General features: G+C 64.9%; 52 protein-coding genes (2 of these 52 only partly in view). 27 read left to right on the forward strand and 25 right to left on the reverse strand.

Annotated features, from left to right (window positions below; all coding sequences use genetic code 11):
• Positions 1 to 2,580, forward strand: partial view of an FAD-linked oxidase C-terminal domain-containing protein gene (locus KZ498_RS13380; RefSeq protein WP_312619431.1) — the 3' portion only. It extends 459 nt beyond the left edge of the window; only the last 2,580 of its 3,039 coding nucleotides appear in the window; the start codon falls outside the window, past its left edge; its stop codon occupies positions 2,578 to 2,580.
• Positions 2,581 to 2,617: 37 nt separating this feature from the next.
• Here KZ498_RS13380 and KZ498_RS13385 read toward each other — a convergent pair whose 3' ends face one another.
• The 7 genes from KZ498_RS13385 to KZ498_RS13415 form a co-directional block, all read right to left on the reverse strand.
• Positions 2,618 to 3,064, reverse strand: coding sequence for a hypothetical protein (locus tag KZ498_RS13385; protein ID WP_312619432.1), 447 nt, complete (start codon positions 3,062 to 3,064; stop codon positions 2,618 to 2,620).
• Complete coding sequence (locus KZ498_RS13390) at positions 3,052 to 4,806, reverse strand: Nramp family divalent metal transporter (protein WP_312619433.1); 1,755 nt, start codon at positions 4,804 to 4,806, stop codon at positions 3,052 to 3,054. The genes KZ498_RS13385 and KZ498_RS13390 overlap by 13 nt, the downstream gene beginning before the upstream one ends.
• A gap of 8 nt (positions 4,807 to 4,814) precedes the next feature.
• Positions 4,815 to 5,381: an ArsR family transcriptional regulator gene (locus KZ498_RS13395; RefSeq protein WP_312619434.1), complete on the reverse strand. Its 567-nt coding sequence runs from the start codon at positions 5,379 to 5,381 to the stop codon at positions 4,815 to 4,817.
• Between the two features lie 216 nt (positions 5,382 to 5,597).
• Positions 5,598 to 6,932, reverse strand: coding sequence for a metallophosphoesterase (locus KZ498_RS13400; RefSeq protein ID WP_312619436.1), 1,335 nt, complete (start codon positions 6,930 to 6,932; stop codon positions 5,598 to 5,600).
• 111 nt (positions 6,933 to 7,043) lie between these two features.
• A complete protein-coding gene (locus tag KZ498_RS13405) occupies positions 7,044 to 8,048 on the reverse strand; it encodes an alcohol dehydrogenase (protein ID WP_312619720.1) in 1,005 nt (334 codons plus the stop codon).
• Between the two features lie 260 nt (positions 8,049 to 8,308).
• Complete coding sequence (locus KZ498_RS13410; protein WP_312619437.1) at positions 8,309 to 9,133, reverse strand: M48 family metalloprotease; 825 nt, start codon at positions 9,131 to 9,133, stop codon at positions 8,309 to 8,311.
• Between the two features lie 127 nt (positions 9,134 to 9,260).
• Positions 9,261 to 9,935 carry a class I SAM-dependent methyltransferase gene (locus KZ498_RS13415; RefSeq protein ID WP_312619438.1) on the reverse strand — a complete coding sequence of 225 codons (675 nt, stop codon included), beginning with the start codon at positions 9,933 to 9,935 and terminating at the stop codon, positions 9,261 to 9,263.
• A 100-nt stretch (positions 9,936 to 10,035) separates the two neighbouring features.
• On the opposite strand from KZ498_RS13415, the gene KZ498_RS13420 reads away from it, so the two are divergent.
• The 6 genes from KZ498_RS13420 to KZ498_RS13445 all read left to right on the forward strand — a co-directional run bounded on the left by KZ498_RS13420 (position 10,036) and on the right by KZ498_RS13445 (position 14,985).
• Positions 10,036 to 10,656, forward strand: coding sequence for a hypothetical protein (locus KZ498_RS13420; protein ID WP_312619439.1), 621 nt, complete (start codon positions 10,036 to 10,038; stop codon positions 10,654 to 10,656).
• Between the two features lie 156 nt (positions 10,657 to 10,812).
• On the forward strand, positions 10,813 to 11,604 hold the full coding sequence (locus KZ498_RS13425; RefSeq protein WP_312619721.1) for an aldo/keto reductase: 792 nt from the start codon (positions 10,813 to 10,815) through the stop codon (positions 11,602 to 11,604).
• Positions 11,605 to 11,732: 128 nt separating this feature from the next.
• Complete coding sequence (locus KZ498_RS13430) at positions 11,733 to 12,740, forward strand: DMT family transporter (protein WP_396276132.1); 1,008 nt, start codon at positions 11,733 to 11,735, stop codon at positions 12,738 to 12,740.
• Positions 12,741 to 12,858: 118 nt separating this feature from the next.
• Positions 12,859 to 13,608, forward strand: a complete 750-nt coding sequence (locus tag KZ498_RS13435) for an NAD(P)-binding oxidoreductase (protein WP_312619442.1) — start codon at positions 12,859 to 12,861, stop codon at positions 13,606 to 13,608.
• 88 nt (positions 13,609 to 13,696) lie between these two features.
• Positions 13,697 to 14,620 (forward strand): LLM class oxidoreductase, encoded by a 924-nt coding sequence (locus KZ498_RS13440; RefSeq protein WP_312619444.1) that lies wholly within the window; start codon positions 13,697 to 13,699, stop codon positions 14,618 to 14,620.
• 89 nt (positions 14,621 to 14,709) lie between these two features.
• Positions 14,710 to 14,985 carry a hypothetical protein gene (locus tag KZ498_RS13445; RefSeq protein ID WP_312619445.1) on the forward strand — a complete coding sequence of 92 codons (276 nt, stop codon included), beginning with the start codon at positions 14,710 to 14,712 and terminating at the stop codon, positions 14,983 to 14,985.
• Between the two features lie 201 nt (positions 14,986 to 15,186).
• On the opposite strand, the gene KZ498_RS13450 is transcribed toward KZ498_RS13445, so the two are convergent.
• Positions 15,187 to 15,570 (reverse strand): cupin domain-containing protein, encoded by a 384-nt coding sequence (locus KZ498_RS13450; RefSeq protein WP_312619446.1) that lies wholly within the window; start codon positions 15,568 to 15,570, stop codon positions 15,187 to 15,189.
• 309 nt (positions 15,571 to 15,879) lie between these two features.
• Between KZ498_RS13450 and KZ498_RS13455 the strand changes: the two genes are divergently transcribed.
• Entirely contained in the window at positions 15,880 to 17,586 is a 1,707-nt protein-coding gene (locus KZ498_RS13455; protein ID WP_312619447.1) for a cbb3-type cytochrome c oxidase subunit I, read from the forward strand.
• 19 nt (positions 17,587 to 17,605) lie between these two features.
• Here KZ498_RS13455 and KZ498_RS13460 read toward each other — a convergent pair whose 3' ends face one another.
• Positions 17,606 to 18,250, reverse strand: a complete 645-nt coding sequence (locus tag KZ498_RS13460; RefSeq protein ID WP_312619448.1) for a class I SAM-dependent methyltransferase — start codon at positions 18,248 to 18,250, stop codon at positions 17,606 to 17,608.
• Between the two features lie 239 nt (positions 18,251 to 18,489).
• On the opposite strand from KZ498_RS13460, the gene KZ498_RS13465 reads away from it, so the two are divergent.
• Both KZ498_RS13465 and KZ498_RS13470 read left to right on the forward strand, forming a co-directional pair.
• A complete protein-coding gene (locus KZ498_RS13465) occupies positions 18,490 to 18,873 on the forward strand; it encodes a gamma-glutamylcyclotransferase family protein (RefSeq protein WP_312619450.1) in 384 nt (127 codons plus the stop codon).
• Between the two features lie 487 nt (positions 18,874 to 19,360).
• Entirely contained in the window at positions 19,361 to 20,032 is a 672-nt protein-coding gene (locus KZ498_RS13470) for an AIM24 family protein (RefSeq protein WP_312619451.1), read from the forward strand.
• A 3-nt stretch (positions 20,033 to 20,035) separates the two neighbouring features.
• Here KZ498_RS13470 and KZ498_RS13475 read toward each other — a convergent pair whose 3' ends face one another.
• Positions 20,036 to 20,704 (reverse strand): methyltransferase domain-containing protein, encoded by a 669-nt coding sequence (locus KZ498_RS13475; protein WP_312619452.1) that lies wholly within the window; start codon positions 20,702 to 20,704, stop codon positions 20,036 to 20,038.
• A 352-nt stretch (positions 20,705 to 21,056) separates the two neighbouring features.
• Positions 21,057 to 21,335: a PRC-barrel domain-containing protein gene (locus tag KZ498_RS13480; protein WP_312619453.1), complete on the reverse strand. Its 279-nt coding sequence runs from the start codon at positions 21,333 to 21,335 to the stop codon at positions 21,057 to 21,059.
• A gap of 492 nt (positions 21,336 to 21,827) precedes the next feature.
• On the opposite strand from KZ498_RS13480, the gene KZ498_RS13485 reads away from it, so the two are divergent.
• Positions 21,828 to 23,180: a BGTF surface domain-containing protein gene (locus tag KZ498_RS13485; protein ID WP_312619455.1), complete on the forward strand. Its 1,353-nt coding sequence runs from the start codon at positions 21,828 to 21,830 to the stop codon at positions 23,178 to 23,180.
• A gap of 204 nt (positions 23,181 to 23,384) precedes the next feature.
• Here KZ498_RS13485 and KZ498_RS13490 read toward each other — a convergent pair whose 3' ends face one another.
• Positions 23,385 to 23,996 (reverse strand): helix-turn-helix domain-containing protein, encoded by a 612-nt coding sequence (locus tag KZ498_RS13490; protein ID WP_312619457.1) that lies wholly within the window; start codon positions 23,994 to 23,996, stop codon positions 23,385 to 23,387.
• 64 nt (positions 23,997 to 24,060) lie between these two features.
• On the reverse strand, positions 24,061 to 25,359 hold the full coding sequence (locus KZ498_RS13495; RefSeq protein WP_312619458.1) for a S8 family serine peptidase: 1,299 nt from the start codon (positions 25,357 to 25,359) through the stop codon (positions 24,061 to 24,063).
• A 498-nt stretch (positions 25,360 to 25,857) separates the two neighbouring features.
• On the opposite strand from KZ498_RS13495, the gene KZ498_RS13500 reads away from it, so the two are divergent.
• The 3 genes from KZ498_RS13500 (at position 25,858) to KZ498_RS13510 (ending at position 28,257) form a co-directional block, all read left to right on the forward strand.
• The gene (locus KZ498_RS13500) at positions 25,858 to 26,709 is read left to right on the forward strand and encodes a CPBP family intramembrane glutamic endopeptidase (protein WP_312619459.1); all 852 of its coding nucleotides are present in this window, start codon (positions 25,858 to 25,860) and stop codon (positions 26,707 to 26,709) included.
• 165 nt (positions 26,710 to 26,874) lie between these two features.
• A complete protein-coding gene (locus KZ498_RS13505; RefSeq protein ID WP_312619460.1) occupies positions 26,875 to 28,032 on the forward strand; it encodes a glutathione-independent formaldehyde dehydrogenase in 1,158 nt (385 codons plus the stop codon).
• A gap of 63 nt (positions 28,033 to 28,095) precedes the next feature.
• Positions 28,096 to 28,257, forward strand: a complete 162-nt coding sequence (locus KZ498_RS13510; protein ID WP_312619462.1) for a hypothetical protein — start codon at positions 28,096 to 28,098, stop codon at positions 28,255 to 28,257.
• Position 28,258: 1 nt separating this feature from the next.
• Here KZ498_RS13510 and KZ498_RS13515 read toward each other — a convergent pair whose 3' ends face one another.
• Positions 28,259 to 29,386, reverse strand: a complete 1,128-nt coding sequence (locus KZ498_RS13515; protein WP_312619463.1) for a GTP-binding protein — start codon at positions 29,384 to 29,386, stop codon at positions 28,259 to 28,261.
• Positions 29,387 to 29,517: 131 nt separating this feature from the next.
• Here KZ498_RS13515 and KZ498_RS13520 point away from each other — a divergent pair, with 131 nt between their 5' ends.
• A complete protein-coding gene (locus KZ498_RS13520) occupies positions 29,518 to 30,249 on the forward strand; it encodes a creatininase family protein (protein ID WP_312619464.1) in 732 nt (243 codons plus the stop codon).
• Between the two features lie 239 nt (positions 30,250 to 30,488).
• Here KZ498_RS13520 and fdhF read toward each other — a convergent pair whose 3' ends face one another.
• Complete coding sequence (gene fdhF, locus KZ498_RS13525; protein ID WP_312619465.1) at positions 30,489 to 33,797, reverse strand: formate dehydrogenase subunit alpha; 3,309 nt, start codon at positions 33,795 to 33,797, stop codon at positions 30,489 to 30,491.
• Positions 33,794 to 35,317, reverse strand: coding sequence for an NADH-ubiquinone oxidoreductase-F iron-sulfur binding region domain-containing protein (locus tag KZ498_RS13530; protein ID WP_312619466.1), 1,524 nt, complete (start codon positions 35,315 to 35,317; stop codon positions 33,794 to 33,796). The genes fdhF and KZ498_RS13530 overlap by 4 nt, the downstream gene beginning before the upstream one ends.
• 202 nt (positions 35,318 to 35,519) lie before the next feature.
• Here KZ498_RS13530 and KZ498_RS13535 point away from each other — a divergent pair, with 202 nt between their 5' ends.
• Entirely contained in the window at positions 35,520 to 35,789 is a 270-nt protein-coding gene (locus KZ498_RS13535) for a hypothetical protein (protein ID WP_312619467.1), read from the forward strand.
• Between the two features lie 17 nt (positions 35,790 to 35,806).
• Here KZ498_RS13535 and KZ498_RS13540 read toward each other — a convergent pair whose 3' ends face one another.
• Positions 35,807 to 36,187, reverse strand: coding sequence for a Rid family detoxifying hydrolase (locus tag KZ498_RS13540; RefSeq protein ID WP_312619468.1), 381 nt, complete (start codon positions 36,185 to 36,187; stop codon positions 35,807 to 35,809).
• Positions 36,188 to 36,437: 250 nt separating this feature from the next.
• Between KZ498_RS13540 and KZ498_RS13545 the strand changes: the two genes are divergently transcribed.
• Together KZ498_RS13545 and KZ498_RS13550 are read left to right on the forward strand one after the other, a co-directional pair.
• Complete coding sequence (locus tag KZ498_RS13545) at positions 36,438 to 37,688, forward strand: NAD-binding protein (RefSeq protein WP_312619469.1); 1,251 nt, start codon at positions 36,438 to 36,440, stop codon at positions 37,686 to 37,688.
• A 101-nt stretch (positions 37,689 to 37,789) separates the two neighbouring features.
• Positions 37,790 to 39,646 carry a BCCT family transporter gene (locus KZ498_RS13550; RefSeq protein WP_312619470.1) on the forward strand — a complete coding sequence of 619 codons (1,857 nt, stop codon included), beginning with the start codon at positions 37,790 to 37,792 and terminating at the stop codon, positions 39,644 to 39,646.
• 19 nt (positions 39,647 to 39,665) lie between these two features.
• Here the strand turns inward: KZ498_RS13550 and KZ498_RS13555 are convergent, their stop codons facing one another.
• Together KZ498_RS13555 and pabB are read right to left on the reverse strand one after the other, a co-directional pair.
• Entirely contained in the window at positions 39,666 to 40,238 is a 573-nt protein-coding gene (locus KZ498_RS13555) for an aminodeoxychorismate/anthranilate synthase component II (RefSeq protein ID WP_312619471.1), read from the reverse strand.
• The gene (gene pabB / locus KZ498_RS13560) at positions 40,235 to 41,746 is read right to left on the reverse strand and encodes an aminodeoxychorismate synthase, component I (RefSeq protein ID WP_312619472.1); all 1,512 of its coding nucleotides are present in this window, start codon (positions 41,744 to 41,746) and stop codon (positions 40,235 to 40,237) included. The genes KZ498_RS13555 and pabB overlap by 4 nt, the downstream gene beginning before the upstream one ends.
• Positions 41,747 to 42,056: 310 nt before the next feature.
• Here pabB and KZ498_RS13565 point away from each other — a divergent pair, with 310 nt between their 5' ends.
• The gene (locus KZ498_RS13565) at positions 42,057 to 42,950 is read left to right on the forward strand and encodes a bifunctional methylenetetrahydrofolate dehydrogenase/methenyltetrahydrofolate cyclohydrolase (RefSeq protein WP_312619473.1); all 894 of its coding nucleotides are present in this window, start codon (positions 42,057 to 42,059) and stop codon (positions 42,948 to 42,950) included.
• A gap of 27 nt (positions 42,951 to 42,977) precedes the next feature.
• Here the strand turns inward: KZ498_RS13565 and KZ498_RS13570 are convergent, their stop codons facing one another.
• Positions 42,978 to 43,178 (reverse strand): hypothetical protein, encoded by a 201-nt coding sequence (locus KZ498_RS13570; protein ID WP_312619474.1) that lies wholly within the window; start codon positions 43,176 to 43,178, stop codon positions 42,978 to 42,980.
• Between the two features lie 153 nt (positions 43,179 to 43,331).
• Here KZ498_RS13570 and epsC point away from each other — a divergent pair, with 153 nt between their 5' ends.
• Positions 43,332 to 44,195: a serine O-acetyltransferase EpsC gene (gene epsC, locus KZ498_RS13575; RefSeq protein WP_312619476.1), complete on the forward strand. Its 864-nt coding sequence runs from the start codon at positions 43,332 to 43,334 to the stop codon at positions 44,193 to 44,195.
• A 201-nt stretch (positions 44,196 to 44,396) separates the two neighbouring features.
• Here the strand turns inward: epsC and KZ498_RS13580 are convergent, their stop codons facing one another.
• Positions 44,397 to 45,329: a DMT family transporter gene (locus KZ498_RS13580; RefSeq protein WP_312619477.1), complete on the reverse strand. Its 933-nt coding sequence runs from the start codon at positions 45,327 to 45,329 to the stop codon at positions 44,397 to 44,399.
• Between the two features lie 684 nt (positions 45,330 to 46,013).
• Between KZ498_RS13580 and KZ498_RS13585 the strand changes: the two genes are divergently transcribed.
• A complete protein-coding gene (locus tag KZ498_RS13585) occupies positions 46,014 to 47,249 on the forward strand; it encodes an MFS transporter (RefSeq protein ID WP_312619478.1) in 1,236 nt (411 codons plus the stop codon).
• A 102-nt stretch (positions 47,250 to 47,351) separates the two neighbouring features.
• Complete coding sequence (locus tag KZ498_RS13590; protein ID WP_312619479.1) at positions 47,352 to 48,461, forward strand: carbon-nitrogen hydrolase family protein; 1,110 nt, start codon at positions 47,352 to 47,354, stop codon at positions 48,459 to 48,461.
• Positions 48,462 to 48,500: 39 nt separating this feature from the next.
• Here KZ498_RS13590 and KZ498_RS13595 read toward each other — a convergent pair whose 3' ends face one another.
• The gene (locus KZ498_RS13595) at positions 48,501 to 48,668 is read right to left on the reverse strand and encodes a hypothetical protein (RefSeq protein ID WP_312619481.1); all 168 of its coding nucleotides are present in this window, start codon (positions 48,666 to 48,668) and stop codon (positions 48,501 to 48,503) included.
• Positions 48,669 to 49,062: 394 nt separating this feature from the next.
• Here KZ498_RS13595 and KZ498_RS13600 point away from each other — a divergent pair, with 394 nt between their 5' ends.
• Complete coding sequence (locus KZ498_RS13600; RefSeq protein WP_312619482.1) at positions 49,063 to 49,716, forward strand: helix-turn-helix domain-containing protein; 654 nt, start codon at positions 49,063 to 49,065, stop codon at positions 49,714 to 49,716.
• A 175-nt stretch (positions 49,717 to 49,891) separates the two neighbouring features.
• Here KZ498_RS13600 and KZ498_RS13605 read toward each other — a convergent pair whose 3' ends face one another.
• A complete protein-coding gene (locus tag KZ498_RS13605) occupies positions 49,892 to 50,167 on the reverse strand; it encodes a hypothetical protein (RefSeq protein ID WP_312619483.1) in 276 nt (91 codons plus the stop codon).
• A gap of 246 nt (positions 50,168 to 50,413) precedes the next feature.
• Here KZ498_RS13605 and KZ498_RS13610 point away from each other — a divergent pair, with 246 nt between their 5' ends.
• Entirely contained in the window at positions 50,414 to 50,911 is a 498-nt protein-coding gene (locus KZ498_RS13610) for a dihydrofolate reductase (RefSeq protein ID WP_312619484.1), read from the forward strand.
• Positions 50,912 to 51,216: 305 nt separating this feature from the next.
• Positions 51,217 to 52,593, forward strand: coding sequence for an aminomethyl transferase family protein (locus KZ498_RS13615; protein ID WP_312619485.1), 1,377 nt, complete (start codon positions 51,217 to 51,219; stop codon positions 52,591 to 52,593).
• A gap of 81 nt (positions 52,594 to 52,674) precedes the next feature.
• On the opposite strand, the gene KZ498_RS13620 is transcribed toward KZ498_RS13615, so the two are convergent.
• Positions 52,675 to 53,145: a hypothetical protein gene (locus tag KZ498_RS13620; RefSeq protein ID WP_312619486.1), complete on the reverse strand. Its 471-nt coding sequence runs from the start codon at positions 53,143 to 53,145 to the stop codon at positions 52,675 to 52,677.
• A gap of 66 nt (positions 53,146 to 53,211) precedes the next feature.
• On the reverse strand, positions 53,212 to 54,459 hold the full coding sequence (gene glyA, locus KZ498_RS13625; protein ID WP_312619487.1) for a serine hydroxymethyltransferase: 1,248 nt from the start codon (positions 54,457 to 54,459) through the stop codon (positions 53,212 to 53,214).
• Between the two features lie 209 nt (positions 54,460 to 54,668).
• Here glyA and KZ498_RS13630 point away from each other — a divergent pair, with 209 nt between their 5' ends.
• On the forward strand, positions 54,669 to 56,003 hold the full coding sequence (locus KZ498_RS13630; RefSeq protein WP_312619488.1) for an ABC transporter substrate-binding protein: 1,335 nt from the start codon (positions 54,669 to 54,671) through the stop codon (positions 56,001 to 56,003).
• A gap of 102 nt (positions 56,004 to 56,105) precedes the next feature.
• Positions 56,106 to 56,994, forward strand: partial view of a hypothetical protein gene (locus KZ498_RS13635; RefSeq protein WP_312619489.1) — the 5' portion only. 314 nt of this gene lie beyond the right edge of the window; the window shows 889 of its 1,203 coding nt (coding positions 1-889); it begins with the start codon at positions 56,106 to 56,108; its stop codon lies beyond the right edge, outside the window.

Raw genomic sequence — 56,994 nt, forward strand, 5'->3', positions numbered from 1 at the left:
GCGCCGGACCCCGCCTGGGGCGACAAGAGCGTCCTCGGCGGTGCAATCGGGAACAACACGACCGGCGCACACTCCCTGAAATACGGCAAGACCGACGCCTACATCGAGGAGTGCGAGGTCGTCCTCGCCGACGGCACCCGGACGACCTTCGGCTGGGTGGACGTCGACGACCTCGAAGCGCGGGCGGCAAAGGCGGGTCCGGACGCTGACCTCGAAACCCGCATCTACGCCGAAGTCGCGAAGATACTTTCAGAGGACGCGACGGAGATAGCGGCCAGATATCCGGACCTCAAACGAAACGTCTCCGGGTACAACCTGGACGAACTGGTCGACAGCGCCAGGGAGCGCGGCGAGGTCAACCTCGCCCGGTTGCTCGCCGGGAGCGAGGGGACGCTGGCGGTCGTCACCGAGGCGACCGTCTCGCTCGAACCCGTCCCCGATGCCACGGCCGTCGCCATGCTGACCTACGACGACATCATCTCGGCGATGGAGGATGTCGCCCCGATTCTCGACCACGACCCCTCGGCCGTCGAGGTGATGGACGACGTGCTCCTTGATCTGGCCGCGGAGACGCCGGAGTTCGCCGACGTCGTCGGCATGCTCCCCGAGGAGACGGACTCGACGCTGCTCGTCGAGTTCTACGCGGAGTCGGCCGACGACGGCGCACAGAAGGTCGCCGACCTGCTTGCCGACCGACTCCCCGGCTACGACGCCAGAGAGTCGCCGAGCGACGGGGCGGGTTCGGTCACCGACGCCCCCGTCAACGCCGTCGACGCGCTGGAGGCCTACGACGCGGACCGGCAGGCGAAGTTCTGGAAGATGCGCAAGGCCGGCCTGCCGATTCTGCTGTCGCGAACGGGCGATGACAAGCACTGGCCGTTCGTCGAAGACACGGCGGTCCCGGCCGAGAACCTCCCGGAGTACGTCGCCGACATCCGGGAGCTGTTCGACGAGCACGACACCTTCGCGTCCTACTACGCCCACGCCGGCCCCGGCGTGTTGCATATCCGGCCGCTGTTGAACCTGAAATCCGAGGACGGTATCGAGACGATGGAGGCCATCTCCGACGCCATCACGGACCTCGTCGTCCAGTACGACGGGTCCGTGTCGGGGGAACACGGCGACGGCCGCGCCCGTACCCAGTGGAACCGAAAACTGTACGGCGACGACCTCTGGGAGACGTTCCGCGACCTGAAGTCGGCGTTCGACCCCGACTGGCGCCTGAACCCGGGCAACATCTGTGGGGACCACGACCCGGCCGACGACCTCCGGTACGACCCCGACTACGCGTTCGACGCGGGCTTTGAGCCCACGCTCGACTGGGACAACGAGAACGGGTTCCAGGGGATGGTCGAACTCTGTCACGGCTGTGCGGGCTGTACCGGCCACCAGGAGACCACGGGCGGCGTCATGTGTCCGACCTACCGCGCTGCCGAGGAGGAGATCACCAGCACCCGCGGCCGGGCCAACATGCTCCGGTCGGCGATGGACGGTGACCTCCCCGACGACCCCTTCGAGGAGGAGTTCGTCACGGAGGTGCTTGACCTCTGTATCGGCTGTAAAGGCTGCAAGAAGGACTGCCCGAGCGGCGTCGACATGGCGAAGCTCAAAGCCGAGGTGGTCCACGAACACCACCAGCGCGAGGGCGTCTCGCTGCGGGACCGGCTGTTCGCCAACGTCGAGACGGTGCTCTCGCTGGGAAGCACGTTCGCTCCGGTGTCGAACTGGCTGATGGACCTGCCAGGGTCGGGCCGCCTCATGGAGGCGACAGTCGGTATCACGCAGGAGCGCACGCTGCCCGCCTTCCACCGGACCACGTTCCGTGACTGGTGGGCGGACCGCGGCGGGGCGCGGGTCCCGGCGGCCGAGGCCGACCGACAGGCGCTCGTGATCGCCGACCCGTACACGAACTACAGCCACCCCGACGTCGGGAAGGCGGCCGTTCGGGTGCTGGAGGCGGCGGGCGTCCACGTGGTCGTGCCCGACGACGTGACCGACAGCGGCCGGCCCGCCTTCTCGAAAAGTATGCTGGACCACGCGCGCGAGACGGCGCGGGCGAACGTCGACGCGCTCGCACCGCGAATCCGCGACGGCTGGGACGTGGTCACCATCGAGCCCTCCGATGCGGTCATGTACCAGGTCGACTACGGGGACCTGCTCTCCGGGGACGATGTCGACACCGTCGCGGAGAACACGTACGGCGTCTGCGAGTACCTCGACACGTACCGACTCGGGGAGGCGATCTCCTTCGACGAGCCGGGCGACTCGCTCGCGTATCACGGCCACTGCCACCAGAAGGCGACGAAGAAGGACCACCACGCCGTCGGCGTTCTCCGGCGGGCCGGCTACGACGTCGACCCGCTCGATTCGGGCTGTTGTGGCATGGCCGGCTCCTTCGGCTACGAGGCCGAACACTACTCGATGAGTGCGGGCATCGCGGACCTCCTCCTGGGCCAGATCGACGACTCGCCCGCCGAGCAGGTCGTCGCGCCCGGAGCGTCCTGCCGGTCCCAACTCGACGACCTCGGCGACGCGGAGCCGCCACACCCCATCGAGATGGTCGCGGCGGCGCTCCGGTAAGCGGCGTTTCGGGCGGCAGATGCCGTCAGACCCGCGCTCAGAACCCGATACCGTCCCGTCGTCGGACGGAAACGTCGTGCCCGTCCACCGTCGACCGGAGCGCCTTCGCGAAGGGCGCGGCGTCGAACTGACCGTGCACCCTGACCGTCGTTGCAGAGCCCGTGCGGGGCCGGGCCGTGATTTTCGGCCGACCGACTCGGCCGCCCGAGTGGACGTCGACGCTGTCGAGGGCGTCGTACGACTGTGTCTCGACCTGTTCCGCGGCTTCCAGGGCCGCGGGTACCCCCTCTTCGACCACCTGTGACGCGAACGCGGCCGCCCGCTGGTCCGGCGACCCGAACAGCAGATCCACGGGCGTCAGGTAGTCGTACTCGACGAAGTAGGCACGCTCCGTACAGAACAACACGTCGAGCAACCGGAGCGGGTACGAGCCCCGCATCGCGTAATGCAGGTGGACGCGGAGTTCGTCGGTCACGAGAACCACCCTTGCGCGGCGGCGGCGTCTGTGACAGTTCCCCCCGCCGCGACTTTCGCACGTCCCACCCGATACATCGTATACGCTTGCACGAGCAGGTAGCCGGCCCAGAGGACGTATCCGCCCGGAGCGCTCCCGAGCATGGTGGTCTGGACGGCAAACGTCTGCAGTCCCACCCGTGTCGCCAGCCCAGTCCCGACCAGGAGCACGCTGAAGTAGCCGAAAAACGCCGCTGCGACCCACATCGAGGCGACGCGGCCCCATCCCGGCATCGTGTGCTCGGGGAGCCGAACCGTGTTGACGAGCTGGACGACGACGATGTAGGGCCACATCAAGAGCCCGGACATGGCTGCCCCGACCACCAGGAGTCCGAAGGGGTCGGCAATCGATATCGGGAGGCTGAGGATGAGCACGCCCCAGCCACAGAAGACGGTCAGCAGCCCCCAGAACAGCCGCGGGAGGCTCCAGCCCGCGTCCCGACCGTACAGCTCGTAGATGATGTCCGAACTGTTCCGGACGAACGACTCGATGATCGCGTACTCGGTCGTGAACAGGGCGAGAAACAGCGTGACGTAGATGACGCTCCTCGCGAACCCGCCGACCGACGGTGCAATCTCGATGAGCCACATATCTACCGCGTCACTCGTCGTCACCGGCGCCTGTGACACCGCGATGACGACCAGCACCGTCGTGACGAGGAGCAGGCCGAGGAGGAACGTCAACAGGTGTTCGAGCTGTGTCACGCGCCACCAGCCGCGCCACCGTTTGAGGTTCTGCGTGTCCGGCGTGAAGGTAAACCCGTCCTCGTGAACCGTCTCGGGGTCGTCACCGGCGAAGGGGTTCTTGATTCGGCCCTGGTAGCGCCCCATCCCGTAGCCTTTCTCCCGTATCCAGAGGCTCTGTGAGAGGTTGAGATAGCCGCCCGCGCCGGCGTAGGCCAGCGCTCCGACCAGCACGGCGATGGTCCCGACCGGCGAGTAGTCGCCGACCTCCGTCAGACTCCCCGGGACGCCGACCAGAACGTCGACCGAGCCGATGAGAACGAACAGCAGCAGCGCGAACGCGATGGACAGCGCCACCAGGATAAGCTGGATGCTCTCGACGACGTTGTACATCAGCGGTGTCACCTGGTAAGTGACCCAGATGAACACCATGAGCGCGATACCGAACAGTCGCCAGCCGACGATGTCGACGCCGGCGAGGTCGTACGTGCCCAGTGCGAGCCCCTGAGCACCGATCTGCGCGGCGCTTGCCGCCCACCCCGGCCAGCCGAGGCTGACGAACCCGCCGAGCAGCATGGCGAGCGGGAGGACCGGGTGGACCCGCTCGAACGCTCGAAACACGCTCTCCCCCGTCGCGAGCGTCCACCGCTGTATCTCCGTGTTGACGACGAAATGGAGACAGACGGCCACGAGGAACAGCCAGTACAGGCCCCACCCGTAGCTTGCGACCAGGTGCGGCCAGAACAGCGTCTCACCGCTGCCGAGCGACGCCCCCAGCATGATAGCGCTGGGGCCGACGACGTGGCGGAGCTTCGGCACCTTCGGCAGCGCGAGTTCTCTGAACCGGCCGCCCGACCCCGTGTCGGGGTAGTCGTCGGTCTCCGGTGCCGCTTCCAGGTTCTCGTATGCGACCGGGGTGTACGAGGAGATCGGATAGCGCTGCTCGGCGAGGGAGGCGTACACCTCCGCCGAGTCCGACTCCGCGTCCTCAGCTACGTCCGACTGTTCCGTCGGCTTTTCCTCTGGCATCGGTTCACTCACCCACCGACGTAGTGCCAGACGTGTTCGTGGTCCTCGGCCAGGTCGACCTGTGGGAGGTCCTCGAGCGCGGGCCCGATAGCGTCCCACCACTCGTCGGCGGTCTTGTACCCCGCCGGATGCTCCTGAAACACGTTGGTAATGAGCTCCCCGGCATCGGTGTCGGGGTTCTCTCGGAGGTAGTCGTACGCGGCCTTCAGCGCCGCACGTCGGTCCTCGAGTACGTCCCCCGTCCCCGGCAGGTCAGCGTCGGCGATGCTGTGCTCGACAGGCGGGCGCTCCTGCTTCTGTGGGTCCCGGCCGACGAGCTGGGAGAACGGAATCCACCAGACCCGACTCCGTGCGCCGACCTTCCGCGTCTTGAGGTCCCCCCGTTCCACGAGCACGTCGAGCTTGTTGTGTGCCGTTTTCCGGGAACAGCCGAGTGCGTCCATCACATCGGTCGCCGTCAACGGCTTCGCCTGGTCCGTTCGAGCGTGAAACACCGAGAGCACTCGCTCCGGTGTGAACTCTGCCGTGGACGGTGGCGAACCGTCGGCCCGACCATCGTCCGCGGTATTGCTCATACGTAGCAATTACAGTCGTATGTAATAGATTTTTCTGCAGAGCGCTCCGACCCGGGAGAATCGCCTGCGTCCTTCGGGTCCCCAGGAGATAGAAATATCACACGAAGGTAAGTAAATGGTTTTCGGTCGGGAACACCTGCAGTCGGGGACCGAAGCTCCCTTCGATGTGTTGTACCCCCGTCAGTAGCCGCTTTCACACCGAACTCCCGTCGTCGCTCACTCGGCCGGTTCCGGCGCGGGCACGGACTGCTCTGTCTCCACGACCGCACGGTCGGGAAGCTCAGGATTCGGTCTCCGACCGACCGTCAGCAGGCGCTCTGTGAGTGTCAGCTCCTCCGGACTGGGGCTCGGCTTCTGGACCTCCTCGTAGTCGACGACGACCTCCCCGTCTTCGGCCGCGATACGCACCGCACAGAGCTGGTACGAGGGGTAAAACACCGGGGGGAGGAGGCCGATGACCCCGTCTCGACGGTGGAGGCGCTTGAGCCAGGTCCCGCTGTTGACGACCAGTCCGCCGTCGACCGACTGCACGCTCGGTCGGTGCGTGTGACCGTAGCAGAAGACAACCACGTCTTCGCTTTCCGCGAACACTTCCTGGGCGGCTTCCCTGTACGGCGTCTGTGTGTCGACAGTGAGGTCAGTCTCGAAGACCCCGAAGCGGTTGATGGTCTTCTTGATATCCCGCCGCAGGAGATACAACGGGATGCCTACGAGCAACAGGAGCCCGGCCAGTGACGCGTTCACGACGAGCAACACCCAGATGGCGGTGCCGACCGTACCGAACTGACCCAGAAACGACGTCGTCGTTTCGACCGGAGCGGACCAGACGCCGAGTAGATTCAGCGCCGCCAGAATCGCCAGGAACGCGCTGATGTTGAAAAGCAACAGGAACGGGACCAGCGCGTACCGCAGCAGCGGGTTCATCTCCCGATAGAAATACTTCGAGAGCATCCACACCGGGACCCGCTCCGTCGGCGTCACGGCCTGGACGTCTTTGAGCCAGTTGTACCGGCCGCGGTCCGAGAGCTGGCCGGCGCGACTCGTCACGAGCGTGTTGTAGTAGTAGCCAAGTGGCGTCACGTTGGTGGCACCCCAGTCTTCGATGCGGTTGTTGGGGTCCTGCTGATTGCCGTGTTCGAAGTGGATGGCCTGGTCTCCTACCGGTCGGGTAACCGACTTCGACTGGACGAGCGTGACGTTGTACGACGCGAACCGCTCTACGTACTCGTCGTAGGCTGCGAGTTCGTGGTCGTGGTTGCCAGGCACCAGGGTGATCTGGATGTTCTCGCCGGTCTTTCGCAGCTGTTCGAACAGCGACGGGTAGGTCTCTTCGAGGACGTCGAACTTCTCCAGTCCAGACATGCCGGTGAACTCCCACAGGCCGAACGCGTCGCCGTTGATCAACAGTTCGGCGTCCTCGTCGGTGGTCTCGAGCCGCGAGAGGAAATCCAGCAGTTCGTCGAGAAACTCCACCTCCTCTAGCTGCTCGTCGCCGCCGATGTGGAGGTCGCTTACGACGTAGTAGACGCGGTCGTCGGCGGAGCCGTCCATTGAATACGGGTTCTTGACCCACCGACAAAGGCGTTGCTCTCCGGAATTCCACGGCAGGCGGTCGGCACTGTCACGGACAGATGCGTGTTCCGCCGGGTTCGTGACCCCCGACTACAGTTCCAGGACGACCCGGAACCGCGCGTCGTTGTCGATCATCCGTCCGTACGCCTGGTTGACGTCTTCGAGCGGGTAGGTCTCTATCTCCGGCGTGATGTCACGGAGCGAACTGAACTCGAGCGTGTCCTGTGAGTCCCGGGCGTGGCCGGAGGCCCAGCCCTCGACGGCGCCCCGGGTCTGGACGAGGTGCTGTGCGCTCACTGCCACTGGCTCGCCGGGGACGCCGACGACGACGACAGCGCCGTCGACGCCGATACCGCTCACGATGGAACTGATGGCGTCACTCGACGGTGCCGTCGCAAGCACCACGTCTGCCCCGCCGAGTTCCTGTAGCCGCTGGCCGGCATCCACGTCCGCCGCGTTGATGAAGTGGTCGGCTCCTAGCTCTTTGGCCAGCGACTCCTTTTCCGGCGTTCGGGAAATCGCGGCCGTCTCGAAGCCGGCCGCGTGAGCGTACTGGATGCCGAGGTGACCGAGTCCGCCGACGCCCTGGACGGCGACGAGGTCCCCGACGGTGGCGTCGCTGTTCCGGAGCGCGTTGAACGTCGTCACGCCCGCACAGAGCAGCGGCGCCGCGGCTGTTGCGTCCAGCGACTCCGGAATCTTCGCGATTGCCTCCGACGGTGCGGTCATGTACTCCGCGTACCCACCGTCGTAGCTCAGCCCGGTGACCTCGCCGTTCTCGCACTGGAGGAAGTTCCCCTGCCGACACTGGTCACACGTCGAACAGTGGCCGCCGTGCCAGCCGATGCCGACCCTGTCGCCCGCCTCCCAGGCGTCGACACCGTCGCCGACAGCGTCCACGCGGCCCGCTACTTCGTGGCCGGGAACCCGTGGGTAGGAAACGCCGGGGTAGGTCCCCTCTTTCGCGAACACGTCGCTGTGACAGATTCCACAGGCGTCGACTGCGACCCGTACCTCGCCGGGGCCCGGCTCGGGCACGTCCCGTTCGACGACCTCGAAGTCGGCCCCTGGCTCAGGCACGACCGCCGCTTGCATTGTGTCTGACATAGCGTCATTTCCGGCTCGACGCAGATAAGTGGCCAGTTAGCAGACATCTGTACGGACGGCGTGTGTCAATCCGCGGGGACGGCCAACCGGTGTCTCGATGGGCCATGCGTACCGCCGTACTCGATCGAAACTTCGGAACGGGGGGAGCGGACGGGCGCCGTCAGAACTCATACTGTGGGCTGTCCCTGTTGGGAGCTGTTCGGCACCGCCGGGTGGCGAATCCTCTCACACCCGTACAGCCGACAGCATCAGGACCGGAGCCGCTGGATTCGCTTCTCCGTCGGCGGGTGGGTCGAGAACAGCTTCTCGAACAGTCCCTTGTCGGCGTTGAAGATACAGAGGGCGTTCATGCTGTCCTCGACCGTCGACTCGCGACCCTCGGCACCGCGGGATATCTTCTCCAGCGCGCGGGCCAGCGGCTCTCCGGTCCCGATGGCACGCCGTGCGTCCGCGTCGGCGACGTACTCCCGATACCGCGAGATAGCCAGCACGAACACCATGACCAGCGCGTTCGCGAGCGAGGAGGCGACCATCGCCAGTATCCACGAGCCAACGTTTCGCTCGCCACCGAACAGCACCGCGAAGTAGGCGACGTAGCCCACGAGCATCCCGATGGACTGACCGACGACCATCGTGATGACGTCCCGGTTCTTGATGTGGGCCAGTTCGTGTGCGATGACGCCCTCCAGTTCGTCGTCGTCTAAGAGTCCCATCAGTTCGCTCGAGACGACGACGACGCCCGCGCCTTTGCGGCCGACGGCGAAGGCGTTGGGGACGCCCATGTCCATCACCATCAGCCGCGGCTCCTCGATGCCCATATCCCTGCAGAGCCGCCGGACCATCTGGTGGACGTGGCCGAAGCGGGCGTCGTCTGGCATGTCCTCTGCGCCCCGGAGCGCCAGCCACTTCCCGAGTTTGTACTGGATGGCCGGAATGACGAGGATTCCGACGAGGAGCACCGGGACGAGCGGCAGCCCCAGAAGCACCGACAGCGCCGTTCCGGCGAAAACGTAGAACGCGAACAGAACCGCACCGACGACTAGCATCCGCACCTGTAGTCCGAAGTCCGTCATACAGGGTCGAGTGGGGCCGGCCATATAAACCGCCTGGCCGACGACGCCCCTCGCGTCTCTGGGTTTAGCCACGGTACGGTGACACTCCGAGGAAACTCGCCGACTCGGCCCGTACAGCGAACGGTTCTTACCCTCTGCGGAGCGCGTAACTCCGCCGGCCGTGCGTTTCGAGCGTGAGATACGCCAGCCGCCAGTCGGTCTCCGCACAGAACTGGTGGACGGCCGGGATGACGCCGTTCACTATCTTGTAGTCGTCGCCCGCGATGTAGCCGTCCGCCGCCACGGCCCGCCCGCTCTCCCTGAGTTCTGCAAGGGTCGCCTCGTACTCGTGGGAGCTGTTGATGTACACCCAGTCGAGCGAGCCGGTATCGGCATCTCGGAGCACGGAGACCGGCTCAGCATCCCGTAGACGAACAGTACTTTGATGCTCTCTGAACCGCTGTTCGACGGCCTGGCGCGCCTCGTCGCTTTCCCACTGATCGACGAGATAGAGCGTCTCCGGCTCCGTGGCTCGAAGAATCGACTCGGCGAAGGCACCGTCTCCGGTACCGAATTCGGCGGCGGTCCCCTTGGTCGGCATGTGTTCGAGGAGGTCCGTCCGGTGGGGGAGGACCCGCACGTGTTCGAGCTCTGCCGCCGGGAGCGACTCGGGGACGGCCGCCTCTCGGTCGAGGACGGTCGCCGCCGCGGCTCCCCCGGACGTGTCAGCTGGGAACGCGGTCCGGTAGAGTCCGGCGATCAGCGGGTAGAGGCGGTCCGGACAGGACTCGATGACGGCGCGTTTCGCCCGCGATAGTGACATCCAGGTGCCACGATACCGCAACGAAGGCTAAAAGCATGGCGACTCCGGCTTTCGCTGGAGAGCCGAAAACCTATGCGCCTGGGTCCGAAACGGCCCTGGCATGTCTCCGTACAGCCTTCTCGGGCGGTTTCGGCCCTACTCCGTTCCGGTCTGCCTGTTTGCTGTGGTCGCCGTCGTCGTTCTACTTGTGCCGCCACTGGTCCTCGGGGAAGCGACGGGACGGACGTACGCCCTGACCACGGCAGTGCTCATCGTCGCGATATCGTCAGTTATCCCGTATGCCGTCGGTGTCGCCGTCCTGACTCTGCCGTTCCTCTACACTGGAAGCGGTAGCTACGCGGCCCCGGAGGTGCTGCCGACTGACGCGGAGCCGTTCTCGGCGACTGCGGCACTGCGGCATGTCATGGCCGGCATCTCGTATGTCGTCGCAGCTACCGCGGTCGGCGCTGTCGGCATCGGTATCGATTTCGCGGCTTCGAGCGGGTCGAACCCGGTTTCGGCCGTCGGATTCCCGTCGTTTCCATCAATCGGGGTCCCGCCGTTTTTGCTGCTCGGCGGCGCGGTGGTCGCCGGTGTCTACGTTGCGGTCCAGCTGTGGCGGTACGAGAGGCCGGTGCGGGCCCTGGGTCGGCAAACAGTTCTCGGGACGGTCATCCTGGGAGCGCTCCTCGCCGCGTCGCCCGTCGTGGCGCTCTGGATTTTCGGCTCGTACGGGTTCTGAGTGTCCGTCTCCGACCCGTGAGAGCCGGCGTATCTGGACGCGGTCACGTCGTCGGCGCTACCCGCCGGCATCCAAACGTGTTAAAGCCACAAGCACCGGTGGTTCGATGTGACTCAGCAACAGTCCGCGACAGACGGCGGTCCCCGAGCGAGCGGCATGCCGATGCTCGGTCTCGGCACCTGGCAGAACGACGACACAGACCAGTGCGCCGAGAGCGTTCGGACCGCGCTGGAAGCCGGCTACCGCCACATCGACACCGCACAGGCCTACGACAACGAGAGCGCCGTCGGTGACGGTATCGCTGCGGCCGACGTGGACCGCGACGACATCTTCCTGGCGACCAAGGTCTGGATATCGAACCTCTCACATGACGACGTGCTCGAGACGACCGAGCGGAGCCTCGACAAACTCGGCGTCGACTCGGTGGACCTGCTGTACGTCCACTGGGCGGCGGGCGAGTACGAGCCCGAGGAGACACTCCCGGCGTTCGACGAACTCGTCGACCGCGGCCTGATCGACAACGTCGGCGTCTCGAACTTCGAACCCCACCACGTCGAAACGGCGATGGACGTCCTCGACGCACCCGTGTTCGCGAACCAGGTCGAGACCCACCCGTTCCTCCAGCAATCGGATCTGCGCGAGCACGCAGCAGCAAACGACTACGAACTGGTCGCGTACTCGCCGCTGGCGCGCGGTGCAGTGTTCGGTCACGATGTCATCGAAGCCATCGCCGACGACCACGGTGCGAGCGAGGCGCAGGTCAGCCTCGCGTGGCTCCGCGAGAAGGGCGTGACGGCGATTCCGAAGGCCACGAGCGAAGCCCACATCACGGACAACCTGGCGAGCCTCGACCTGAGACTGACAGACGCCGAAATCGACCGTATCGACAGTATCGAAACGGTCGACCGACGCATCAACCCTGACTGGTCGCCGGCGGCGTGGGACTGAGTCGGCGCTCTCGCCTGTACGTTTCGGCGAACGGCGTCGGCCCGTGACACCGCGTCTCTCACAGCCCTCTTCACATTTCGACCCTTTGAGTACATAATGAGATATCTTCGCCCTATCGGGTGGTCGAACTGACCTGGACCACACTGCGGTCTACCCTTGCCGCTCGCCTCTCGGTTCCGGCCCGGTACCGCGACACCGCGCTGTTTGTGCTGCTGGCCATGCTGTTCGGTGGCTCGTTCGTCGCCATCAAAACTGGGCTCCGTGAACTCCCGCCGGTGCTGTTTGCCGGCCTCCGGTTCGACCTGGCAGCGGTGACGCTTCTGGGCTATATCGCTCTTACCCGACCCCGGTCGACGTGGCTGCCACGGACCCGCGGGGACCTCGCTGGCATCGGGTTGGCGGCGCTGTTCCTGATCGCGCTCAACAACGGGCTGTTGTTCCTCGGCCAGGGCGCGACGACGCCCGCGGCGGCCTCTGTCATGTACGGCCTGAATCCGATACTGGCCCCCGTGTTCGCCTGGTGGCTGCTGGGCGAGCGGCTCTCGTGGCTCGGCGCGCTCGGTATCGGGGTCGCGCTGGGCGGCGTCGTCCTCATCGTGCAGCCGTCGCCGTCGACGTTCACCGACGCGAGCGCGGTCGGGCAGCTACTCGTCCTGGGCGCGGCAGCGGCCGTCGCCCTCGGCAGCGTGCTCCTCCAGCGCGTCGGCCCCCGGATGGACAGCACCCCGCTGACTGCGTGGGCGATGGCCGTCGGCGCGGTGTTGCTCCACGTCGCGAGCCTGCTGGTCGGAGAGCCACCCACGGCCGTAGTCGGCATCGGCCCCGCGACGATTGCGAGCATCGTGGCCGTGGGCATCCCCTCGACGGCTGTCGCCTACGCCATCTACTTCGGGCTCATCAAACGCATCGGCCCGGTCCGTGCGAACCTGGTCGCCTACGTCGTGCCGGTGTTCGCCGCTCTCATGGGCTGGGCGTTGCTCGGGTCATCAGTATCCCTGTGGACCCTGGTCGGGTTCCTGGTCGTCGTTGCGGGCTTTGCGCTCATCGAGCGTGCGACGATTCGCATGGAACTGCGCCGGCTCTACCGCCGTTTCGAAGAGACGTCGTCCCAGCAGACACCGCCGTGTGACGACTGAGGGCTTGAAAACTGCAGTCGCGTCTCGACGCGCCACCTTCTGACGGCGCGTCAGGGTCCCTATCCACTCCGGCCACACAGGCCCAGCCAATCATGTATCGGCAGCCCCAAGCGACGGTATGGACCCTTCCGACGTGGAGACAGTGTTCGTCGCCGGAGCCAGCGGCGGGACCGGTCGGGCGACCCTCCGACTGCTCAGTTCGCGCGTACAGACAGTCAGGGCACTGACCAGTTCGCCGTCGAAAGCAGACGACCTGCGGGCGGCCGGTGCCGACGAGGTCGTCGTCGACGACTTGCTGAATCCGACTGCGTTGGCCGATGCGCTGTCCGATGTCGACGCCGTCCTGAGCGCCGTCGGCTCGAACATCACTGACGTCTGGGCCCGGGACGAGTACGTCGATGGCGCGGGGACTATCAATCTCCTCGACGAGGCTGTCGACGCCGGCGTCGAGGCGTTCGTCATGGAATCCGCCATCGGTGTCGGCGACGAACCGGCCAGCCCCCTCGCGGCGGCCTTTGACGTTCTCATCCAGCCGATACAACGCGCCAAAGCGGAGGCCGAGGCCGCGATTCGCGAGGCTCCGGTTCGGCACACGATTCTGCGACCGGGCGTGCTCACGAACGGGCCGCGAACTGACACCGTCTCCGTCGCCGAACCCGGAGCAAAGCTCTGGGGGAGCGTTTCGCGGGCCGACGTGGCCCGGCTACTGGTTGCTGCGCCCGTCACGCCGGCGGCCGCAGACCGGACGCTTGAAGTCGTAGCGAAGCCGTCGTTCCCGAAGCGCTCGCTGGACATCGATTGGCAGCTCCCCAGGAGCAGGGGGTCCGATACCATCACCGTCGATACCCCGGACGGGGGCACGCAGTAAGGGGACCGACCGGTTTCCTGTTTCGGCGGCGTCGGTCTGTCGGTAGCTGACCAGTGTGCAAATACGCCTCCAGCGAGAAGGGTGCCCGATGACTGCTGTGGACCACGCAAACGCCGGCTATCGGCGGCTCTTCGAGCAGGATGGTCTCTCGTTCGGCCTCGGATTCCCGCTCACGGGCGAGAAGGAGTCGACGCCCGACGTCGACGCGGAACTCCGACTTGCGAGCCACGCCGAATCAGTCGGGTTCGACGCGCTCTGGGCACGGGACGTGCCGACGTACTGGCCGCGGTTCGGGGACGCCGGCGGGGCCTTCGACCCGTGGTCGCTCCTCTCGCATGTCGCCGCTCACACTGACTCGGTCGCGCTCGGCACCGCGAGCGTCGTCCTCCCGTTGCGCCACCCCATCCACGTGGCGAAATCGGCCGCAACCGTCGACCGGCTCTCCGATGGCCGTCTCGTGCTGGGGGTCGCCTCCGGCGACCGCGACCCGGAGTATCCGGCGTTCGGTGTCGACCCCGAGAACCGGGGCCAGATTGTCCGCGAGAGCGTCGACGCGCTCCGCGCGCTCTGGCGCGAAGACTACCCGACGCTCGACGGCTCCTGGGGCCACCTCGACGGCGAACTGGATGTCCTCCCGAAACCGACGACGGACACGCTCCCGCTGTTTCCGACCGGGAACGCCAGACAGTCGACGGAGTGGATCGCAGAGAACGGCGACGGCTGGATATTCTATCACCTCCCCGAGTCGACGCTTCAGTCGTACCTCGACACGTGGCGGAGCCACACGTCCGAGAAACCGTTCACGATTGCCGTCCAGGTCGCGTTCGCTGCGGACCCGACGGCCGAGCCCGAACCGCTCCACCTGGGCTATCGGGCCGGCGTCGAGTGGTTCCGAGAGTACTTCCGACGGCTCGAAAATCACGGCCTGGACCACGTCATCGTCGGGCTTCGCGCCCCGGAGCCGGAGGCGGCGATGACCACGTTCGCCAGCGAAATCATCGACGAACTGTGACGGTCGGGGGAAGATGTTCGCAGGCACGACTTTCGGTGAAACCGACGTAGCCGGTACCGATGACTGACCGGCAGGGAGAGATCCGAAGTTTGGCCAAAGAGCTCACGGGCTACGAGGAGATAACCGACGCGTTTCTCGCCAAGAGCTTCACGGACCAGTTGCTCATCGTCGATGTCCGGGACGGCGATTCGCTTCCTGGCGATGTCACCGAACGGCTCGCTGATCAATCCCTCCTCCCGGCCGACAGCGTGTACGACGAGGACGGCGCGGGCCGCTCCGCCATCGGTGACGTGGGCAACGCGACGCGCCACCACTTCGTCGACGTGCAGACCCGTGGGTCACATCGGTCCTACGTCGTCGAGTGACGGCAGCACTCTCGACGGTGTAGCGGCGTCACATGCCGTTGAACGGTCAAGCTCGCACCCTCAATCGACGGGCCCGGTTTCCGTTCTGCCCGATACGGACTACTGGACGTCACGTCCGCAGGGCCGCCCAGAATCGTGGGTTCACCGCGGAGTACAGATACAGCAGCCCGTACGAGCAGGTGGTCGGTCTCCGCGACGAACTCACTCCGGACGGTGGGGGTCGAATTCCATCTGTTGTAACCCTTTCCGGACCGGTTCGTGTTCGGCATCGGTTGGCGGCGGCGCAGTGACCAGTAACGCCTCCAGCCGCGTGTCAGCGTCCGCCTTGACACCGCGGTCGGCGTCGGCCTCGACTACCACCACGTCGCCCGGTTCGACCGCTCGCTCCGTCTCTCCGTCACGGACGACGCCGGTCCCGGACTGGACGTGTATCGCCACGTCGCTCGCGGGCGCGTGAACCGGAATGAACTGCCCGGGTTCGAAGTAGCCACAGACGACTTTCATCCGGTCGCTGCGGAACACTTCGACGGCCGAGAACTGGCCCTCGTCGTACGCTCGGGCGGCGTCGAAGTCAGTCGCCGTCATCGCGTGTCCTCCCCGTCATCGCGGTCAAACACAGCCCTCGGCGCGAAACCGAGTCGGACCGATACTGTCCGAATCCGCTGTGGCGACTGGGTACACTCGCTTCCTGCCGGTCCCGGTGTTGTGGGTCCATACGTTGTGAGTCCGACTGCACTACTGAAAGTATCAGTCCCGAACCGCTTCGTTTCTGGTCGCTGCATTGCATCCACGATAGAAACGAACCCCGAACATCTTCCGGACAAAACCCACGGACAGTGCGGATAAATCCCACTCAAAATGGCATCTGTCGGTATATTAGCGACGACAGGGCTGATGGCAGTACTGCTCGTCAGTATCACAGGTGCGATCGCACGCGTCGAAAACTGGCGGTCGTACACGGTCGCGATAGGTATCGGTCACGCGGGTCAGGAACGGACTCACGCCGAGAAACCGAGCGGAGTTCTCAGATGGCTGACGACGGTCGATCACAAGGACATCGGGATTCTTTACGGCGTTTTCGCCGTCATCGCGTTCGCGTGGGGCGGTATCGCCGTCGTGTTGATGCGGTTCGAACTGCTGTATCCCGCCGAGGACTTTCTCAGCGCCAGCGTATACAACGGGCTCTTGACGACCCACGGCATCACGATGCTGTTCCTGTTTGGAACGCCGATACTGGCGGCGTTCTCGAACTACCTGATTCCGTTGCTCATCGGGGCCGACGACATGGCGTTTCCCCGAATCAATGCTATCGCGTTCTGGCTGCTGCCGTCGGCCGCGCTGCTCATCTGGGGCGGCGTCCTCGGAGGTCCGTTCCTCGAAAACATCGAACCGGCACAGACCGCCTGGACGATGTACACGCCGTTGTCGATCGAACAGCAGAACCCCGGCGTGGATTTGATGCTACTCGGACTCCATCTGTCGGGCGTGGCGGCGACGATGGGAGCGATCAACTTCATTGCGACCATCTTCACCGAACGGAGCGAAGACGTGACGTGGGCGACCCTCGATATCTTCTCATGGACTGTTCTGGTGCAGTCCGTACAGATCCTGTTTGCCTTCCCGCTGCTGGGCAGTGCGCTGGTCATGCTCCTGCTCGACCGGAACATCGGGACGACGTTCTTCACGCTCGACGGCGGCGGTCCGCTGCTTTGGCAGCACCTGTTCTGGTTTTTCGGCCACCCTGAGGTATACATCCTCGTCCTGCCACCGATGGGGCTTATCAGCTACATCCTGCCGAAGTTCACTGGGCGGAAGCTGTTTGGCTTCAAGTTCGTCGTCTACTCTACGCTGGCGCTCGGGGTCCTCTCATTTGGTGTCTGGGCCCATCACATGTTCGCGACAGGAATGGACCCCCGATTACGGGCCTCGTTCATGGCGATCTCCATCGCCATCGCCATCCCGAGCGCGGTAAAGACGTTCAACTGGATGGCGACGATGTGGAACGGCTCCCTGCGGACGAACGCGCCGTTTCTCTTCTGTGTCGGGTTCGTCGGGAACTTCATTATCGGCGGCGTCACCGGCGTGTTCGAAGCCGCTATCCCCGTCGATCTCATCCTGCACGACACCTACCATGTCGTTGCCCACTTCCACTACGTCATCATGGGCGGGATCGCCTTCGCAGTCTTTGCGGGTATCTACTACTGGTTCCCGCTTTACACCGGTCGGTGGTATCAGCGGTCGCTGGCGAAGTGGCACTTCTGGCTGACGCTTGCCGGGACCAACGTCACCTTCTTCCCGATGGTATTACTTGGCTACGCCGGGATGCCACGGCGGTACGCCACGTACGACCTGACTGCCGGCCCGCTTGACCTGTTTACCGTCCTGCATCAGGTAGCGACGTTCGGCGTCGTGTTGCTGGTCATCGCCCAGCTCATCTTCGTCTGGAACCTCGTGACATCGTGGCTGGAGGGTCCACTGGTCGCTGACGGCGACCCCTGGGACCTGGCGGAAACGGACCAGTTCCCGAGAGAGTTCGCGTGGTTCGAGCGCGAGCGGTTTCCGGCGCTCGCTGACGGCGGGGAGGAAGCGGCCGAGGACTGACAGCCTCCGTTCGCGGTCGCTATTTCCCGTGACTCTCGGGGGTCTCGACCGGTTGACTGTCATACTCCGAGATGTCAGGGTACGACTGTCGACTGCCCCCTGATTTTCTGGCGACCAGCTGGGCGGTGGCGGCGGTCGTTCCGTCCGTCGTCGTGGTCCGCTCGTCGTAATGTAACACTGTCAGCCCCAGCCCGGCCCTGAGCAGTTCGTTCGAGGCGAACCGGTACCGGTCGCCGGACGGACCGCCGTCAACGTCGTCGGTCGTCCGGAGGTGGTGCTGGATGAACAGACAGCCGCCGTCGGCCAGCGCCTCGACGATGTCGGGGAGGCGGTCGACGGGGCGATAGAAGCTGATCGTAATGACGTCGTACGTCGATGGCGGATAGGCGAAGGAATCGAGGTCCGCCTGCACCCACTCGATGTTGTCTCCGACGCCCGCCACACGTGCGTTCTCGCGAGCGATGCGAAGCCCCGCACGCGACTGGTCGACCGCGTCGACGCGGTACCCGGCCGCCGCGACCGGAAGCGCGTTGCGGCCGGTCCCGGTCGCGACGTCAAGCGCTCGGCCCGGCGGGAAGGTCGGCAGGTATCGCTCCAACACCGGGTGCGGGTCCGGGCGTTGCGGGTACGAACCCGTCCGGTACCGCTCGTCCCAGGTGGTCATGGCTCCGATAACGGCGGCTCGGACATGAAGCCTGCGGGCCGCCGAATGCCTCACGGCTACGAACAGCCACGTTTCGAAGTAGTTCAGGAACCACCGACGACGACAGTTGCCTCGGTTCGCCGGTGGCCTTCGGCCCCGCTCGCACTCGGTGTCGACGCGCAACTGTACAAAACCACTGTGGATGGGCTACCCATCGCTCCGCTGACAGGGTTGAAAAGAGTCCGGCCACAACAGCGCGTATGGACGTGTTCGTGTACGGGACACTCACCGACCATGCCACGACCGGCGCAGTCCTTTCGGAGTACGAGTACCGCTGTTCGGCGGAGCTCGTCGGTCTACACCGTATCGATGGTCGGTATCCGACGCTCGCCCCCGGCGGCACGACCGCGGGCCGAATACTGGCAACGCCAGATGTCCAGGCACTCGACGAGTACGAGGGTGTCGACCGCGGCCTGTACTGTCGGCAGTCGGTTCCGCGGGCTGACGGTAGCGGGACGGTTGCCTGCTACGTCGGGGACCCCGACGCGGTGCGCGCACCTGTCGAATGGCCCGGGGACGGCTCGTTCCAGCACCGGGTCGAGCGCTACTGTTCGGAGCACCACGTCGTTGTGCGGACGGTGTAACGGGTCCGGGGCCGTTCCTGCCACGACCGTATGCAAACCGGTTCAACTGGGTCGTTGACGAGCGGGTCGATAGCCGGTGACCGCAGACGACCGGTCTCGGACACCTGTGCAGAGATACGTGCGAACATTATGGCGGATTCACCGGCGTATCTTCCGACGAGCCAACGGAGACGGTCACAGGCGGTGGAGAGGCCGGTGAAATCCTGTCGACGTACAGCGACCCCCGGTACGTCCCGGACAGCGCCGTGTACGACCAGGCAGTTCGAACGCCCGAGGGGGAGCGGGGCTCTCAAAACCACGGCCGTCGGTATCGAACTCCTCGGACGTTTGTATAGATATCCGGAATAGCTATTCAGATATACTACTTACGGGGATTCTTCATCCAGCGGCCGCGTGGCGATTCTCGATATGCGAACCGGTCGCACAAAATACGTTTTAATCTTTCAAGAGACCTATGAGTCCGGCCTCTCAGTTTCTCGCTGTAGCTATGGACTTACAGGAATTCGTCCGCTCCAACGCCCCCGCAGACGGCGGCGATGGGTTCCAGAAAGAGAACAACAGGCTTCTGGATATCCCGCTCGATGGCACAGTGATGGTCAAAGCCGGGTCGATGGTCGCGTACACCGGCGAGGTCACGTTCACCGGCAAGTCCTCGGCGGAAGGCGGTATTACCGGCTTCGTCAAGGAGGCCGTGAGCGGCGAAGGGACGCCGGTCATGGAGGCCGAAGGGAGCGGCCACCTCTACGTGGCCGAGAACGGCAAGAAAGTACAGGTGCTTCGCCTCGATGACGGGGAGTCGATATCCGTCAACGGCACGGACGTGCTCGCGTTCGAATCGAGTATCGACTACGAGATAAACACCGTCGGCAGTCTCTCCGGTATGGCCGCCGGCGGCCTGACGAACGTCTACCTCACCGGCCCCGGCGAGGTCGCGCTGACGACCCACGGCGACCCGCTCGTGATGACCCCGCCGGTCTTCACCGACCCGGACGCGACCGTCGCGTGGAGTTCGAACCTCTCCCCCTCGATCGAGATGAACAAGGCGTTCGAGATCGGCCAGACCTCCGGTGAATCGATACAGATGGAGTTCACCGGCGAGGAGGGATTCGTCGTCATCCAGCCCAACGAGGAGGGGTCCGTCACGCAGAGCCAGAGCTAACCGCTACCGCGTCGGACCCGCGGAACGTTTTCGGAGCCGTCCCCGGACGAACGGACGGACTGGCGTCACGCCCAGATTGAGCCGATTGATTTCGACGATGTCGAACGACCGGTCAGCGACGAGCCGCGACCCTGTCTGCCGGGTCAGGTGACAACCGCCCGCGAGACGCTTCCAGAGCGGTGCGAGCGCCGACTGCACGCGAGCGCGCCACCCGTCGTCGATGACGTGCTCGAAGAAGCGCAGTTCACCGCCGGGCTTGAGCACGCGTCCGATTTCACTCACCGCGGACTCGACGTCCGGAATCGTACAGAACACCATCGAGGCGATGACGACGTCGAACGTGGCGTCGTCGTACGGCAGAGCCTCCGCCGGGGCCGACTCGATACGGATCGGCGTGGTCTGGGCGTTCGCCTTCTCCGTTGCCTGCTGGCGCATGTGCGGGTCCGGCTCGGTGGCGTGAAACTCCGTCGACGCGTCCGCGACGGCGTCGAAATACGGAAACATCGCGCCGGTTCCGGCGCCGATATCCAGAACTGCCCCGTCTAACTCTGTCACCAGGTACTCACGGTGTGGCCGCAAGAGCGTCCGTTCGAAGAACGCCGTGGCTGGGTCGTAGATAGCTGCCAGGAACGGCGACGATGGCGCTTGAGTCGAGTTCGGTTCCGGGGCCATACTACCAGAGACGACGTGTCCACTGAAAACAGTGGGTCACTCGACGCTGCGCCCCATCTGTCTCTAGTCGCCCTCTGTTCGATGCTGGAATCGGCGCGGTGTTCCTGGGTTCTGGGACCGAGGCGGACGGTCCCGGGATGGTTGCAAAGAACAGCCCGCCCGGGCCTGCTATCTTCGACTGTCGCTTCGGTTCGCAATCGGACACGCGTCCCAGACTTCGGTGCGGTGACGCGGTCGCCAGGCACACCGCTTGCCAGGACAGTGGCGTGGACGCCTATCGGCCGAGAACCGTATCGGCACCGAAGGTGTCCAAACTCCCGAGACCGAACGGGGTGACGACGGCGACCGTTACCTACAGACCCCCAGCGTCGCTGCCCGAGACGTTCTGTTCCGTAGGCGGGTGGATGGTCAGGTGATCCCGAACCGATTGGATGAGGGTTGCGGGCAACCGGATGCAGCCGTCGGAATCCCGCTCAACGCTGAACACCTCCGCAACGTCGCTATCGACGACAACTGTCTGAAATTCTCCCGTCGCCGTATCGAGCGTAATGTTTCGCAATGTGCCGATCTCTCGGCCATCGGTAGTCGTTACTCTGATGCTGGAGAGCTGGCTTGCGAGGACCGTCCGCATACCAGTCAATCGTTCCGAAATTACCATAAAAATACTGCATCTCCACAAGTTCTGCACGTTCTGTTGGCTCTCACTGCACGAACCACTGAGCACGTGGCTGAAACGGACATCGCCGCCGTCGAAGCGACGGTGACGGAGGATACCGCTCTCGCCAGGACGTGCCCGTCGGTACACCGCTGTGCTCTTTCGGCTGTGGCGGTAATCCCGGCCGTAACAGATAGGTCTACCCCCGTCGAGACTATCTTTCGATGCTCCGGTCCGCTCAAAGACGGGAGTGATATAATCGCCATCAGCACGACTGTGTACCGGCCACAGCGATTCGAGAGGGACTCCCGTGTTCAACGCGGTTTTAAGCTATCGCAGGCGGTTTTTCAATCCCCCCGTAACTGGCAACCGTATGCCAGCGAATTGCCCTCCACTTTCGATACGGTACTGTTGGCGGCATCGAGCCCACGAGCACACACCTCCGGGCCCATCCCGGGAGGTGGTTCTGTGAGCGCTCGGTCGGTGGCTCTGGTCGCGACACTCCTCGCCGCAACCGCGGCGGGTCCGGGGGTGGCCGCTGCGCAGCAGGCGACGCTCTCGGAGGACAGCTTCCCGCTGCATGCCGACGAAAAGCAGGTGGTCACCGGGGAGACCACGCTCGAACCCGGGACCGAGATGACTTTCAGAATCAAATCAAACAATGCGTCGAACCCGTTTATTCAGCAATCACACGTCACAGTGCAACCCAACGGGACCTTCGCCGCCCAGTTCGATCTGGCCAGGGTGCCAGCGAACACGTCGTATGAACTGTACGGGCACGTCGACGGTGACGCGCTGTTTGAACGGACCGGAACCGTCGCCCAGTGCGACGGCGACTGTACCGATCCAGTCCCGGACATCGAGAGTCCGGCACAGACCGACGACGGCGAAAACGCCGTCACCGTCGCCCAGGGCGAAACCGCCGAAATTCCGCTCTCGATGACCGATGGGGGGAGTAAAACGCTCTCCGTCGGCAGCGAGGCGACCAATTACCAGATCAACGCGACCGTCAGTGACGACGACGGCGACGGCGAGGTGCTGGTTCTCTTCGACACAGCGGCCGCCGGCACTGACGGGGCGACTCTTACCGTCGCGGACGACGGTGACTCACTGACCGTGACAGCGCCGGAGCCGGAACTCCCGTCGACACTTGCCCCCGCCGCGTACCCCTACCGCGTGTTCGAGGGCCAGGCAACCGACGGAACATCGACCGTCGGACGGCTCGTCATCGAAGCAAACGGGACGGCAAACGAGCAGTTCGAGGTCGAGGAGACGGCCGAATTCGGGTTCGGGGAGCCGGTCTCGCAGGTTCGACAGGGAGAGACCAGCCGGATTCCTGTCGTTCTGGCAACCGCTGACGCGGCGACCGTGTCTATCGGGAGCCCGGCCAGCAACTACGAGATCAACGCGACTGTCCGTGACGGGAACGGTGATTCCCGTGTCGTCCTCCTCTTTGACACCACGGCGGCCGGCCACGACGAGCCGACCCTCCGAACCGCCGCGGATGCCGACGCCGTGGCAGTCGAATCAGGGTCGGAGGTCGCCCTCGACTCGCAACTCGCTGCGGGCAGCTACGAACTCTCACTGTATCGCGGGACGGAGGTGGCAAGCCAGCCCGACGCCATCGGGACGCTGGTCGTCGGCGGTGGCAACACCACGGCTGACGCGTCTTCCGACGGCGTCGATTCGGTTACCGGCGAGACATCCGTCGCAGCTCAGTCACAGAGCGGTGGCTCCGGAATCGGTGCCGGCGCTCTTGCCGTCGGCGGCGTGCTCGCCGTCGCCGGCGTGGGGGTCTGCCTGCGAGCTATACTGAACTGAAGCCCCGCCTGCTGCACCCTCGCCCGATTTCTGACGCTACCACTACGAATACAGCGAGCTCACCTTCTCGCATGACAGTCGCAGTTGATTCACCTACAAGCGGCCGTGAGCCGTCGATAGACGCCCGGGGCGATTGCGTGTCCTATACTTCGCTTGGTGCCACCAGCGGGAGACAGCTTTCCTCGACACTGACTGGTCCCGTTCTCACTCGCGAGCCAGGAGAGCGGCTATCCCGAGGACAGTGAGACAGAGACAGAAAAACAGGAGGCCCGGTTCGACGACCTCGAAAACGAACCTGGCGAGAGCGTCAGTTCCGTGGATCGGCCCCGAACCCGGACTCGCCGGAGCCAGAACGCCCTCCTCCGGGGTCGCGTCTGCCAGTCGCTCTGCGCCCCACTGGACGAAGAGGCTCGCAAGGCCGATCAGCCCCACGCCGGCGACGATATCGGCCAGCGACCGCTGGATACGTGGCTCCAGGTCGTGGTCACCGACCAGCACAATCGGGTCGCTTGCGGGCCCGTACACGGTCATCTCGTTGCCTTTCGATGAATAGACCGTTTCGACCGGTTCGATGAGTGCTGCGTCTTCGAGATTCGAGACGTGATAGTGGACGTTCTGGACCGACGTGTCACACCGGTCCGCTATCTCGGACGGCGTTCCGGGCTCGTCGTACAGCGTGCGGAACAGCGACCGACTGGTGTCCGAACCGAGCGCATCGAGCACGTCGTCGGTCTCGTTCTCCGCGACCCCGAGCACTCGCGGTGATTCGTCGGCGGTCCCGCTCCGCTCCTGTATCCGCTCGATGAGACTCGACATAGCGACCGTATCGGGTATGTGACGGGGCGATTTTCAAAGCTCTGTGGCTGGCTTAAAACTAGATTTAACCGTCAGTCCGGTTCCGGGCAGTCCGGACCGCACGGACCGGGTCGACCGCCCCGTGGCCGGTCCCGTTGTCGACTCCCGGGCTTCTCACGTCGCTTGCGGTCTCTTCCAGCAGCCGTTCGGTCTCGCGGGGGGACAGCGACTCGTCTGCCTCGAGTAGCAGGGCCGCGGTTCCGCCGACGTAGGGGACCGCGGCCGACGAGCCGACGAAGCCGTCTGGCGCGGCGGCGGCGAACTGCCGGTCCGGCGCCACGACGTCGACGCCGGGCCGCCCGTTGACCGTCGGACCGCGGGAACTGAACGGCTCGAGCTGGTCGACGCGGCTGTTGTACGCGCCGACGGTGACGGCCCCGCGTGCGGTCCCCGGCGCGACGATACTGTTCCGAGTCGTCGCGTGCTGGAGGTCGTGGGTCGGCGAGACGAGCCGAAGTCGCGTCTCGGTCGGCGATGCTGGCCCCCGAACGACGAGGTAGTAGTCGCCGGGCCTGACGTCGGCGACGATGCGCTCGTTCGGCACGCTGTCGCCGCGGTAGGGCTGTGAGCGGGCGACGAGCCGGGAGGTGGTCCCGTTCGTCCGATACAGTTCGACCGTGTACTCCTCGTCTGCGTGGTCTCGCTCCCACGAGAGCCAGACCACGATTTCGGTCCCGCCCCGAACGTAGTTCCGCCGGCTCTCGTTCGTAAACGCGACTGTCCGGTTTTCGACGGCCCCGGCGGTGTACCGACCCGACCAGTGTGACTGCGCGAGGTTGCCGGACGGGGCGATGAAAACTGACCCACGCTCCGTCGCTCGCGTCGCGCTCCGGGCGACCGGTCCGGTTCCGTCGCCCGGTTGCCCGTAGAAGGAAACCGGTGCGACGATCACGTCGACGTTCTCTCGAAGGAGCCAGTCCACCGCCTCCCGATAGCTGTCGATGCCATCGACCCGAGCGAGGTGGAGACTGGCATCGGGTGCGGTCCGCGACACGACGGCGGCCGTCGCAGTGCCGTGTGCCTCGCCCGTCTCGTGTACGGGACCGGCACCGAACCCCCGCGTTTCGGCGACCTGGCCGGCAATCGCTCTCGACCCCGTGTCGAATCCCGTCGGGTCGACGATGCCTACCGACACGTTCGAGCCCGTGACCCCGGCTGCGTGGAGTCGAGCGAACTGGCCGGTCGTTCCGTTCGACACCGACACCGGGCCCCCGTCGGACGCCGCCCGCGGCTCAGTCGGGGTCGTCACCGCGACCACCGCGATGCCGGCCGTCAGCGACACGACAGAGACGACGGCGAACAGCCCGACGACGGCGTTGCGCACTACCGACCACCCGCCCCGAGACTGTCGACGATTCCGGGGCCGACCGGTCGCTGCCGATTACTGCTGTGCCGAGTCCGCGGCCGCCGGAAACCGCCCTCTGGCCAGTACCGAGAGAACCGCTGGGTGCGTACGTACGAGTTCATGGGATCGACGGCGCTATGGAACGGCCGGCAACGGAAAGGGGAGGGCTGTGTCCGTTGCCGGTCGGACGGTCGAGCGTGGCGGATTCCGGCTCGTGGCAACGGCGTGGCGATGGCCGGGGACCGTCTCAGGCGGCCTCCGGCGCTTGAGCCATCGGGCGGAAGCGTAGTAAAGCCATCACAGACTAAAATCTGAATTTAAACGACCCCTGCTGACAGACGGTGGCGCCCACCGACAGGGTCCGGCCGTCCCGGCAGTGCGGGCCGCTCCGGTGCCAGTTCCGGGCGCGACCCCGCTCCCGCCGCGGTCGTCGCGACATGGAAGCAAATTTCAGTCCGTCCCGAGAACTCCGACAGGATGTTGCGCCCTCCTCTGGGCCTGCCGGAGTTCGACGGCGGGCCGCTGGTCCCTGTCGCAACGTACCTCCTGACGATTGGCGTCCTCTCCGGTCTGGTCGCGTTCTCCCCCGGGGCGTCCCCGCCGCCGGTCCTGGGGATGGGCTGGGGCGGCTTCCTCGTCCTCCTCACGGTCGCCGCACTCAGGGTCGAGACCGTCAGATTGCGCCCGCTCCTCCCGCCCCGTCGAACGCTGGTGCCCGTGGTCGGCGTCGTCGCCGCGTTCTGGGCGCTGTACAACCTCGTCGCGGTCGCCCTCGCGCTGGGGAGCGCCCCCGGGTTCGAGGCGACGCTGTCGCGGACAGCGACCCATCCGCTGCTGTATCTCGGGGCGCTGCTCAGTTCGCTCCTGTTCACTGCCATCCCGGAAGAACTCCTCTTTCGCACGTACCTCCAGCAGAAGTTCACGTCGCTGGCCGGGGGCGTGACGCGCCGCGGCGCGCTCTCCGGCATCGGGATTGTGGCGGTCCTGTTCGCGCTGTTTCACCTCCCGCGGTGGTTTCTCGCGTCGGGCCACGGGGTCGGGACCCCGCTCGCGGGCCGGCTCCTCGGACTGGCGCTCATGGGACTGGCCTACGGGAGTGTGTACGCGCTCACGGGGAACCTCTGGCTCGTCGCGCTGTTCCACGCCTCGATGAACTACCCGCCTTTCGTCGTCGCGGTGACCGTCCCGTCCGAACTCCACCTCGTCGCGGGCGTCGTCGAATACGCCGCCATGGTCTCGCTGGTCTACCTGGCCGTCCGCCTGTCAGGGCACCAGGAACCTCCACTTGCCTGGTCCCGGAGGGGAACGTCTCCTTCGACCGGGGACTAAGAGTCACTGCCTGACGCGCTCCCCGCGACCGCTCGACCCCGTTGCGGGCCACGCACTGGTCCTCGGGCGGCGCTGTCGCGGGCAGTTCTCGAATTATTCATAATAATTAACTAGTTATAAGTGACAGCCATACTATGGAAAATATGGTTGTGCTAACAAATGTCAATGAACGCTGTTGTGTATAAGGGACCGAAGGAAGTGGCCGTCGAAGAGGTAGACGAACCGGAGATAGAGCATCCGAACGACGTACTCATCGACATCACGACGTCGTGTATCTGCGGGTCCGACCTCCACATGTACGAGGGCCGGACGGCGGCGGAACCCGGCATCGTGTTCGGACACGAGAACATGGGTATCGTCACCGAGGTCGGGGACGCCGTCTCCTCGCTGGAGGAAGGCGACCGCGTCGTCGCTCCGTTCAACGTCGCCTGTGGCTTCTGTGAGAACTGCGAGAGCGGCTACACGGGCTTCTGTACGAACGTCAACCCCGGCTTCGCCGGCGGGGCCTACGGCTACGTGGCCATGGGGCCGTACAAAGGCGGACAGGCCGAGAAGCTCCGCATCCCCTACGCGGATTTCAACGCCCTCAAGCTCCCGGAGGGCGACGAACACGAGGACGCGTTCTCACTGCTCGCGGACATCTTCCCGACGGGCTGGCACGGGACAGAACTCGCCAATCTTGAACCGGGCGACTCCGTCGCCATCTACGGGGCGGGTCCGGTCGGGTTGATGGCCGCCTACAGCGCGAAAATCAAGGGTGCGGCGGAGATCTACTCTATCGACCGCGTCCCGAGCCGGCTGGACCTGGCCGAAGAACACTGTGACGCGACACCGATCAACTTCGAGGAGGGCGACCCGGTCGAGCAGATCAAAGAACAACACGGCGGCGGCGTCGACAAGGGCGTCGACGCCGTCGGCTACCAGGCCATCGACCCGGACAAGGAAGCCGACGACGCGTACGACCCGGCCCGTGAGAACCCGGCCGTCGTCATCAACAACCTCATCCGGACGGTGAAACCGACCGGCGAACTCGGGATTCCGGGGCTCTACGTCCCCGAGGACCCGGGCGCCCCGGACGACATGGCCGCACAGGGCCGTCTCGGCATCGACTTCGGGCTGCTCTTCGAGAAGGGGCAGGCGCTCGGGACCGGCCAGTGTAACGTCAAGTCGTACAACCGGGAACTGCGGGACCTCATCATTGAGGGCCGAGCCGACCCCAGCTGGGTGGTCTCCCATCGTGTCGGTCTCGAGGAGGCCCCGGAGATGTACGAGGCCTTCGACAACCGGGAGGAAGGCGTCACGAAGGTGCTGCTGGAACCCTGAAACCGGCTCCACCGACCCGTTTTTTGCGATAGCTATACGTCCTACTGCCGAGTATGACCTGCTATGTGTCAGTACTGTAGTTACCGGTTCCACGACGGCTGGACGCAGCTACTGTCCTACGACGACGTCTATCAGACCGCGATGGGCGGCGAGTCCGAGTCGACGTACGGGTTCCACGAGTCGTGGGACGAACTCCGTGACGAGGTCGGCTACGGCGCGACCTGAGTCAGCGCTCCCGCGGAAACGGGTCGCCCTCGTACGTCTGGGTCCGCTCTTCAGCCGTGGCCAGACAATCGTCGAGTTCGGCGACGATAGCATCTTCGTCCATCTCCTGGCCGATGAAGACCAGCCGGGTGGACGGGTCGTCGTCGCCCCACTCGCCGATGGGTCCGGCCTGCACAGACGGGCCGGCCTGACTCACCCCAAGCACCTTTTCGGGCCTGCTTGCGACCCACGCGAACCCCTTGGCGCGGACTATCGTGCCGTCCCAGTCGTCGAGCCAGTCGTCGAACCGACCGGGGTGAAACGGCGCGTCCCGGCGGTAGATGAACGACTCCACGCCGTGGGCCGCTGCCGCGGACGCCTCGTCGTCGTGTTCGTGGCCGGCATGGTCATCCGCGCCGTCCGACCCGGCTAACGCCTGCTTCCAGCCCTGCTGTCGTTTGGCGGCCTCGAAATCGAACCGTCCGGTCCCGAGTACCTCGCCTGGGTCGACCTCGCTGTAGGTCGTCCGATGGATGACCGCCCGGGGCTGGAGCGTTCTGACCGCAGCAGCGACGGAATCAAGCGCGCCGTCGGGGACCATGTCGCACTTGTTCAGGAGGAGCACGTCGCAGAACTCGATCTGGTCGACAAGCACCTCGGTGAGTGGTCGCTCGGGGTCGGGCGCGGTGTCCGGGATGGACTCCTCGGGGTCGAACGCCTTCCAGAAGCCGTAGGCGTCGACGACCGAGACCGTCGTATCCAGATGCAGCCCTTCTGGCGGGTCGCCCCCGTCGGGTCCGACGGTCAACGTTCGCGCGATGGGAATCGGTTCGCTGATGCCGGAGGCTTCGACGACCAGATAATCGAAGGACCGCTCCTCTGCGAGTCGCGTCACCTCGGTGACGAGGTCGTCCTGGAGCCGACAACAGATACACCCGTTCGAGAGGTCCACGACCCCCTCCTCCCCCGAATCCGCCTCGTCTGCGATAAGCTCTGCGTCGACGTTTATCTCCCCCATGTCGTTGACGACGACGGCGATTCGCCTGTCTCCGGGGTCGCTCAATAGCCTGTTTACCAGTGTCGTCTTCCCCGCGCCGAGGGGGCCGCTGATGACCGTCATCGGAATCGAGTCCGAACCAGTGGTAGCCATGCTATCACAACGCACGTGTCAGTACGTATTAAATCCGGGTCTGGCTGCGAACCTGGATGTGCGTGCCGGCGGCTCGACTATCCCGGACCTGGGAGGATGGGCTTTATTCCGTCCCGTACAGAGATGTGACCATGGAACTGCAGACGGAGACGTGGACCGATATGGCGGATGTGGAGACGAATCTGGCACTTCTCCCCGTCGGAAGCACGGAGCAACACGGACCACACGCACCCCTCGGGACGGACACGCTCGACGCCGAGGCGGTCGCCGAACGCGGCGCCGAGCGCTACGACGACCCCGTCGTCGTCGCACCGGCAGTCCCCGTCGGCGTCGCCGAGGAGCACCGAGCGTTTTCCGGGACGCTGTGGACCTCCGAGTCGACGTTCCGGTCCTACGTCCGGGACGTCGTCCGGAGCCTCGCGAGCCACGGCTGGGACCACGTGGTGCTGGTCAACGGTCACGGCGGCAACATCGATGCACTGCGGGAAGTATCGGGCACGATAACCCGGCACGACGTGGCCTTCGCCGTACCTTTCACGTGGTTCAACGCGGTCGGCGACCACAGCGCCGACATGGGTCACGGTGGGCCCCTGGAAACCTCGCTGCTCCAGCACACGAACTCGGAGACCGTCCACGAGGACCGACTGGACGAGGCGGCGGCCGGTGGCAGCGACGGCTGGGGGGAGTGGCAAAGCGGCGTCAACCTCGCGTTCGACTCCAAGGAGTTCACCGAGAACGGCGTCGTCGGCGACCCGCGCGAGGGGAGCGCCGAACGCGGGGAGACGCTGCTGGAGCTGGCGACCGACTCCCTCGTCGACCTCCTCGATGAGATTGCGGACCGACCGGTCGGACCACGAGACTGACGGCTGAGACGACTGTGGGTGGTTTATATATAAATCGGATTGTTCGACCGGGCGTCTACAGATTTTATGCGTAAAACTGGAGTAAAAAGATTCACTGGTGTCAGTACGAGGAGATAGACGCGTAAACCCGCTACGTGGAGCTAAATCGGCACCGAATACGGCTGTATATACGGTCCCTATCAGAGCCTGTCATCGCCAGCCGACGGCCCCGCGTACTGGCTGGGACCGGATGCGCGGGTTCAGTCGTCGCCCGCGCCTCGCTTCCGGACCTGTTTCCCGCCGGCGTCCGGCGTCCGCAGCACCGTCTCGTCCGTCTCCGGGCCCAGCACCTCCACGCGGACGCTCGACACTTTGTACTCGGGAATCCCGGCGGTCGGGTCGAACGTCTCGCCGGTGAGCTTGTTCACCGCACCCGCGGCGAAGTGCATCGGGATGAACAGCGTCCCCGGGCCGACCCGTTCGGTGACCTGGGCCTTGACGACGATATTGCCCCGTCGGGATTCGACGCGGACGTACTCGCCGTCGGCGATGCCGAGATTCTCGGCCGTCTCGGGATGGACCTCGACGAAGCTCTCGCCGACGTGGCTCATCAGCCCCTCGACGCGGCGGGTGATCTGGCCCGTGTGCCAGTGGTACAGCACGCGCCCGGAGGTAAGTGTCAGCGGGTACTCCTCGTCCGGAATCTCGCCGGGGTGTCCGCCGTCGGCGGGAACGAAACGGGCTTTCCCATCCTCGAAATTGAAGTTCCCCTCCTCGTAATCGTAGAGGTACGGCGTCCCCTCGTGGTCCTCGTCCCAGCAGGGCCACTGCAGGCCGTGCTGGTCGCCGGATTCGAGCCGGTCGTACGTGACGCCGCCGTAGATGGGTGCAAGGGAGTTGATCTCGTCCATGACCTCCCGCGGGTGGTCGTAGTCCCAGTCGTAGCCCAGCCGACGGGCCAGCGCTTGCGTGATTTCCCAGTCCTGGCGGGCCTCGCCCGGCGGCTCAGACGTGGGCCGGACCCGCTGGATGCGTCGCTCGGTGTTGGTGAACGTCCCGTGTTTCTCCGGCGAGGTCGCCGCCGGCAGCACCACGTCGGCGTAGTCTGCCGTCTCGGTCATGAAGATGTCCTGGACGACGAGGAACTCCAGGTCTTCCAGGGCCTCGGCGGCGTGCTGGATGTCCGGCTCCGAGAGGGCGGGGTTTTCGCCGACGACGTACATCCCCCGGAGGTTCCCCGCGTGAGCCTCGGCGAGCATCTCCGGCACTTTGAGTCCGGGTTCCTCGGGCGGTCGCTCGCCCCACGCGTCGGCGAACTTCTCGCTGACCGCGTCGTCTGCCGGGTTCTGATAGCCCGGGAGACTCCCCGGAAGCGTCCCCATGTCGCCGCCCCCGCCCTGGACGTTGTTCTGGCCGCGGAACGGCGAGAGGCCGGCGCCCGGCTTGCCGACCTGCCCCAGCACGAGCGCGAGGTCGGCCATCGCGATGAGGTTCTCCGTGCCGTGGCTCTGCTGGGTCATCCCCATCGCCCAGCCGAAGACGACGCTGTCGGCCTCGGCGAGCGTCTCGGCCGCCGAGGCGAGCTCTTCCGGCGACACGCCCGCCAGGTCCTCGACTTTCTCGGGCGTGAACGCCTGGACTTTCTCCCTGACTTCCTCGAAGTTCCTCGTGTTGCGTTCGATGAAGTCCGCGTCGTGGAGGTCGTGTTCGATGATGTACCGAATCAGGCCGTTGAGCCAGGCCACGTCGTAGCCGGGGTTGGTCCGGGTGTACTGGTCGGCGTGTTCGGCGATGCCGATTTTCCGCGGGTCGAACACGACGAGGTCGGCCCCCTCCCGGACGTTCTGTTTGATGCGCGTGGCGAGCACCGGATGCGATTCCGTGGTGTTGGAGCCGCTGATGAGGTAGGCGTCGGCTTCCCCGATGTCCTCGTTGATGCGGTTGGTCATCGCGCCGTAGCCCAGCGTCTGCTGGAGCGCGGCGACCGTCGAGGAGTGACACAGCCGGGCGCAGTTGTCGATGTTCTTCGTGCCAAGCACCTGTCGGGCGAACTTCTGGACGAGGTAGGCCTCCTCGTTGCTTCCCTTCGAGGAGGCGAGACAGCCCAGCGCGTCGATGCCGTGGCCGTCCTGAATCTCGGTGAAGCGCTGGGCGACCTGATCCAGTGCCTCGTCCCAGGTGGTCGGTTCGAGTTCGCCGTCGTCGTTGCGGACGAGCGGTTCGGTGACCCGCTGTTTGCTGTTTGCGAACTCGTGGCCGAACTTCCCTTTCACGCAGGTCGAGAAGTTGTTCGCGGGCGCGTCGTCAGGGTCATCGACCGGAACGACCCCGAGCGAGTCGCCGTCCTTGCCCCACATCTCGAACCGGCAGCCGACGGCACAGAACCCGCAGGTCGTCTCCTGCTTGTCGATTTTCGAGAGGCGGTAGTCGCTGACCACGCTTGCGATGTCGAACAGTCGACCCTCGGGCATCGTGTTCGCCGCGATGCTCTCGGCGGTGTGTTCGCCGGCGAGGAACGCCTTTTTGCCGTAGTCCTTGGCGATGTCGCCGGCCCGGCGTTTCGCCGCCGAGGCGAACCTGGCGAGGCCCTTCTGTCCGCCCGCCCTCGGGTCGCCGGGTTCGAACCCGCGGTTCGGGGCGGTGGTGTCGTCGATTGTCTCGACGTCCTCGTGTTCGATGACTGTCCCGATGGAGTTCCGTTGGGTGAAGCCCGGCAGCGGCAGGGTCGCAGCGCCGCCGATACCTTTCTCGGTCAGCGAGCCGGTGGGACAGACGGTGGCGCAGTGGCCACACGAGACACACTCCGAGTCGTGCATCGTCTCGGCGTCGGACTGGAAGCCGATGCGTGTGTCCTCGCCGTGGCCCTCTATACGGAGGACGCCCTCGACCTGCACGTCGTTGCAGGCGTCGACACAGCGGTTACAGAGGATGCACTTGTTGCGGTCGATCTGGATGAACGAGGAGGTGTCGTCGATGGGTTCGTACTGGTCGCGCTCGTCGAAGACGCCGTAGCGGGGGTGGTCGACGCCCTCGCTGATGGCGGCGTCCTGGAGCTCACAGCGGCCGTTGCCGTTGCAGGTGGTACACCGGAGGTTGTGGTTCGACAGCACGAGGTCGAGGTTGACGCTCCGGGCTTCCTCGGCGTCGGGCGTGTCCGTCGAGACGGTGAGGCCGTCCTCCGCGGGGAACGAACACGACGGAACGAGGCCGTGTTGCTCGGTCTCGACCATGCAGGTGCGACACTCGCTTCGCGGACCGATCTCGTCGCTGCAGTCCCCGTCGCGGTCGTAGTAACACAGCGCCGGCACGTCGGCGTCGTCTTCGACGCCCTCGGCACCGGGGTCGACGCTGACGACCTCGTCGTCGAGGTCCTGTAAGGCATCGATGATAGTCGAGCCGGGGTCGACAGTGACCGGCTCGCCGTCGACGGTGAGCGTCGTCGGCTCGTCCGCGTCGGTCCCCACGTCGGGGTCGTTGGCGGTTCCGGTCTCGAACTCGCGGGTGACTGGCGTCTCCGGCTGTGGGTCGTGTAGGTCGGGAACTCGTGGTATCGACTTGTCTGTGCTCATAGTTTCTCCGTGCAGGTGCCGCTGGGACAGTGGCCGTCCGTGTGGGCGCGGAACTCGGGTTCGAACTCGTCGATGGCGGTCGTCACCGGACGCGGCGCGTGCGCGCCGGTCTGGCAGTTGCTCGACTGGCGCATCACCCGGCCGAGTTCGCGTATCTTGTCGCTCTCGAAGGACCCCTGGTAGATGTCACGCAGCAGTTCGGCGAGCTGTTTCGTCCCCTCGCGACCGGGGACACAGCGGCCGCTGTTCTCCATCGACGCGAACCGGGCCCGTCTCCCGACCGTCTCGACGGCGCACCGGTCGCTGTCGAACAGTTCGACGACGCCGTCGGTTCCGAGACCGGCAGCCCGAAGCGACTGGGCGGTCGGCGCGACGTCGAGGCTTCGAGTGATACCGCCGAGGACGCCGCCGACACAGGCCATCTTGAACGGGCCGTCCATCTCGACCGCCTCGCGGGCCGCCGAGAGGCTGGCGCTCGACCCGAGTTCGACCGTCGCCGGGTCGGTGACGTCACCGGTGACAGTGACGATTCGGGTTCCGGGGTCCGCGGCGTCGGCGTCGACGCTATCGGGCTCGGCGATGGCCCGCTGGACCTGCGCGAACGTCCGCGGGGTGTGGATAACCGTCGGGCGGCCGTACAGACCGCGCTCGGCCGGCGAGGGCGGCTGGAGCCGCGGTTCGATGCGGTCGGCCCCCTCCAGCGCTTCCAGCGCCGCCGTCGGTTCGCCGGCGCGGAACTCGTCCGGGCCGGCCACCAGTTGCGGAACGACGGGCAGGGTGTCGGCGGCCGCGTCGATGGCCTCCCGGAGGTCCGCCTGTAAGGCCGTCTCCGACTCGTTGACGTAGACGACGGCGTCGTCGGCGTCCACGTACTCGGCGACTGCCGCAATCCCGTCGAGGACTGCCATCGGTGCCCCCGAAAGCAGCGTTTCGTCGCCGGTCGGGGGCGTACTGGCGTCGTTGGCGTTGCAGACGACCACCGGGTCGCCGTCGGTCGCGCCGGCTGTCTCCCACGCGTCGCTGACTGGCTCGTCGGTCGCAGCGTCCCCGCGGCCGCGGCCCAGCAGCCCGGCTCCAACTGCTCTGTCGGCGGTCCGCTCAGTCGAGACGAACGACCAGTCGGCCGGTTCGAGCGGGGCGACCCAGCCACAGGGGCCAAGCACCGACCGTCGGCCGACCGAAAGCGGGCCCTCCTCCGGGACGGGTAGCGACGCCGTTTCTGGGTCGTGCTCGACGACGGCGTCCGCATCGGCCGTCGGTACTGTCCCCGCTTCCAGTTCGTCGACGAGGCCGCGGACGGCCGCCGGTGACGGGTCACTGTGGAACGCCGTCCGCCCGCCCATCGTGACCATCACCAGCGGAGTGGCCGCTGCGATGCCTGTCGGCCCCGTCCTGACGACGGGTATCGAGTCCGCCGCCGCTCGTGCCGCGCTCAGGGTCCGGTCCCCGCTCACTGGTCGCCCGTCCGTCGAGACCCGGACGACGGTCGAATGAGCGAGAGCCGTGGTTTCCTGTGTCATACTCTGTGCGTCGTGCTGAACGATTAAAAACCCCGGCCGAGATGCGCCCGACCACCGAGGTGGCCGTCGGCCCGCACAACATATCACTTCCCGATTGAGTGATGGGAGCGCACCGGCCGGTTCGCCCTGAACGATTGGACGGCACCGGTCGGCTCAGTCCGCCGAAACAAAGAGCCAGCAGGACGTTGCCCGAACTGAAACGATGAATCCACGATTCGAGGAGGTCAAGACGGAGGCGTCGGCTGCAGTCACCGAGGCCGACCTGCGCTCGGTGTACACCGGTATCATCCACGAGGACGGCCGCCACGAGTACTATTTCGGCAACGACACCGAGGAGGCGGCCGAACTCCGCGAAGCGGCCGCGATACAGCTCGGGATGTTGCTTCGCGTCCTCGCGGACCGCTCGGACAGTAGCGTCGACGAACTGACGACACTCGCGGCGGAGCGCGCCGAACAGATGGAGTTGCGATAGAAGCCGGACCGCGCTCGCTAGTCTGTGGTCGCGATAGCTTCAATCTCGACCGCTGCGCCCTTCGGGACCGCAGCCACGCCGACGGCGCTGCGCGCCGGCGGTTCCGACTCGAAGAACTCGCTGTAGGCCTCGTTGAACGCGTCGAAGTCGTCGATGTCGTCGAGGTAGACGGTCGTCTTGAGCACGTTTTCCAGCGAGAGGTCTTCCGCCTCCAGGATCGCCTCGACGTTGCGGAGACACTGTCGCGTCTGGTCGGCGACCGGCTCGTCGTCGAGCAGTTCGCCGTCTGTCGTCAGTGGGAGCTGTCCGGCGGTGATGAGGAGGTCGCCGTTCGATGTCGCTTGACTGTACGCGCCGACCGCGGCCGGTGCCTCGTCGGTGCTGATTACGCGCTTCATACCCGGTCATACCTGACCTCGTCGCTTAAATCCCGGCCGTATCGGATGACGCCCACACAACGTTCTCGCGAGCTTACCAGTTGTGTCCGGTCACTGCTGATGGCGACCCTCGCGGCCGCCTACGACACGAACGCACCGGTCTCGGGGGCTATCGTATCGACCTATCGAGCCGACTCTACCGGCCCGCTCGCTCGAGTCCGATGGCCGCTGGCCGCGTGTTTTTTATGCCGACTCCGACAACAGTGTGCCAATGGCTAACGTCCCGGAAGACCCGTCAGACCGGACACTCGAGGACGTGTTCTATCCGGCAGACCGGATTCCGTTCATCGATTGGGACGAGTTCTCCGGCGCGAAGCCGACGGTTGTGCTGACCGGCGTGGTCACGCTTCTGGCCTTCGTGACCGGGCTCTCGAACCTCAGCCAGGCGTCGCTGGTCCTCGATGGCCCCCTGACAGTAGTTGTCGACCTCCCGTTGACCTTCGTCCGGTTCGGCGGAGTGTTGTTCGCGTTCATCCTCGGCGTCGTGACAGTCGGGCTCCAGCGGCGCAAACGACTCGCCTGGCGCGTCTCGACCGTGGTCCTTCTCGGTCTGGTCGCTCTGCCGCTTGCCACGTTTCAGCCCACGGATATCCCGCTGCTGGTGATGACGCTTGTCACGTACCCGCTGCTGGTCAGGAACCGCCACCGGTTCGACCAGTCTCTGGACCTCTCGCCGATTCAGATCGCCTCGCTGTCGGCGATTTTCGGGGTCGTTCTCTACGGGACTGTGGGTGCCTACGGGCTGCGGGGACAGTTTCTCGAACTCGACGGGTGGAGCGATGCCGTGTACTACGTCGTCGTCACGATCGCGACCGTCGGCTACGGCGACATCACACCGGTGACGGCGGAAGCACGGTGGTTCTCGCTCTCGATAATCCTGTTCGGGACCGGCGCGTTCACCGTCGCCGTGGGCGCGCTCATCGGGCCAGCCATCGAATCCAGAATGGCGACAGCGTTCGGAGTCATGACTGCATCAGAACTCACACTCCTCGAGGACCACGTCGTGGTTCTGGGGTACGGAGACGTTACGGCATCGCTGCTGGAGGAACTGGGCGACGAGACGGAAGTCGTCGTCGTCACGCCCGACGAGGGAACGGTCGCGTCACTGCAGGGCGAGGGCGTGAACCTGCTCACCGGCGACCCCACCGACGAGGACGTCCTCAGGGACGCACGCGTCGGGACCGCAAGCGGCGTTGTGGTGGGGAGCAACGACGACGCACGCGACGTGCTGGCCGTCATCGCGACCAAAAACGTCAATCCGGACATCCGCACGGTCGCCGCGGCGACAGACCAGAAACACGTCGAGAAGTTCCGTGCGGTCGGGGCGGACGAAGTTATCAATCCCCGCTCTATCGGCGGCCGGCTCCTGGGCCAGTCGGTGCTTGGCCGTGAGTCGAGCGAACCACTCCTGGACGGAATCGGAACGGACGATGGAGGGAGCGACCCCGACGGCCCCGACTGACCCGTCTGTAGCTTAGTAACGCTGGTCTCGAACGCTCAGGGTACCAGTCTGAACCGCGCTATGGGATAGTAATATATGTATTCGATACTGAATATCGGGGTATGGCCACCTCGGACGCCAGTGGCATTGCGGAGGTCGTCGGCCGGCTACTGGTTCCACTGTGTGCCGCGTCCGGGGCGCTCGTACTCGCGGGATTCTTCTTTCCGACGCTTGTCGGCGAAGCCGTGACCGGCCCGGCGTGGCTGACTGTCGCCCTCGTGTTTTTCAGCTCGGGACTCTGCTACATCGCGTTGCTTCCGTACTCCGAAGACAACTCCGCGCCGGCCGCGGCCGATGTCTTCCTCCGCGTCCGACAGACCGATGTCCGGCGGGCCGTCCGCGAGTTCCTCACACAGCACGAGCCAGCCATCCTCGCGTTTCCGGTGCTCGTGTTCGCCGCGTTCTTCGGGCTCCAGGCGGCGTTCCCGACACGGACGACGGGCGCCGTTGACGCCGCGGCGGCCACGGTGCTCCGCGGTGGCGGCCCGCTGTTTCTCGCCGCCGTCTTCCTCTCGGTCTGCTACTGCCTGTTCTTGCTGGTGGGGCCCTGGGGCGACATCAAGCTCGGCGGTCCGGACACGGAGCCCAGCTATACGTATCCGACGTACTTCACGCTCGTGTTCACCGCCGGCATCGCGGCCGGGCTGGTGTTCTGGGGACCGACGGAGGCCCTGTTTCACTACGACCAGCCGCCGCCCTACGTCGGGGCCGCCGCCGGGTCGCCGGGAGCGGTCACCGGCGCGCTGGTGTACACCCTCTTTCACTGGGGCGTCTCGGCCTGGAGCGCGTACGCCGTCATCGGCGTCCCGATAGCGTACTTCGCGTTCACGCGGGGCGCACCGCTCCGGGTCTCGACAGTGCTGGCACCGGTGCTGGGTACAGACGGACTGGATTCGGCCTGGGCCAAACTGGTCGACACGCTGGCCGTCTTCGCCACTATCGGCGGCATCGCCACCTCCGTCGCGCTGGTGAGCACGCAGTTTCTCGCCGGAATCAACTACCAGTGGAGCGTGGCGGCCGGTGACGTCGGGCCGGTCCTGTTCGTGGGCGGATTGACGCTGATATTCGTCGTCTCCAGTGCGACCGGTATCCACCGCGGCATCCGTCGTATCGCCGGCCTCAACGTCGTCCTGTTCGGCCTGTTCGCGCTCCTCGTCGTCGCGGTCGGTCCCCGGTCGTTTATTCTCCAGCGGGGGACGCAGGCACTCGGGACCTACGCCCTGGAGTTCGTTCCCTTGAGCCTCCACACGGGCGGGCAGTGGGTCGCGGAGTGGACCGTCTGGAACTGGTCGTGGTGGTTCTCCTGGGCGCCGTTCGCGGGGCTTTTCGTCGCCGCACTTTCCCGCGGTCGGCGGGTCAGGACTGTCGTGTTCACGAGCGTCGTCGCGACCTCCGCGGCGACGATGGTCTGGTTCCTGTTGCTCGGTGGCACGTCGCTGTTCGTCCAGCAGACGGGACAGGCAGACATCCTCGCCGCCATCGCCCAACGCGGCGGTTCGGAGGCCGTCGCCGGGTTCCCGCTGTTTGCCTCGTTGCCACTGGGGCAGCTCCTGATGTTCCTGTTTCTCGCGCTCATCATCGTGTTTATGGCCACGTCGGCGGACACCTCGACGCTCGTCGTCTCGGTTCTGGCGACGCGACGGGGGCTGGCGCCGTCGGTGACACACATCGGTTTCTGGGGCGTCTTTCAGGGCGTGGTCGCTGTTTCGGTGTTGCTTCTCGGGGGCGCTGAGACGCTACAGGCACTGGCTGTCCTGACCGGCGGCCCGTTCGCCGTGATATCGCTCGTGGCGGTCGGTGGGCTGACTGTGACCTGGTACCGGGACGAACAGGGCCACACGTCCCTCCTCAGACGTGCCGTCAGGAGACTGCCGGACATCCAGACCCATCACGACGTCGACCCACCCGAAAAGAAGTAGGTCGCGCCGGGGCACGGTTTCAGGCCCGGGCGATGCCGGTACAGAAGTTCTCGACGATCTGTTTCCCGGCGTCGGTGAGGATGCTTTCGGGATGGAACTGGACGCCGATGTGGGGTTTTTCGGCGTGCTGGACACCCATCACGATGCCCTGCTCGTCGTTGGTGTGGGCCGTTTCTTCGATTGTATCCGGAAGCGCCGCGGACTCGACGGCCAGCGAGTGATACCGCCCGACCTCGAACGGGTCGTCGATTCCCTCATACAGCTCCGTCCCGTCGTGGCGGACTTCCGAGGGTTTCCCGTGGACCACGGTCGGTGCGTGACCGACGGGGGTTCCGTGGGCCGCACAGAGCGCCTGGTGGCCCAGACAGACGCCGAGCGCCGGGTACTCCGTCTCGGCGAAGACGTCGACGGACACGCCGGCCTCCGCCGGCGTCCCGGGACCCGGGGAGACGACGACCCCGTCCGGGTCGAGTTCGCGGATGCCGTCCACGTCGATAGCGTCGTTCCGGCGGACCGTGACCTCGTCGAACTCGCCGACGTACTGGACCAGGTTGTAGGCGAAGGAGTCGTAGTTGTCGATGATGAGTATCACCGCATCCCCTCCATCGGTTCGGTTCTGGATTCGACGGCGAACGACCCCTGTTCGCCGAGCGCCTCGTCGACGGCGGTGACGAGCGCCCGGGCCTTGTCCAGGGTCTCCCGGTACTCCGCTTCCGGGGCGGAGTCGTGCACGATGCCGCTCCCGACGCGGAGCCGGTACTCGCCGTCGTAGTGAACCAGCGTCCTGATGGTGATGTTCAGCGTCGCCCGGTCGTCGAAGCCGAACACCCCGATGCTGCCGGTGTAGGGACCGCGCCGCGTCGTCTCCACCTCGTCGATGATCTCCATCGTCCGCGGTTTCGGCGCTCCGGTGATGGTTCCGCCGGGGAACACTGCCGCGACCGCGTCGGCGATGCTCACGTCGTCGCGCAACTCCCCTTCGATGAGAGACACGAGATGCATCACCTCCGAATACCGGTCGACGCGGCGGTACTCGGTGACGTCGACGGTCCCGTACTCGCTGACTTTGCCGAGGTCGTTGCGTTCGAGGTCGACCAGCATCGCGTGTTCGGCCCGCTCTTTCTCGTCGTTACAGAGGTCTGCCTCCAGTTCCTCGTCCTCGGCCGCTGTCGCGCCTCGGGGGCGCGTCCCGGCAATCGGCTCCGTGAGCAACTGGTCGCCATCGACGTCAAGCAACAGCTCCGGGCTGGCGCTGACAAGGTCGACACCGGGGAACTCGAGCAGGGCCGAGTACGGGGCCGGGTTCACCCGACGGACAGCGTCGAAGGTGTCGACCGGGTGGACGGCCGCCGGAGCGGTCAGGCGGTGTGAGACGTTCGTCTGGAACGTGTCGCCGTCCCTGACGTACTGTTTTATCCGCCGGACGCGGTCGGCAAAGGCCGCTTCGCCGCACTCGCTCTCGAAGGTGGCCTGACTCGCAGCAGTCGGCTGGGACTGGACGCGGCTTTCGCCGTGGAGGGCGTCCCGTGCCAGTTCGCGGGCCATCTCACGGCCGCGCTCGTAGGCGGCTTCTGGCGCCCCGTCGACGACGGGACACGCCGTCACGTGGACCTCGACTTCCCCGTCGTGTGGCTCCTCCCACGCGGCGACACGGTCGAACACGCCCAGCTGGAGCCGTGGGAGGCCGTCCGAAACGGTCGTCTCCGGGATGTCTTCGAGCTCCCGTGCGACGTCGTAGGAGAGCCAGCCGAACGCGCCACAGGGGTACGGAACCGTACAGTCGCCCCGCTGTAGCTGTTCACGGTCGAGTAGCTCGTCGATAGCCTCGATACTCGGACTCCCACCGTCCTGTGCCGGCGTCGCCGCCTGGGACACCTCGACCTGTTCGACCGGGTCGACGCCGAAATAGCCCCAGCCGGACTGCCCACCTGTCGTTTCGAGGTAGAAGCCGTCTGCGTTCCCGCTCCGGGCTCGGCGATACGCCTCGAACGGGTCCGCGACTGTGACGCGCGCTTCGACCGGTACGCGAGCCCCGTCAGCCGCCCGCGTCGCGGTTTCGACGAACGATTCCCTGTCGGTGCTGAACCGGATGTCAGTCATAGTGCAGTTTCCCGGCCGAGAGGCGGACGCCTCCCGGTATGGTTGTACAGACCAAGCACGGGTCCGGACAAAAACCTTCGGTCCTCCGCCACTTCGGCGGAAATACTGTCGAATTGTCGACCGATTGTGGTTGCTCACTGGACGAATAGCCGACACCACTTCAAAGGCTGGACTATTCCCCATCGTCCACTATGCCGACGGGGGTTGAGACGTGTATCGAACGCTCGCCTGACCCCGACAGCCGACTGTCCAGCAGTGGTTCCCACTCTCGGACGCGGGGAGTCCCGGGCCGACAGCGAACACAGCAACCATGACCACGATAATCGACGGTAACGAGATCGGCGACCAGATCACAGACGGCGTCGCGGCGTGTACGGACACGCTCGTCAGCGAGGGTGTCACGCCAGGGCTGGCGACGGTGTTGATGAGCGACGACGGCGCGAGTGAAACGTACGTCTCGATGAAACAGCGGGCCTGCGAGGAGATCGGCATCGAGGGGTTCCATCACGAGATCAGCGCAGACGAACCGGCCGAGACGCTGTTTGCGACCATCGACGAACTGAACGCGGACCCGACCGTCCACGGAATCCTCGTCCAGATGCCGGTCCCCGACCACGTGCCCAAGCGCGACGTGCTGGAACGCATCGACCCGATGAAAGACGTCGACGGGTTCCACCCGGAAAACGTCGGCCGGCTCGTCGCGGGGAACGCGCGTTACAAGCCCTGCACGCCCCACGGAATCCAGAAGATACTCGCCGAGACTGGTATCGAGACTGAGGGGAAAGACGCCGTCGTCGTCGGCCGCTCGGACATCGTCGGCAAACCGATGGCGAACCTGCTCATCCAGTACGGGCCCGGCGGGAACGCGACGACGACCGTCTGTCACTCCCGAACTGAGGACCTCGCCGAAAAGACCCGCAACGCTGACATCGTAATCGCCGCCGCCGGGGTTCCGGAAATGATAGACGGGTCGATGCTCTCGGAGGGCACGACAGTCATAGACGTTGGTATCAACCGTGTCGACGCCGACACGGACAAGGGGTACAAACTCGTCGGGGACGTGGACTTCGAGAGCGCGAAGACGAAGGCGGATGCCATCACGCCGGTCCCGGGCGGCGTCGGCCCGCTCACCATCGCGATGCTGATGTACAACACGGTAAAAGCGGCCAGCCTGCAGTCCGGCGTCGATATTTCGCTGCCGTAGGGGACCCAGAGACGCCCGCGTGTGTAGTTATACGGTCTCGACTTCGCCACATTCCGGGCAGGTAATCAGGAGTTCTCCGGCCGGGTCCTGCCCCCCTTCGATGACGTTGTGACCGCTGGCACACTGTTCGTGCATGTACACCTCGTGGCTGTTGTGTTCATGCAGCCAGATGTGGCCCTCTTCCGGTGCTGAAACGATGCCGTGACAGAAGTAACACTCGCCGTTCATACAGAGGTGATGACAATCCAGTATCAAATAACTGTCTCCCATCGTGTAGTTCTGTCTGTTCTTAAAGCCTACTGCGGCGATGAAAACACAACATATAGAGAAAGCTACATCTGTTGTTTCAAAGCTAAAGGTCGTTCGGACTAACCATACAATATGGACTACTGTTACACGGGCGACACACACCAGAAACTGTTCGAGGCGTACCAGACCGACGGAGAGCCGTTCCCCACCCAGACCCAGATGGAGTTCCCCCGGCGAGAGCACCGACGGGCGGAAGTCGACATCCTCAAGCGGCTGTTCTTTCCGACCTGCTGGAACGCCGCTTCGCTGGTCCGCGATGAACTCGCCGTCCTGGACCATCTCGACACCCTCGGGGGGCTCTTCTTCTCGGGCATCAGACCGTACTCCGGCTCGGACCCGGCCGAGACAGTCGCCGCCGTCATCGACCAGCTGCCGGCCGTTCGCAGGCGGCTGAAGAAAGACGTCGAGGCCGCGTACAAGGGCGACCCGGCGGCGAAGACGTACATGGAGATCATCCGGTCCTATCCGGGGTTCATGGCGATACTGGTACAGCGGGTCGCCCACACGCTCTACGAGGCCGGGGCCTCCGAGTACGCCCGCGAACTCACCGAGTACGCCAAGACCGAGACCGGCATCGACATCCACCCGGGCGCCGAGATTGGGGACTACTTTTTCATCGACCACGGAACCGGCGTCGTCATCGGCGAAACCACGACTGTCGGGGAATGGGTCCGCCTCTATCAGGACGTGACGCTCGGCGCGCTCCACTTCGAGGCCGACGAGAGCGACGAACACAGATTGAAAAAGGGGTACAAACGCCACCCGGACATCGGTGACCACGTCGTCATCGGCGCGGGAACGAAAGTCCTGGGCGCCATCAGCGTCGGCGACCACGTCAGCATCGGCGCCAACTCCTGGGTCACCGACGACGTGCCCGACGACACGAAAGTCTACGTCACGGACCACCCCGCACAGGAACGGAAACGGACCGACTAGAACCGGGACTGTAAGCGTGGCTGGGACCTCGCAGCTACCGACGCCAGGACGACGGCGGTTCCCGACCGGCGTCCCGGACCGGCGAGCTATATTGCCGGTCTTACAGGTTGAAATAACAACTGTACCAGCATTAGCCTCTAAGCCGTCCGCGGCGTGTTTTCAGACGCTGACCCGGCGACGGCTCCGTGTCTATGGCACCGGTCAGTCGGCCGGTGGACTCGCTTTCGGCTCGACAATGCGGCGGAGTTCTGCTCGCAACGCCGTCCACTTCGCCGCGATGAACCCCGCGAGGATGCACGCGAACCCACCGACGGTGGCGAGCGTGACCGGCTGACCGAGGACGAGCCAGCCGGCGAGCGCGGCGAACAGTGGGATGACGTACTCGATGAAACTCATCTCGATGGGGCCAAGCTCGTCGAGCAACCGGAAGTAAAGCAGGAAGCCACCGATACCGGCGACAGCCGATAGATACGCCGTCGCCGCGAGTGCGGAGGGAGTCCACGATGCGTCCGCAAACGACTGTCCGGGGAGCGCGAACACGGCGACGTGGAGGACGACGGCACCGACACCCATCAGCCACGCCTGGGTAGCGACAAACGACATCGACGGGCTGGTGTCGTGCGTGATGACCGCCGGGATAGCAAACGTCAGTGCCGCCGCGAGTACGAGGGTGATACCGATGGTACTGCCGAGGAGGTTCGCCGGGTCGGGGTCAGCGATGACGACGACGCCGGCGAACCCGAGCACGACCCCGACACCGGTGTTAGCGGTGAACCTGTCGTCACTGGCCGCGAGCCTCGTGAGCGCCGGCGTGACGACGGGAATGAGGCCGAGCAGGACGGCGGCGACGGCGCCAGTGACGTATTGCTGGCCGGCGAACAGGAACGCGTGGTGAGCGCCGATCATGAGCGCGCCGGCGACGAGGACGTACACGTAGTCGTCGCGAGTCCGAGGGCGTTCGAGGCCACCTGTGGCGACCAGCGCGGCGAACAGGAGCACGGTGGCGATGTCGAATCGGACCGCAGCGAACGGGACCGGCGGCAGGTCGACGAGGCCGACATCCGTCGCCATGAACGCGGTGCCCCAGATCGCACACAACAGGAGAAAGCGGCCGGTCGTTCGGAGGCGACTCATTCACTTGCTGATGGCCGCCCGATGGTAAAAGGGCCGTCGAAGCACGTCGCGAATCGCTGGCTGGTGTGTCACTGCTCTCGCGCATGCTTGATGCCGTGCTGATGGCTCCGGTTCCGATTGTGTCAACAGCAGACTCCACGGCATTGGCTGCACACCCTGGGTACCGGCCACTCTCGCCCGATGGTCCTTGTGCTCCGGTCCGTGATGCGTGGTACACCTTCATCCGAATGCGACATTTAAAACCGAATACCGTCTGTATACGATTATGTACTGCTCTTTCGTAAAAAGACACTCAGATACATACTGGAATACGATAGATATGTGTGTACCAGTCCGAGGATAGATGTCTGTGTGGGGGTTTTATTCTATCCTCTGTCCCGATTTGAGAGCCCGAGAATATCCGTTCACCCTGTTTACGAGCGGAGACCGGCGGCATAACGACTCCGCCGGCCGACCGATACGCCGCGGTCCGCGACCGCTGGCGGGCACTACCGGCTCAGGTCCCATGGTTTCAAGACGGTTTCCATCACAGTCTGCAGTAGTGAGATACCGCCCCTCGTCGACATATCTCCGCCGCCTGATATGTGTCCCGCTCGCACGGAGTTCGCCGTCTGAAGGGAGTGAATCCGTCACTCCTGATGTCGGGCTCTGTCGTTGGACGAACGAACGGTCTGCCCTCACAGAATGACGCCACAGGCTACCGATCCGGACGTATCGGCGGGCATCGCGGCTGTCCTCCGAACAGCCGATTCGACGTGGTGGCTTGTCGCGGGGGCAAGCCTCATCTCGATGGGACTGGCCGCCTACGAGATCGTCCCTGCAAGCGTGACGCCACTCATTCGGGAGTCGCTGCGGGTCGGGCCGACAGCCGCCGGCCTCCTGGTCGGGGTCATGTTCGGCACCGCTGTCGTCGTCAGTCTCCCCGCCGGTGCCGTGCTGGACCGGACCGACTCCAGAACCGCGATGGCACTTGCGGTAGGCGCGTTGGTCGTCGCCGGGACGTGGGGCTGGCTAGCCGGCCGCAGTGGCCAGTACCAGTCAATCCTCGCGTCGCGTGCACTGGGGGGCGCCGCGTACGTCGTCGTCTGGAACGCCGGTATCGATATGGTGAGCCGGGCCGTCGACGGCTCACACCACGCGACAGCGGTCGGCGTCTTCACCGCTAGCGGGCCGGTCGGCTTCGCACTCGGACAGGGGACGGGGCCGCTCATCGCCGAGCGGTTCGGCTGGCCGGCCGTCTTCCTGGCATTCATTGGGCCCACACTCCTGGGACTGGCTGTCTTCTGGCCGGCGAGCCGCGGGCACGGCGGTAGCGGCGGCGATGCCCCGTCTCTGCAGGAGTTCGGGGCGGTGCTGCGGAGCCGGAACGTCTGGCTCGTCGGCGTCCTCGGCTTCCTCGGCTACGCGCTGTACCTGTTCGTGAATAGCTGGGGCTCGTCGTACCTCACGCAGGGACTGGGCTTTTCCCTGGCCGTGAGCGGGCTCGTCGTCGCTGTCTTCCCAGCCGTCGGTGTGGTGTCTCGAATCAGCGGCGGGCTGATCTCGGACCGGGTCTTCCACGGCGCACGGCGACCGGTCGTGTTGTGGTCGTTCGTTCTTGCCGCCCCGCTCCTGTTCGGGTTCACGCAGTTTCGCTCGCTGCCGCTGCTTGTCGCCGTCCTCTTGCTGACCGGGTTCGCGGTACAGCTGACGCTCGGCCTCTCGTTTACATACGTTCGAGAGGTCGTCGACCCACAGGTCGCTGCAACGGCAGTCGCGTTCCAGACCAGTATCGGCCTGGCGGGGGCGTTTGTCGCGCCAATCGCCGGCGGCGTCGTGGTAAACAGCGCCGGGTTCGAACCGGCGTTTCTACTGGCCGGCGCGGTCGCAGTCGTCGGTATCCTCGTCGCCTGGCAGGCTCCAGAACCCGGCTCCCGGTAGGGCAGTGCGTGTTCCGCTCGACTGTCGTGACACAGTTCTGCCACCGCGACTGCGGCCCAGTCAGACCAACTGATTTGATGCCTCCCCGTATATTGCGAACGAATGCCAGCCGAATCGTTCACACTCGCAGCCGCACAGATCGAACCCGTCTACCACGACAAAGAGGGGACGCTGGACAAGACATGCCGGTATATCGAGCAGGCCGGCCGAGAGGGTTCGGACATCCTCGTGTTCCCAGAGACGTACTTTCCAGGCTACCCCTACTGGCGGGGGAGCGTCTCTATCCCCAGATGGACTGACCTGATGGTGGACCTCCAGAAGAACAGTCTCCACGTCGACGACGAGGCTGTCGAGAAACTCGGTGAGACGGTCGCCGAAGCGGGTCTCACACTCGTGCTGGGGACGAACGAAGTCAGTGACCGGCGGGGCAGTGAGACACTGTACAACTCGCTGTTTTACTTCGACAGTACCGGGACCCTGATGGGGCGTCACCGGAAACTGATGCCGACCCACGAGGAGCGGGCCATCTGGGGTCGCGGCGACCCGTCGAGCCTGGCCACGTACGAGACGGACGTCGGACGGCTCGGTGGCCTCATCTGCTATGAGAACCACATGACGCTCTCGAAGGCGGCGCTGACGGCAATGGGCGAGGAGATACACGCCGCCGTCTGGCCCGGGTTCTGGGAACAGCACGGCCACCCCGGAGACAAGACCCGGGCGGAGACGAGCGACGCTGTCGACACGTGTGACATTTACCCCGCGATGCGGGAGTACGCCTTCGAAACGCAGTCGTTCGTCGCTGCGTGTTCGGCGTACATGAGCGACACTGTCCCGGACGGCTTCTCGGAGGACGAACTCGGGTTCAACGTCGCCGCCGGCGGCAGCATGCTGGTCAACCCAGCGGGAATCGTCAAGGCGGGTCCGCTGGTCGGCGAGGAGGGGCTTCTGACCGCCGAGTTCCAGGACGACGAACGGCGGGCGACGAAGGCGTACTTCGACGCGATGGGTCACTACACCCGATGGGACGCAGTGAGCCTGTCCATCAGCGACGAGACGCTGGCGCCGTCACAGCCTCGGAAATCTGGTAAGGACGCGGTCGCCACAGAGGGTTCGATCACGGCAGCACACGCACAAGAGGTGGCCGACGAACACGACGTTCCTGTCGAGGCTGTCGAAGCTGTTGCTGATGCACTGACTAACAACGAATGGTAATCAGGCTTCGAAAAAACCGAAGCCTGACGCTGCACCGAGTTATTTGTTGTAACTGTCCGGAATCAGCACGACGCCGTGGAAGTCGAAGAGGTCGGAGACGACCGCTTCGATACGGCCGAGGTCCGGCGGGAGCGCGACTGCCGGCAGATAGAAATCGTCGTTCGAGAACGGTGCGTTCTCGGTGGTCTGGGTTCGTGTTTCACTCATATCAATTTACTATACCGGGTATAGCCCCCTAAGCTCGTTGGTGGATATTTACGGGTATTTATTACAGCAAATTATAAACGATTGTTAATACAGATTGCCGTCGAAACGTGTGTTACCCGCCAAATTAGATGGATTGTTGACACACGCCTTCTGAGTTGTTTCGCGTTTTTTCTGTACTCGTTAAGGCGTTCTCATTGGTGAAAATACAGTCTCCCCGGAGACGGTGTCTTTGAGACGATAGTCAGTTTTTTTATTTTTCCCTCGTGTGTGAACCTGTGTATGTAAACATTGACGTGGGCCCCCACGAAATACACAACAGCACACGAATGATGGCACTCAGTCGCCGGACTGATATCCGTTTTTGACGCTTCGATAGCAGTCTCCTCACCACAATATGTCAATAACGACGAAGATACACATCGAACACGAACGGCTCGCTCTGGTTCCAACGTTACAGAGCCTCGAAGACATAGCGATCCGAGTAATCACGCAGGGGAATACAGATCCGGGGTCAACTGTGTTTCCGTTCCTTATCGAGTATCACGACAGGAAGCGACTCGAAGAGAGTCTCGATACCGATCCGACGGTCAAGAACTACGACCTCGTCGACTGGACCGACCAGACCGGTATATACTACATCGAGCACACTCCCGAGACGAAACTCATCAGCTCTACTGTCACCGATGTTAACGGGTTTCTCGTCCACACGGAGACGAAGGGCAACGGCTGGCTCGCCCGACTCCTGCTCCCCGACCGTGAGGCGCTCAACACGATCTGGGAGTACGCAAACGAGAACGACATCTCGCTCGATATCATCGAAATATACGGAAACACGGACACCGGTGGTGAATCGTCGTACGGACTGACCGATGAACAGTTGACTGCACTTGTAACCGCATACGAGAACGGCTACTTCGGCGAACCGAGGGACATATCGCTGAACGAAGTCGCAGAAGAGATCGGTCTCTCCTCGACAGCAATGAGCGGCCGACTCCGGCGCGGGATGCGGAACCTCATTGCGGCAACAGTAATTGACAGAGAGGAGTGAGTTCGCAATCAGACGCCGGCGGGCACTCGGAGAGTCCTCCGGTCCTCTGAGTTCACATTCGATTCCGTCTTCTGGATACCGCCGCCGATTTGAGGCTGGATGTTCCGGTATGTCTGAACTTTCTTCGAAAACAGTTGCGTCGAGGCCATATGTAGACCTCTTTACCTGCAGTTAGCTACTCAGACCGCCCCTTCGATTCTTTCTGCCGGTAGACCGGCCGCAACGCCGTCACGTCCTTGTTGTATCCCAGCCAGACGCTCAACACTGTCGCGGCGAAGACCAGATACACGGGAAACAGGAGGACAAGTGCGTATCCGGCAAACAGCGGTGTCAGAACGTCTAGCCAGTACAACGTCGCGATTCCAGCGAGTCCACCGACCGCGCTCGCGACGATGCCGAGGCGAAACGCCTGAGCAGCGGCGGGACCGGGCGACAGGTGAATCGTGTCCATACGATATTTTATATGGCTGAACCTCATAAATCGCGCGCGAGACACGCTATCGCGTTCCGAGTTAGCACTGGTGCTGCCACGCTGTGTGTGATCTGTATCGAATGGCAGGGGGAACTCCGTCGGGTCGACCCACACCCCGGCGAGCAGCTCTCCAGCTCTAACAGAGAGACTGACACGTGCGGTTCGACCGGTGGACTCGCCCCACACCGGGATGGACTTATTACCAGTAGCCAGACAAGGGAGTGTATGAAGCTCTCGCTGATCGCGGCCGTCGCGGCAAACGGTGTGATCGGTGCCGACGGCGACGTGCCGTGGCAGTATCCCGAGGACCTGCGACATTTCAAACGGACGACTACCGGCCACCCGGTAGTCATGGGACGGCGCACCTTCGAGAGCATTCGGCGCGAGCTTGAGGGGCCGCTTCCGGACCGACTGAACATCGTTCTGACCACGACGCCGGAACGGCTCCCTGACAGTGTCACGGCCGTCACGTCGACGACGGCGGCGGTAGCCAAAGCGGGCGACAGCGGTGCATCGACGACGTACGTTATCGGTGGTGCAACCGTCTACGAGCAGTTTCTCCCGCGGGCCGACGAACTACTCCTGACCGAGCTAACTGCGGCTTTCGACGGCGATACCGTTTTCCCGCCCGTCGACTGGGCCCGCTGGACCGAGGTGGAGCGAACGACACACCGCGATTTCGATATCGTCAAGTACACTCGTGCTGGCGACGGGTCGGAATGACGGACCGGCGGGCCGCCACAGCGGTGGCTTCGTGCTCTGTTTCGCGGTAGTACGTCGACAGCCCGGCTGATACTGTCGGCTGTACCTATTGTGCACTACTGCCCCCGGTGGCGAGATTCCGTCCAGACGTATACCCGACAGTGTGAGTACCACGTACCGCGGTTCCGGGTGGAATATTCATGCTCTGGCGACGTTAGGCTACGGTTTCGGGACCCCTCGCAGAGTGTACAGAGCCACGCCGTATATAAAACCCAGAAGCAAGTAACAATATATTTTATTAGTATTTCTCATCTTCTTTCATAGGCATGACCGGTAACGAGGAACATCCCAATCATCCCAGTGTCGACCAGTCAGACCGGACAGTACCCCGTAACCTCCGCCAGACTGGTGACCCCAACATCGAGATGTTGGTGTCGACGCGCGTTCGAAAGTCCCCGTTTTTCCATAAATCATTCAACGAGGAAGGCGCCTGGCGAGCGACCGTCTACAACCGCCTCTATCACCCGCGCGGCCTCATCGAACCCGAGGACGGAGGGGTGATGAAGGAGTACGACGCACTGACCAACACCGTCACCCTCTGGGACGTCGCTGTCGAGCGCCAGATTCGCGTCAAGGGCCCCGACGCCGAGGCGCTGACGAACTACGTCGTCACCCGCGACGTGACGGGCATGGACGCCATGGACGGGAAGTACGTCATCCTGTGTAACGAGGACGGCGGCGTCCTCAACGACCCTGTCCTCCTGCGCCCCGAGGAAGACGAGTTCTGGTTCTCCATCTCCGACTCGACGCTCATGCAGTGGCTACAGGGCGTCAACGTCGACAACGACTTCGACGTCGAGATCGACGAGATCGACGTCGCGCCGATGCAGATCCAGGGGCCGAGGGCGCTCGACGTGATGGTCGACGTCGTCGGCGACAAGGTCAAAGACGTCCCCTACTACGGCCTGATGGAGGCCGAGATCGACGGCTGTGACGTGCTGATCAGCCAGACCGGCTTTTCCGGCGAGGAGGGCTTCGAGGTCTACGTCAAGGAGGCCTCGAAGTACGCCGAGCGCGTCTGGGACCCGGTCATGGCGAGTGTCAAGGACCACGGCGGTCGCCAGATCGCGCCGGGCCATCACCGCCGGATCGCGGCCGGAATCATGTCCTGGGGCCAGGACCTCGACCACGAGACCTCGCCGTTCCAGGTCAACCTCGGCTACCAGGTCCCCGACGACAAGGAGGCCGACTACATCGGGAAGGAGGAACTCCAGCGGCAGAAGGACCTCATCGAGAACGGCGAGTACCCGTTCGAGCACAAACTCATCGGCCTGAAGATGGCCGGCGAGCCGATCCGCGACTACGCGCCGGACTTCTGGCTCATCTCCGACCCCGACACCGGCGAGGAGTGTGGCTACCTCACCTCGCCGTGGTGGAACCCGGACCTCGAGACCAACATCGGCATGGGCTTTGTCCCGGCTGAGAAGATCCAGGAGGTCTCTGACACGCCGCTCAACGACGAGATCTACGACGAGGAACTGGACCTGGAGTTCCGGGTTCACCTCCCCGACGAGTACGCCGAGGAAGCCGGTGAACCGGTGTTCGCGACCGCCGCGAAAGTACCGTTCAAGGAGTCCGTCAATCCGAGCGCCCGAGAGCAGGCGAAGCTCAACGCCCGGAAAGAGGCCGAAAGCGACGACTAACCCGCCGTCTGTCCCACTTTCGATTCGAACCCCCGTGCTGTCGGGGGGACCGCGACGCTCGTTTTCGTGAAACCTGGACAGTCAGGAGCTGAATATCTCTCTTTTGAGCTTCGCCGAGATGCTGTCCTCCGTCTCCGTTTCCCACGTCGTTTCGACGGTCACCTCCAACTCCGCACACACCCGCTCGATATCTTCCAGTACGGTCGCGAACCGACCCGCCTGGCCGACCGCCCCCTCGCCCTCCCGTAGCCTCCGCAGGGACAGCTCCTCCATCTTGAACGGCCCCTCTCCGCCACCGCCGACGAGGACGACGACGGTTCGCGTCCGGTCGTCGACTGTCTCGACGAGCACCGAGACCATGAGCCACGATTCGTCGTAGGCGGACCCGCGCTCGTAGGCGATCTGCGTGAACCCGGTCCCCTCGTATCGATGGGCGTTGCGGACACCACGCTTGTTGAGCGAGCGCTTGCCTTCCATCGCTTTGGCTTCCAGAAACGAGTCCGCGAACGCGTCGGCATCGGGGCCGCGGAGTGTCAGGTTGCAGGCCTCCATACCCCAGGATGGGCCCCCGTGACACAAAACGCTTCTACTGACTCGGCTTCCCGGGTCGGTCCGGCACTACTCGTACAGGGTGTACTCGTCGGTCAGTTCATCCACGCGGTCACTGACCGTCGCGACGACGTCGTCGTTGTGGGGGGCATCGACCACCTCGTAGATGAGGTCCGCGACCTCGCGGCAGGCGTCCTCGTCGAACCCCCGCGTCGTCAGGCCTGGCGTGCCGGCACGGATGCCCGAGGGGTTAAACGCCGAGCGGGTCTCGCCGGGGACGGTGTTGGCGTTGAGGACGATGCCGGCCTCCTCAAGCGCTGCTTCGACGTCTTTGCCGGTGGTGTCGGGATGAGAGGGCCGGAGGTCGATGAGCACGAGGTGGTTGTCCGTGCCGCCGGAGACCAGCGAGAGGCCGTGCTCTTTGAGTCGCTCGCCGAGCGCGATGGCGTTGTCCACCGTCTGTTCGGCGTACTCCCCGAACTCGGGCGTCAGCGCCTCGCCGAAACCGACGGCCTTGCCGGCGACGTTGTGCATCAGCGGGCCGCCCTGGGAGCCTGGGAAGACGGCGTTGTCGATGTCGTCGGCGTACTCTTCATCGCACATGATGATGCCGCCGCGGCCGGCGCGGATGGTCTTGTGCGTCGACCCGGTGACGAAGTCGGCGACGCCGACAGGTGACTCGTGGACGCCGGCGGCGACGAGGCCGGTGATGTGAGCGATGTCCGCGAGGTGGTATGCGCCAGTGGCGTCGGCGGCTTCCTGGATGCGCTCGAAGTCGACTTCCCGGGGATAGGCCGAGTACCCCGAGACGATGATGTCCGGGTCGAACTCCTCGGCGTGGTCGTGCAGCGCTTCGTAGTCGATGTAGCCGGTCTCCTCGTCGACTTTGTACTGTTCGACCTCGTACACCTGACCGGCGAAGTTCGCCGGGTGGCCATGTGAGAGATGGCCGCCGTGAGTCAGGTCAAGCGAGAGGATCTTGTCGCCGGGTTCGAGGACGCCGAGATAGACGCCCATGTTGGCCTGCGAACCGGAATGGGGTTGGACGTTGACGTGGTCCGCGCCCCACAGTTCCTTGGCGCGGTCGATGGCGAGTTCCTCGACGTCGTCGGCGTACTCGCAGCCGCCGTAGTAGCGCTCGCCGGGATAGCCCTCGGCGTACTTGTTCGTCAGTTCGGAGCTCTGGGCCTCCATCACGGCCTCGCTGACGTGGTTCTCGCTTGCGATCATCGCCAGCGTGTCGTTCTGCCGGCCCCGTTCACCCTCCAGGGCGTCTGCGACTGCCGGGTCTGTTTCGCGAACAGTGTCGTACGTCATACGCCATTCAAGGGCCTGGCAACGTAATAATCTGCGTCTCGACGCAACCTACCAGACCGGTGATTCGTTGTGCGGACCGGCGGTCGCGGGTGTGTACACGCGGCGTCAACGGCGGGTACAGAGAGACCGGTCCAACCGGCCTCGTCGTGAGGACAATATTGCATCTCAACACAGATTCATAAGTGAATTGTTCATACATACCAATGCACATGTCTGAACAGACCAGACGTGACCTTCTGAAACGACTCGGGGTCGGAAGCACAGCAGGTGTCGTGTCGCTGGCCGGCTGTTCCCAACAGTCAGACGACGGCGGTGATGGCGGCGGTGACGGCGGGACGACGGCCACGGAAACCGGTGACGAGTCGATGAACACGGAGAGCGGGGACGGTGAAAGCGGCGGCGGCGAACCGATCACGATCGGGACGCTGTTCCCGGTCACGGGCACCAACAGCGCATACGGCGGCGGCCATCAGAAGGCCGCTAACCTCGCGGCCGAGGAGATCAACGGCGCGGGCGGTCCGTTGGACCGTGAGATCGAGACTCTCAACCGGGACACGGAGGGGAACCCCTCCCGGGCGGCCCAGAAGTTCCGGACGATGATAAACGAGGAGGGCATCGTCGGACTCGTGGGCCCGTACTCGAGTGGCATCGGGACCACACTCGCGCCGGTCGCTCGGGACAACCGGGTGATGGAAGTGAGCAACGGGAACACGTCTCCGGCACTCGCGACCGCGGGCGTCAACGAGGACAACGGCGTGAAATACTACGGTCGGACCTCGCCAAACGACGTCCAGCAGGCCCTCGTGATGGGCCGGATACTGAACCAGCGTCTCGAGGCCGAGACGGCGTCGTTCCTCTACGTCGACAACCCCTACGGTCAGGGACTTGCCGAGCAGGCAAGCGAGAACTTCGAGGGCGAGACGCTGAACATGGTCGGCTACTCCCAGCAGACGAACGACTACACCTCGACGCTGGACTCGGTGTTCGACGGCGACCCCGAGGCGGTGGGGGCCGTGATGTATCCCGGGAACGGCCGGACGATACTGAACCAGTGGAGCCAGGGCGGCTACGGCGGACAGTGGGTCGGCGCCGAGGCGATTCTCTCGCCACAGCTCCTGTCGGACCTCTCCGACATCGTCGAGGGCATGCTGATCACGTCCCCACAGACCGCCAACAGCGAGACGTTCATCAGCAATATGGGCGGTGAGAGCGCGGTCACGCAGTTCGCGCCCCACGCCTACGACGCGACCTACCTCGAAGCGCTGGCGATACAGCAGGCCGGAGAAGCCAGCGGGACGGCTATCGCGGAGAACATCCGCAGCGTCTCCGGAGGCGAGGGAACGACGGTCGGCGTCGGGGAGTTCCAGGCCGGCAAGGAGGCGCTGGCGAACGATGAGAGCGTGAACTACGAGGGGGCCTCCGGCTCGGTCGACCTCAACGAGAACCTCGAACCGGTCGTCCCCTACCGTATCCTCGAAGTGACCGGCGGCGAGGCCGAAGTCATCGAGGAGGTCCCCCTGAGCTACTTCGAGGGCAAGATGTAGCCGGCGTCCGCCCGGCCGCCCCGTCGAGTCAGTCGATGTCCTCCCGTCGCCGCTGACCCAGCCGGCGTGTGGCTTTATTTCGCCGACAGGTATACTACGGGTATGAGCGTCGACATCGAGCCGGAGTGGCAGCCGGCGACGAAGCTGAACGTCATCGGCGGCGCGCTGGATTTCACGGCACTGGACCCGCTCCCGGAGGGGGTTACCCGCGACCAGGTCGAGGAAATCTGCTACACGGTCCGCGAACTCTACGGCGAGTACGTGGACGAACTCGTCGCCGAGACCACCCTCTCACAGCGGGAGGCCCAGACGTGGGTGCTCCGGACGCTCGCTCACGACGGCACCGAACCGCTCTCCTACGAGGCGGTCGGGCTGTACATCTGGGCCATCGGACGCGCGACGGAGGGCGACCCGCTCTCGCGGACCATCGTGACCGACTACTACGACCGGGCCGAGGCGAAAGTCCAGCGGGCCGAAGCGACGGTCAAGCGGACGGGGCCGCCGCCGTACCCGGACGACGTGTACGACAACCCCGCCGTGCTCTGGGTCGACACCCCGGTCGCCGAGCGCCTCCAGCGACACCGGCGGCCCGACGAGACGTTCAGCGACTGCCTCGCCCGACTGCTGGACGAGTCCGTCTCGGCGGTCCCGCTGGAGGCGTTCGTCGAGGCCTACCGGGCCGAACGGGGCGCCGACTACGTGGCGGTCGACACCGTCTACCCCGACTGGGACGCCGAGCTGCGCGTGGTCGTCGGGGTGTCGGCGGACGGCACGGAACCCGACGCGGTCGCAGACGCCGCAGCGCTACGAGTGGGCGACCGCTCCTACGAGTTCACCGTCAGCGAGGAGACGGACCCGACCTACGCGGACACACACCTCGTCGTGTACGCCGCGACGGACGACACGTCGGTCGCGTTGACGGACGGGACCGACCGACTTGGAACAGCACTGGGGGGCGTCGAGCGCCCGCTCCCGGACCTGGTGTCGCAGC

It is taken from the genome of Haloarcula sp. 1CSR25-25 (assembly GCF_032027985.1).
Taxonomy (GTDB): domain Archaea; phylum Halobacteriota; class Halobacteria; order Halobacteriales; family Haloarculaceae; genus Haloarcula.

Coding starts and splice junctions, on each gene's coding strand:
- KZ498_RS13390 (WP_312619433.1), bottom strand. CDS start 4,806: ATGCCAGAGGAAAAGCCGACGGAACAGTCGGACGTAGCTGAGGACGCG.
- KZ498_RS13395 (WP_312619434.1), bottom strand. CDS start 5,381: ATGAGCAATACCGCGGACGATGGTCGGGCCGACGGTTCGCCACCGTCC.
- KZ498_RS13400 (WP_312619436.1), bottom strand. CDS start 6,932: ATGGACGGCTCCGCCGACGACCGCGTCTACTACGTCGTAAGCGACCTC.
- KZ498_RS13405 (WP_312619720.1), bottom strand. CDS start 8,048: ATGCAAGCGGCGGTCGTGCCTGAGCCAGGGGCCGACTTCGAGGTCGTC.
- KZ498_RS13410 (WP_312619437.1), bottom strand. CDS start 9,133: ATGACGGACTTCGGACTACAGGTGCGGATGCTAGTCGTCGGTGCGGTT.
- KZ498_RS13415 (WP_312619438.1), bottom strand. CDS start 9,935: ATGTCACTATCGCGGGCGAAACGCGCCGTCATCGAGTCCTGTCCGGAC.
- KZ498_RS13420 (WP_312619439.1), top strand. CDS start 10,036: ATGTCTCCGTACAGCCTTCTCGGGCGGTTTCGGCCCTACTCCGTTCCG.
- KZ498_RS13425 (WP_312619721.1), top strand. CDS start 10,813: ATGCCGATGCTCGGTCTCGGCACCTGGCAGAACGACGACACAGACCAG.
- KZ498_RS13435 (WP_312619442.1), top strand. CDS start 12,859: ATGGACCCTTCCGACGTGGAGACAGTGTTCGTCGCCGGAGCCAGCGGC.
- KZ498_RS13440 (WP_312619444.1), top strand. CDS start 13,697: ATGACTGCTGTGGACCACGCAAACGCCGGCTATCGGCGGCTCTTCGAG.
- KZ498_RS13450 (WP_312619446.1), bottom strand. CDS start 15,570: ATGACGGCGACTGACTTCGACGCCGCCCGAGCGTACGACGAGGGCCAG.
- KZ498_RS13455 (WP_312619447.1), top strand. CDS start 15,880: ATGGCAGTACTGCTCGTCAGTATCACAGGTGCGATCGCACGCGTCGAA.
- KZ498_RS13460 (WP_312619448.1), bottom strand. CDS start 18,250: ATGACCACCTGGGACGAGCGGTACCGGACGGGTTCGTACCCGCAACGC.
- KZ498_RS13465 (WP_312619450.1), top strand. CDS start 18,490: ATGGACGTGTTCGTGTACGGGACACTCACCGACCATGCCACGACCGGC.
- KZ498_RS13470 (WP_312619451.1), top strand. CDS start 19,361: ATGGACTTACAGGAATTCGTCCGCTCCAACGCCCCCGCAGACGGCGGC.
- KZ498_RS13475 (WP_312619452.1), bottom strand. CDS start 20,704: ATGGCCCCGGAACCGAACTCGACTCAAGCGCCATCGTCGCCGTTCCTG.
- KZ498_RS13480 (WP_312619453.1), bottom strand. CDS start 21,335: ATGCGGACGGTCCTCGCAAGCCAGCTCTCCAGCATCAGAGTAACGACT.
- KZ498_RS13490 (WP_312619457.1), bottom strand. CDS start 23,996: ATGTCGAGTCTCATCGAGCGGATACAGGAGCGGAGCGGGACCGCCGAC.
- KZ498_RS13500 (WP_312619459.1), top strand. CDS start 25,858: ATGTTGCGCCCTCCTCTGGGCCTGCCGGAGTTCGACGGCGGGCCGCTG.
- KZ498_RS13505 (WP_312619460.1), top strand. CDS start 26,875: ATGAACGCTGTTGTGTATAAGGGACCGAAGGAAGTGGCCGTCGAAGAG.
- KZ498_RS13510 (WP_312619462.1), top strand. CDS start 28,096: ATGTGTCAGTACTGTAGTTACCGGTTCCACGACGGCTGGACGCAGCTA.
- KZ498_RS13515 (WP_312619463.1), bottom strand. CDS start 29,386: ATGGCTACCACTGGTTCGGACTCGATTCCGATGACGGTCATCAGCGGC.
- KZ498_RS13520 (WP_312619464.1), top strand. CDS start 29,518: ATGGAACTGCAGACGGAGACGTGGACCGATATGGCGGATGTGGAGACG.
- fdhF (WP_312619465.1), bottom strand. CDS start 33,797: ATGAGCACAGACAAGTCGATACCACGAGTTCCCGACCTACACGACCCA.
- KZ498_RS13530 (WP_312619466.1), bottom strand. CDS start 35,317: ATGACACAGGAAACCACGGCTCTCGCTCATTCGACCGTCGTCCGGGTC.
- KZ498_RS13535 (WP_312619467.1), top strand. CDS start 35,520: ATGAATCCACGATTCGAGGAGGTCAAGACGGAGGCGTCGGCTGCAGTC.
- KZ498_RS13540 (WP_312619468.1), bottom strand. CDS start 36,187: ATGAAGCGCGTAATCAGCACCGACGAGGCACCGGCCGCGGTCGGCGCG.
- KZ498_RS13545 (WP_312619469.1), top strand. CDS start 36,438: ATGGCTAACGTCCCGGAAGACCCGTCAGACCGGACACTCGAGGACGTG.
- KZ498_RS13550 (WP_312619470.1), top strand. CDS start 37,790: ATGGCCACCTCGGACGCCAGTGGCATTGCGGAGGTCGTCGGCCGGCTA.
- pabB (WP_312619472.1), bottom strand. CDS start 41,746: ATGACTGACATCCGGTTCAGCACCGACAGGGAATCGTTCGTCGAAACC.
- KZ498_RS13565 (WP_312619473.1), top strand. CDS start 42,057: ATGACCACGATAATCGACGGTAACGAGATCGGCGACCAGATCACAGAC.
- KZ498_RS13570 (WP_312619474.1), bottom strand. CDS start 43,178: ATGAACGGCGAGTGTTACTTCTGTCACGGCATCGTTTCAGCACCGGAA.
- epsC (WP_312619476.1), top strand. CDS start 43,332: ATGGACTACTGTTACACGGGCGACACACACCAGAAACTGTTCGAGGCG.
- KZ498_RS13580 (WP_312619477.1), bottom strand. CDS start 45,329: ATGAGTCGCCTCCGAACGACCGGCCGCTTTCTCCTGTTGTGTGCGATC.
- KZ498_RS13585 (WP_312619478.1), top strand. CDS start 46,014: ATGACGCCACAGGCTACCGATCCGGACGTATCGGCGGGCATCGCGGCT.
- KZ498_RS13590 (WP_312619479.1), top strand. CDS start 47,352: ATGCCAGCCGAATCGTTCACACTCGCAGCCGCACAGATCGAACCCGTC.
- KZ498_RS13595 (WP_312619481.1), bottom strand. CDS start 48,668: ATGAGTGAAACACGAACCCAGACCACCGAGAACGCACCGTTCTCGAAC.
- KZ498_RS13600 (WP_312619482.1), top strand. CDS start 49,063: ATGTCAATAACGACGAAGATACACATCGAACACGAACGGCTCGCTCTG.
- KZ498_RS13605 (WP_312619483.1), bottom strand. CDS start 50,167: ATGGACACGATTCACCTGTCGCCCGGTCCCGCCGCTGCTCAGGCGTTT.
- KZ498_RS13610 (WP_312619484.1), top strand. CDS start 50,414: ATGAAGCTCTCGCTGATCGCGGCCGTCGCGGCAAACGGTGTGATCGGT.
- KZ498_RS13615 (WP_312619485.1), top strand. CDS start 51,217: ATGACCGGTAACGAGGAACATCCCAATCATCCCAGTGTCGACCAGTCA.
- KZ498_RS13620 (WP_312619486.1), bottom strand. CDS start 53,145: ATGGAGGCCTGCAACCTGACACTCCGCGGCCCCGATGCCGACGCGTTC.
- glyA (WP_312619487.1), bottom strand. CDS start 54,459: ATGACGTACGACACTGTTCGCGAAACAGACCCGGCAGTCGCAGACGCC.
- KZ498_RS13630 (WP_312619488.1), top strand. CDS start 54,669: ATGTCTGAACAGACCAGACGTGACCTTCTGAAACGACTCGGGGTCGGA.